49 protein-coding genes and 2 pseudogenes (1 of these 51 running past the window's edge) are annotated in these 57671 nt (G+C 55.8%); 5 read left to right on the plus strand and 46 right to left on the minus strand.

The genetic code is table 11. From position 1 onward, the window contains the following. Positions 1-319 precede the first annotated feature (319 nt). The 23 genes and pseudogenes from SD70_RS07475 to tenI all read right to left on the minus strand — a co-directional run bounded on the left by SD70_RS07475 (position 320) and on the right by tenI (position 26768). Entirely contained in the window at positions 320-1372 is a 1053-nt protein-coding gene (locus SD70_RS07475) for an ABC transporter substrate-binding protein (protein WP_041046999.1), read from the minus strand. Positions 1373-1443: 71 nt separating this feature from the next. Beyond that, a complete protein-coding gene (locus SD70_RS07480) occupies positions 1444-2427 on the minus strand; it encodes an ABC transporter permease (protein ID WP_041047000.1) in 984 nt (327 codons plus the stop codon). 35 nt (positions 2428-2462) lie between these two features. After that, positions 2463-3959: a sugar ABC transporter ATP-binding protein gene (locus SD70_RS07485; RefSeq protein WP_041047001.1), complete on the minus strand. Its 1497-nt coding sequence runs from the start codon at positions 3957-3959 to the stop codon at positions 2463-2465. 766 nt (positions 3960-4725) lie between these two features. Next, positions 4726-5529 (minus strand): endonuclease/exonuclease/phosphatase family protein, encoded by an 804-nt coding sequence (locus tag SD70_RS07490; protein WP_041047002.1) that lies wholly within the window; start codon positions 5527-5529, stop codon positions 4726-4728. Positions 5530-5555: 26 nt separating this feature from the next. Beyond that, complete coding sequence (locus SD70_RS07495) at positions 5556-6506, minus strand: carbohydrate kinase family protein (protein WP_041047003.1); 951 nt, start codon at positions 6504-6506, stop codon at positions 5556-5558. 98 nt (positions 6507-6604) lie between these two features. Then, positions 6605-7588 (minus strand): substrate-binding domain-containing protein, encoded by a 984-nt coding sequence (locus SD70_RS07500; protein WP_041047004.1) that lies wholly within the window; start codon positions 7586-7588, stop codon positions 6605-6607. Continuing rightward, on the minus strand, positions 7585-8859 hold the full coding sequence (locus SD70_RS07505; RefSeq protein WP_231571095.1) for a sensor histidine kinase: 1275 nt from the start codon (positions 8857-8859) through the stop codon (positions 7585-7587). Before SD70_RS07505 ends, SD70_RS07500 begins: the two co-directional genes overlap by 4 nt. Beyond that, on the minus strand, positions 8757-9389 hold the full coding sequence (locus SD70_RS37710) for a cache domain-containing protein (RefSeq protein ID WP_231571096.1): 633 nt from the start codon (positions 9387-9389) through the stop codon (positions 8757-8759). Before SD70_RS37710 ends, SD70_RS07505 begins: the two co-directional genes overlap by 103 nt. 3 nt (positions 9390-9392) lie before the next feature. Further along, positions 9393-11006, minus strand: coding sequence for a response regulator (locus SD70_RS07510; protein WP_041047005.1), 1614 nt, complete (start codon positions 11004-11006; stop codon positions 9393-9395). A 174-nt stretch (positions 11007-11180) separates the two neighbouring features. Further along, a complete protein-coding gene (locus SD70_RS07515) occupies positions 11181-13424 on the minus strand; it encodes a cellulose biosynthesis cyclic di-GMP-binding regulatory protein BcsB (RefSeq protein ID WP_041047006.1) in 2244 nt (747 codons plus the stop codon). Positions 13425-13438: 14 nt separating this feature from the next. Then, positions 13439-14691 (minus strand): annotated as a pseudogene (locus tag SD70_RS07520) (glycosyltransferase family 2 protein). Further along, positions 14691-16286: a polysaccharide deacetylase family protein gene (locus SD70_RS32950; protein WP_052487150.1), complete on the minus strand. Its 1596-nt coding sequence runs from the start codon at positions 16284-16286 to the stop codon at positions 14691-14693. The pseudogene SD70_RS07520 and the gene SD70_RS32950 overlap by 1 nt, the downstream one beginning before the upstream one ends. Next, positions 16276-17124 (minus strand): GGDEF domain-containing protein, encoded by an 849-nt coding sequence (locus SD70_RS07530; RefSeq protein WP_041047007.1) that lies wholly within the window; start codon positions 17122-17124, stop codon positions 16276-16278. Before SD70_RS07530 ends, SD70_RS32950 begins: the two co-directional genes overlap by 11 nt. Then, positions 17121-17990 carry a hypothetical protein gene (locus SD70_RS07535; RefSeq protein ID WP_041047008.1) on the minus strand — a complete coding sequence of 290 codons (870 nt, stop codon included), beginning with the start codon at positions 17988-17990 and terminating at the stop codon, positions 17121-17123. Before SD70_RS07535 ends, SD70_RS07530 begins: the two co-directional genes overlap by 4 nt. Before the next feature lie 371 nt (positions 17991-18361). Beyond that, positions 18362-19015 carry a flagellar brake protein gene (locus SD70_RS07540; RefSeq protein ID WP_156157926.1) on the minus strand — a complete coding sequence of 218 codons (654 nt, stop codon included), beginning with the start codon at positions 19013-19015 and terminating at the stop codon, positions 18362-18364. Between the two features lie 39 nt (positions 19016-19054). After that, positions 19055-19417: a response regulator gene (locus SD70_RS07545; protein ID WP_041047010.1), complete on the minus strand. Its 363-nt coding sequence runs from the start codon at positions 19415-19417 to the stop codon at positions 19055-19057. Positions 19418-19522: 105 nt separating this feature from the next. Further along, positions 19523-20680, minus strand: a complete 1158-nt coding sequence (locus SD70_RS07550; RefSeq protein ID WP_052487151.1) for a response regulator — start codon at positions 20678-20680, stop codon at positions 19523-19525. Beyond that, positions 20677-22476, minus strand: coding sequence for a sensor histidine kinase (locus SD70_RS07555; RefSeq protein WP_041047011.1), 1800 nt, complete (start codon positions 22474-22476; stop codon positions 20677-20679). The genes SD70_RS07550 and SD70_RS07555 overlap by 4 nt, the downstream gene beginning before the upstream one ends. A gap of 83 nt (positions 22477-22559) precedes the next feature. Continuing rightward, positions 22560-23606, minus strand: coding sequence for an HD-GYP domain-containing protein (locus SD70_RS07560; RefSeq protein ID WP_041047012.1), 1047 nt, complete (start codon positions 23604-23606; stop codon positions 22560-22562). Positions 23607-24033: 427 nt separating this feature from the next. After that, positions 24034-24801, minus strand: a complete 768-nt coding sequence (locus tag SD70_RS07565; RefSeq protein WP_041047013.1) for a thiazole synthase — start codon at positions 24799-24801, stop codon at positions 24034-24036. A 3-nt stretch (positions 24802-24804) separates the two neighbouring features. Next, complete coding sequence (gene thiS, locus SD70_RS07570; protein WP_331436736.1) at positions 24805-25011, minus strand: sulfur carrier protein ThiS; 207 nt, start codon at positions 25009-25011, stop codon at positions 24805-24807. After that, positions 25012-26154, minus strand: a complete 1143-nt coding sequence (thiO, locus tag SD70_RS07575) for a glycine oxidase ThiO (protein ID WP_041047014.1) — start codon at positions 26152-26154, stop codon at positions 25012-25014. It lies immediately after the preceding gene. Positions 26155-26156: 2 nt separating this feature from the next. Beyond that, complete coding sequence (gene tenI, locus SD70_RS07580) at positions 26157-26768, minus strand: thiazole tautomerase TenI (protein ID WP_041047015.1); 612 nt, start codon at positions 26766-26768, stop codon at positions 26157-26159. 100 nt (positions 26769-26868) lie between these two features. Here tenI and SD70_RS07585 point away from each other — a divergent pair, with 100 nt between their 5' ends. Further along, positions 26869-27048 carry a small acid-soluble spore protein H gene (locus tag SD70_RS07585; protein ID WP_041047016.1) on the plus strand — a complete coding sequence of 60 codons (180 nt, stop codon included), beginning with the start codon at positions 26869-26871 and terminating at the stop codon, positions 27046-27048. Between the two features lie 39 nt (positions 27049-27087). On the opposite strand, the gene thiC is transcribed toward SD70_RS07585, so the two are convergent. The 10 genes from thiC to SD70_RS07635 form a co-directional block, all read right to left on the minus strand. Then, positions 27088-28869, minus strand: coding sequence for a phosphomethylpyrimidine synthase ThiC (thiC, locus tag SD70_RS07590; protein ID WP_041047017.1), 1782 nt, complete (start codon positions 28867-28869; stop codon positions 27088-27090). 331 nt (positions 28870-29200) lie between these two features. Next, a complete protein-coding gene (locus SD70_RS07595) occupies positions 29201-29986 on the minus strand; it encodes an SDR family NAD(P)-dependent oxidoreductase (RefSeq protein ID WP_041047018.1) in 786 nt (261 codons plus the stop codon). Between the two features lie 14 nt (positions 29987-30000). After that, positions 30001-31200 carry an enolase C-terminal domain-like protein gene (locus SD70_RS07600; protein WP_041047019.1) on the minus strand — a complete coding sequence of 400 codons (1200 nt, stop codon included), beginning with the start codon at positions 31198-31200 and terminating at the stop codon, positions 30001-30003. A 76-nt stretch (positions 31201-31276) separates the two neighbouring features. Further along, positions 31277-31942: a hypothetical protein gene (locus SD70_RS07605; protein WP_041047021.1), complete on the minus strand. Its 666-nt coding sequence runs from the start codon at positions 31940-31942 to the stop codon at positions 31277-31279. A 149-nt stretch (positions 31943-32091) separates the two neighbouring features. Then, positions 32092-33261, minus strand: a complete 1170-nt coding sequence (locus SD70_RS07610) for an ABC transporter permease (RefSeq protein ID WP_041047022.1) — start codon at positions 33259-33261, stop codon at positions 32092-32094. Next, positions 33239-33946 carry an ABC transporter ATP-binding protein gene (locus SD70_RS07615; RefSeq protein ID WP_041047023.1) on the minus strand — a complete coding sequence of 236 codons (708 nt, stop codon included), beginning with the start codon at positions 33944-33946 and terminating at the stop codon, positions 33239-33241. The genes SD70_RS07610 and SD70_RS07615 overlap by 23 nt, the downstream gene beginning before the upstream one ends. Beyond that, positions 33943-34839 (minus strand): efflux RND transporter periplasmic adaptor subunit, encoded by an 897-nt coding sequence (locus tag SD70_RS07620; protein ID WP_231571097.1) that lies wholly within the window; start codon positions 34837-34839, stop codon positions 33943-33945. Before SD70_RS07620 ends, SD70_RS07615 begins: the two co-directional genes overlap by 4 nt. Positions 34840-35195: 356 nt before the next feature. Then, the gene (locus tag SD70_RS07625; protein ID WP_041047024.1) at positions 35196-36035 is read right to left on the minus strand and encodes a carbohydrate ABC transporter permease; all 840 of its coding nucleotides are present in this window, start codon (positions 36033-36035) and stop codon (positions 35196-35198) included. 14 nt (positions 36036-36049) lie between these two features. Then, a complete protein-coding gene (locus SD70_RS07630) occupies positions 36050-36934 on the minus strand; it encodes a carbohydrate ABC transporter permease (protein WP_041047025.1) in 885 nt (294 codons plus the stop codon). A 22-nt stretch (positions 36935-36956) separates the two neighbouring features. After that, positions 36957-38312 (minus strand): ABC transporter substrate-binding protein, encoded by a 1356-nt coding sequence (locus tag SD70_RS07635; protein WP_041047026.1) that lies wholly within the window; start codon positions 38310-38312, stop codon positions 36957-36959. Between the two features lie 265 nt (positions 38313-38577). Here SD70_RS07635 and SD70_RS07640 point away from each other — a divergent pair, with 265 nt between their 5' ends. Further along, on the plus strand, positions 38578-40224 hold the full coding sequence (locus SD70_RS07640; protein ID WP_156157927.1) for a hypothetical protein: 1647 nt from the start codon (positions 38578-38580) through the stop codon (positions 40222-40224). A 69-nt stretch (positions 40225-40293) separates the two neighbouring features. On the opposite strand, the gene SD70_RS07645 is transcribed toward SD70_RS07640, so the two are convergent. Then, a complete protein-coding gene (locus SD70_RS07645; protein WP_041047028.1) occupies positions 40294-41268 on the minus strand; it encodes a formylglycine-generating enzyme family protein in 975 nt (324 codons plus the stop codon). A gap of 124 nt (positions 41269-41392) precedes the next feature. Continuing rightward, on the minus strand, positions 41393-42856 hold the full coding sequence (locus tag SD70_RS07650) for a sulfatase family protein (RefSeq protein WP_041047029.1): 1464 nt from the start codon (positions 42854-42856) through the stop codon (positions 41393-41395). A gap of 377 nt (positions 42857-43233) precedes the next feature. Here SD70_RS07650 and SD70_RS07655 point away from each other — a divergent pair, with 377 nt between their 5' ends. After that, a complete protein-coding gene (locus tag SD70_RS07655; RefSeq protein WP_041047031.1) occupies positions 43234-44025 on the plus strand; it encodes an AraC family transcriptional regulator in 792 nt (263 codons plus the stop codon). On the opposite strand, the gene SD70_RS37715 is transcribed toward SD70_RS07655, so the two are convergent. From SD70_RS37715 to SD70_RS07695, 9 genes are all read right to left on the minus strand, one after another. Next, the gene (locus SD70_RS37715) at positions 44022-44294 is read right to left on the minus strand and encodes a hypothetical protein (RefSeq protein WP_231571098.1); all 273 of its coding nucleotides are present in this window, start codon (positions 44292-44294) and stop codon (positions 44022-44024) included. The genes SD70_RS07655 and SD70_RS37715 overlap by 4 nt on opposite strands. Then, on the minus strand, positions 44219-45499 hold the full coding sequence (locus SD70_RS07660) for a sulfatase (protein ID WP_231571099.1): 1281 nt from the start codon (positions 45497-45499) through the stop codon (positions 44219-44221). Before SD70_RS07660 ends, SD70_RS37715 begins: the two co-directional genes overlap by 76 nt. Next, the gene (locus tag SD70_RS07665; RefSeq protein WP_041047032.1) at positions 45496-46812 is read right to left on the minus strand and encodes a sulfatase-like hydrolase/transferase; all 1317 of its coding nucleotides are present in this window, start codon (positions 46810-46812) and stop codon (positions 45496-45498) included. Before SD70_RS07665 ends, SD70_RS07660 begins: the two co-directional genes overlap by 4 nt. A 66-nt stretch (positions 46813-46878) precedes the next feature. After that, complete coding sequence (locus SD70_RS07670) at positions 46879-47832, minus strand: ABC transporter ATP-binding protein (RefSeq protein WP_041047033.1); 954 nt, start codon at positions 47830-47832, stop codon at positions 46879-46881. Beyond that, the gene (locus SD70_RS07675; protein ID WP_041047034.1) at positions 47804-48799 is read right to left on the minus strand and encodes an ABC transporter ATP-binding protein; all 996 of its coding nucleotides are present in this window, start codon (positions 48797-48799) and stop codon (positions 47804-47806) included. The genes SD70_RS07670 and SD70_RS07675 overlap by 29 nt, the downstream gene beginning before the upstream one ends. A gap of 24 nt (positions 48800-48823) precedes the next feature. Next, positions 48824-49687 (minus strand): ABC transporter permease, encoded by an 864-nt coding sequence (locus SD70_RS07680; RefSeq protein ID WP_052487153.1) that lies wholly within the window; start codon positions 49685-49687, stop codon positions 48824-48826. 14 nt (positions 49688-49701) lie between these two features. Beyond that, complete coding sequence (locus tag SD70_RS07685) at positions 49702-50688, minus strand: ABC transporter permease (RefSeq protein WP_041047035.1); 987 nt, start codon at positions 50686-50688, stop codon at positions 49702-49704. A gap of 203 nt (positions 50689-50891) precedes the next feature. Further along, a complete protein-coding gene (locus tag SD70_RS07690) occupies positions 50892-52589 on the minus strand; it encodes an ABC transporter substrate-binding protein (protein ID WP_041047036.1) in 1698 nt (565 codons plus the stop codon). Between the two features lie 185 nt (positions 52590-52774). Next, positions 52775-55156: an AraC family transcriptional regulator gene (locus SD70_RS07695; protein WP_041047037.1), complete on the minus strand. Its 2382-nt coding sequence runs from the start codon at positions 55154-55156 to the stop codon at positions 52775-52777. A gap of 170 nt (positions 55157-55326) precedes the next feature. Between SD70_RS07695 and SD70_RS07700 the strand changes: the two are divergent. Further along, a pseudogene (locus SD70_RS07700) lies at positions 55327-56537 on the plus strand (chromate transporter). A gap of 196 nt (positions 56538-56733) precedes the next feature. Here the strand turns inward: SD70_RS07700 and SD70_RS34620 are convergent. Beyond that, the gene (locus tag SD70_RS34620; protein WP_082053202.1) at positions 56734-56970 is read right to left on the minus strand and encodes a hypothetical protein; all 237 of its coding nucleotides are present in this window, start codon (positions 56968-56970) and stop codon (positions 56734-56736) included. 280 nt (positions 56971-57250) lie between these two features. Here SD70_RS34620 and SD70_RS07705 point away from each other — a divergent pair, with 280 nt between their 5' ends. Further along, complete coding sequence (locus SD70_RS07705) at positions 57251-57457, plus strand: hypothetical protein (RefSeq protein WP_041047038.1); 207 nt, start codon at positions 57251-57253, stop codon at positions 57455-57457. A 31-nt stretch (positions 57458-57488) separates the two neighbouring features. Here the strand turns inward: SD70_RS07705 and SD70_RS40245 are convergent, their stop codons facing one another. Continuing rightward, positions 57489-57671: the 3' end of an FIMAH domain-containing protein gene (locus SD70_RS40245; protein WP_394297945.1), read on the minus strand. The gene runs 186 nt beyond the window's last position; only the last 183 of its 369 coding nucleotides appear in the window; its start codon lies off the right edge, out of view; its stop codon occupies positions 57489-57491.

Here is a 57671-nt window from a genome sequence, read left to right on the forward strand (position 1 = left end):
TGTTGACGGATATCTCCCATGACACACCTCGACCTTTTTGTTGGTTTTATTGTATCAGGCCGCTACTATGGTGTGTCCACTTTCTAGTCTAGCTGCAAAGCGGCGTCTGTAGTTGCGCTCGAAGCAATTGCAAAGCCACTAATACCGTAAACTTGCTCCGACTGCTTCTCCAATTGCTTTCCAAGCAACTGCGGCAGTCATTTCTGCGAAGCGGCCCCTGCAGTTGCTCTTTGAGCACTTGCAGAGGGCCATTTCCCGGAAAGCAATGCTCTTACGCACATAAAAGCGCATGCTGCCTCGGCAGCATGCGCTCATCCTTTTATTGGTACAGCACGGCCTTGATTTTCTCGTCGTCGATGTTGGTCTTATCGTACCAGAAAAATCCGGTGTCGATCGTCTTCGGCAGTGTTTCGCCCTTGATCGCCTTCACGGCTGCTTTCACGGTCTCGTAGCCGATGCCGATCGGATTTTGCGTAATCGCGCCGGCCATAATGCCGTTTTTGATCGCATCGATTTGCTGCTTGCCGGAATCGTAGCCGATTACGACGATGCCGGTTTTCTTCATCTCGGTTACCGCGTTCACTACGCCGATAGCCGAGCCTTCATTGGAGCCGAAAATGCCTTTCAAATTCGGGTGCGCCTGCATGATCGCTTTGGCGAGGTCCGTCGATTTCAACTGATCGCCGCCGCCGTACTGGATATCGACAATCTTAATATCGGGGTACTTCTCTTTGATCCGGTTCACGAAGCCGTCGCGGCGGTCGATGCCGGTGCGGCTCGTTTGGTCGTGGACGACGAGCGCCACTTCGCCTTTTTTGCCGATCAGCTCCGCCATTTTGTCCGCGGCGAGGCCGGCGGCCGCGATATTGTCCGTTGCCGCCGTCGTCAGCGGAATCGTGCTGTCGACGCCGGAGTCGAAGGCGATGACCGGGATATTGCTCTTTTTGGCCTGCTCCAGCAGCGGAATCGCCGCCTGGCTGTCGAGCGCAGCGAACCCGATCGCGCTCGGCTTTTTGCCAAGTGCCGTTTTCAGCATTTCCATTTGCTTGTCGACTTGGGATTCGGATTCCGGGCCTTCGAACGTAATGTCCACGTTGAGCTCCTTCGCCGCTTTCTCCGAGCCTTGCTTGACCGCTTGCCAAAATTGATGCTGGAATCCTTTGGAAATGATCGGGATGTACAGCTTCTTATCGCCGCCCGAATTTCCGGAGCTGCCGCCCCCGGAAGACGCGCTTGCCGAATCGGACGCCTTGGGCGCAGGTGCCGCACCGCCGGAGCCGGACGCCGTCTGGCTCGAGCCTCCGGACCCGCAGGCGGCCAGCAGCAGTGAAGACATCAGCGTCAAAGTGACTACGAATGACAGTTTTTTCATCGTACCCTCTCCCCTTGATCGTAAGTTTGATGTATGCATAACTCCTTAACGGAGCTGATGCCGTCTGAACGTTACTTTTTGCGCCGCCGCATCATATCGGTGTAGACCGCCAGCATAATGACGATGCCGACGACGACGGTTTGCCATTCTTGCGGCACGGACATGATGCGCAGCCCGTTGGTCAAAACGCTCATGATGAGCGCCCCGATGACAGTGCCGAGGATCGTGCCTTTACCGCCGCTGAGCGACGTGCCGCCGATGACGACGGCTGCAATCGCCTCGAGTTCGTAGCCGGCGCCGAGCGCGGGCTGGGCCGAGTTGAGGCGGGAAGCCATAATGATGCCGGCGATGCCGGTGAATATGCCTGTGATCGTGTAGATGACGACTTTCCAGAAGTCGACGTTGACTCCAGACAAACGGGTAGCCTCTTCGTTGCTGCCGAGCGCGAAGTTGTAGCGGCCGACGATCGTTTTGGTCAGCAGCAGCCCGCCGAGCAGCGCCGCCGCGAAGAAAATCAGCACCGCGTTGGGGATGTTGAGGCCGGGAATGACCGAGCTGAGCGCAATGTCCGAAAATCCTTTCACACTGGTGAAATAGATCGGCTTCGTTCCCGAGATGACGAGAGCGAGCCCTTTGGCGATCATCATCATCGCTAATGTGGCGATAAAAGGCGGAATGTTCATTTTGGCTATGGAGAGCCCGGACAACAAGCCGCACACCGCCCCCGTCAAAATGCCGCCCGCAATGCCGATCGGAACGGGCAGCCCCATGCCGACAATAAACACGCCCGTCATGACCGAGCTGAGCGTCATCACTGTGCCGACCGACAGATCGATGCCGCCGGTTACGATAACGAAGGTCGAGCCGAGCGCCAGCACCCCGGTGACCGCCGTCGACAGCAAAATGCCGACAATATTATCGAACTGAAAAAAATTGCTTGAAGCTGCCGAAAAGAACAGAACGAGCACAATCAAGCTGGCGAAGGCCAATATTTGCTGTAGCGCCCCCGATTTCAAAGGGGTTCCCCTTGCTCTGCCTGCTGCCGCCGTTTTCATCGTAGTCCCCCTCCAAGTTTTGACATAGCGGCCGTTCAGCCGATCCGCCTTGTGGCATACTGCATAATGTTCTCCTGGGTAGCTTCCTCACGCCGCAATTCGCCGGTAATCGCCCCTTCGCACATGACGATAATGCGATGGCTGAGACGAAGCACCTCGGGCAGCTCCGAAGAGATCATCAATATCGCCTTCCCTTGCGCCGCAAGCTCGTCCAGCAGCTCGTAAATTTCCCCCTTCGCGCCGACATCGATGCCCCGCGTCGGTTCGTCGAAGATGAAAATGTCGCAATCGCGGACAAGCCACTTGCCGATAATCACTTTCTGCTGATTGCCGCCGGACAAAAATTTGACGAGCTGTCCGGTCCCCGGCGTTTTGACGCACAGCCGCTCTACGATTTGCGCCGAGACGTCGCCGATTCGCCTGTCGTTCATCCATCCCAAGCCGCCGACAAACGAACGCATCGAAGGCAAGGCGATGTTCGTCTTCACATCCATGTCGACGAGACAGCCGAACTGCTTGCGGTCCTCGGACAAATAGCCGATCCCTTCCCTGACCGCATCGTACGGGTTTCGGATCCGCACCTTGCGGCCATGCACGTAAATATCGCCCGAATCGATGGGGTCCGCACCGAATATCGCTCTCGCCACTTCCGTCCGGCCGGCGCCGACGAGCCCTGCAAAGCCCACGATTTCGCCTTTGCGCAGCGTAAAGCCGACGTCTTTCAGCTGTTTGCCGCGGTTCAAATGGCGGACTTCCAGCACGATTTCCCCGTTCTTCCCTGTCTGCGCAGGGCCTGAAGCGTGATACAGCTCTCTGCCGACCATCATCGCGATGATGCGCTCGATCGGCGTCTCGGCCGTCGCCACGGTATCGATGTAGGCGCCGTCGCGCATGACCGTGATGCGGTCCGTTATTTTTTTCAGCTCATCCATGCGGTGCGAAATGTAGACGATGCCGACGCCTTCCGCTTTCAATTGCCCGATGATCCGGAACAGCGAGCCGATTTCCGCTTCGCTGAGCGCCGCCGTCGGTTCGTCCATAATTAGCACTTTTGCGTCAAATGACAGCGCTTTCGCTATTTCCACCATTTGCTGGTTTGCGACGGTCAGCTCCGCTATTTTGACGCGCGGATCGAGCTCGATGCCGAGCCTTTCGAATAGCCGCGCCGCCTGCTCGTTCAGCTTCCGCTCATCCAGCATGAGGCCCCGGCGGGGCTCGCGGCCGAGGAAAATGTTTTGCGCCGCCGTCAAATCTTTGGCCAAATTGAGCTCCTGGTGAATGATGCTGATGCCGAGCTTTTGCGCTGTGCGCGTATCCGGGATATCGACTTCGTTACCGTCATAGACGATGCGTCCGGCATCTTTGCGGTAAACGCCGGTCAGCACTTTCATGAGCGTCGATTTTCCGGCACCGTTCTCGCCGACAAGCGCGTGCACTTCCCCTTTGCGCAGCTCGAACCGGCACCCGTCAAGCGCGCGCACGCCGGGAAAATCTTTCGTGATATTATCCATAGATACGAGCGTCTGATCCATCAGGTCACCCCCTGTCTTCTGTACAGTCTGATCATAAAGGAGCGGGGCCGCATCATGAATAGAATATTTTCCGCAAACGGTTGAATATTTTACGATGAAAAAAAGGGCTCTCCTGTACCACCGGGGATGACATAGGAGAACCCTTTTTCTTTAGGTAAGAAATTCTTTGCTGCCGAACCTGGCCCGTAGTCAGGCCCCAACCCGGTCTCGCTCCCAAACAGACGTTACTACATAGTTGAAATAAAGACCTTGATCGCTAAACGTAGACCCAACAGACGCTAATTTTACAAGAAAAATGGAAAAATCGGACGTTAGCGCCTCGAATATCGCTCCATCCGACTTTTCGTCTCTATTTAAGGAACTTTCGGTCCTTGCACGCCCATTTCGTCAAAACGGCGCTTAATAGCGTCCGGCATGACGCTGCAGTGCGAACAGGTTCTTTAATCGCCCTGCATGACGCTGCAGTGCGAACAGATTCTTTAATCAAACCTGCATGAACCCTGCATGTCGCTGCATAACGAACCGGTTCTTTAAGACACCCCACCTTGACTACTGCAAGGAAAACCGCCTTTGGCTATCCTTAAGGATGGAACGACCGCGTTTAAAGGCGTTAACCTGACTGTGAGAGGTCGGCACATGGGTCGTTGCAATACCTCCATCTTGACGCCTAATAGCGATGTCAGTGAGTGTAGGGCCAGCCTAAACCTAAACTTTCTGACGGAGAACAAAACTGCTTGTTTCCGTCCTGCCAGCGTCCGTAAATACCTTATTCCGCATACAACCCGATCCGGGCCAAAACCGGGTAATGATCTGACGGAAACCGGCCGTTCGCAGAGTCCCGGATCACGACGGTTTCCTTCTGCCGAATATCCGGCGTTGCAAAAATATAGTCGATCGGCTCGCCCTCTTCGCCGCCCTGAAACCCATGAAACGTCCGCCCAGGCCGGCCGGGCAGCGCTGAGAAACAGTCGATCAGCCGCAGCCCGCCCGCCGGGGCCGCCGCATGTTCCCGCAGCAGCCGGACCGCAGCGTCGTCCGGAACCGAATTCAAATCCCCCATGACGATCATGGGCATCGGCTCGCGCCGGTAATGCTCCCGCATCGTGCGCAGAACGAGCTTTATCCCTTCTTCCTGCGCCCGCTTGCTTCTATGGTCGAGATGGGTATTGAACACTTTCATCTGCATCCGCGGGTCGCTGGCGCTCTTCAAATGCGCCCATACGCATATTCGCGGCAAGCTGCTTTCCCAGCTGACGCTCCCGGGACGGTCCGGATGCTCGGACAGCCAAAACTGCCCTTGCCCTGCCAGGCCGAGCTCAGTCTTCTTATAAAAAATCGCATTGTGCTCGTCGTCGTGTCCGCCGTAGCGGCCTTCCCCGATCCAGCCGTATTCGGGGAGCCCTTCGCCGAGCGACAGCAGCATGTCATGCAGGCCTTCCTGTGTGCCGATCACAAGCGGATCGTACCGGCGCAGCAGCGCTACAACTTGTTCGTAACGGTGCGGCCAGGCGTTGTCTCCGTCTCCCGGATTGTTGTAGCGCAAATTCAGCGTCATAACCGAAAAGTCCATCTCCCGCTCTCCCTCCGTTCAGCACTTCACGATCCAACCTCGCGTCCGTCGGCTGCATACTGCGCGATAAAACGCTCCAGCGTTTCGAGGTCCGCCGCTCCCGCGCTTCCGCCGTATGCGCTCACGCTCAACGCGCCGCAGGCGTTTCCGTACAGCAAACAGTCCTCCGGCGTTTTCCCGGCCAAATAACCGTAAACGTAACCGGCGTTAAAGCAATCCCCCGCTCCGGTCGTATCGAGCGCATTCACCCGGTATCCGGGCCGGTAAACGGATCTGCCCTTTACGGCGGCAACAGCCCCTCTGGAGCCGAGCTTCACAACGACGTGCTCGCCGTGCCGCGACAGCACGCGAATCGCTTCCTCCACCGATGCGGAGCCGGTAAAATGAATCGCCTCGGTTTCGTTCATGAACAGGATGTCCGTTATCGAGGCCAGCTCCATAATGCCCTTGTACCATTCGCCGGTATCGTCCCAGCCCGTATCGAGGGACACCGTCACGCCGCGCGCCTGCAGCCGCTCTGCCGCGTGCACGAATGCATCGTGATTCGCGCTGCCTTTATAGCCGGTCAAGTGAACATGGCGGCCTTCGGCGATGCTGTCCAGATCGAGCTGCCCGATGCCCAGCTCCGCATTCGAGCCGGCATAAGTGATAAACGAGCGGTCCGTCTCCGGATGAAGCGCAATCGATATGCCGGTACCGTTCACTCGGCTTATTTTTATTTTGCTCGTGTCGATGTTATGCTGCGCGAGCTGGTCGAGCAAATACTGCCCGTAGTAGTCCTTGCCCAATACGCCGGCCAAAGCGAGCTTCATCCCTAGCTTGGCGAGGGCGACGCCGAACAGCGCCGCTCCGCCGCCGATGTGCATGCCGATGCTGTCCACGTACACCTCCTGCCCGGGAAGCGGGACCCCTTTATGCCCGGCCACTACGAGATCGATATTGACATCTCCAACGACAACCGCATCGAATTTTCTCATCCGTTCTCCTTTTCCTTGCTCATGCCCATAATAAATCGCTGCCTTGTTTTCGTTATAGTCCACTCTCGCTCAGCCGTCAATTCCAATTTGGAAAAAGGCTACTTTCCCACGAAGGGGAAAAGCAGCTTCTGGTTCTCGTTCGAATACATGTTGGACTTGTCGATCACGACCGAGCCGGTATCGATCCGCTCCGGCACTTTGCGGCCGCGCACGGCTTCCACGGCGGTCCGCACGCCGAGATACCCCATATTGAACGGCTTCTGCACGACGGTAGCCTGCATGACGCCGGACTCGAGAAGCTTTACTTCGTCAAGCGAGCTGTCGAAGCCGACCAAATGTACTTTCCCTGCAAGCCCGAGCTCCTGAACCGCTCTGCCGGCGCCGACCGTGGACGTCTCGTTGAGAGCGACGATGCCGCGCAAATCGGGCACTTCGAGCAGCAGCCTTTTCGTAGTCTCGTAAGCTTTCTGTTCGACTCCGTCGCTGTAAAAGGTGCCCACGATCGCCGTGCCGGGCTCTTTCTCGAGCCGCATCCGGACGCCGCGCTCGCGGTCGATCTGCGTCGCCGTACCCTGCACGTAGCTGATGATGGCGATTTTCCCGCCGCCGGCGAGCCGCGCCATTTCGTCGCCTGCCTTGCGGCCGGCCTCGATGTTGTCCGTGGCGATAAAGCTTACGGCCGCACGGCTGTTTACCGCGGAGTCGATCATGATGAGCCGGATGCCGGCTTTGACGATGTCATCCGCAACCGGCGCGAGACGGTTGTAATCCGTCGCCGCCATGACGATCGCATCGGGCCGCTTGGCGATCGCTTGCCTCAGAACGGCGATCTGCCCGTCGATATCGGATTCCTGGCTCGGTCCGGTAATCGCCACGTCTACCCCGAACTCCTTGCCCGCCGTCTCCACGCCGTCCGACAGCACTTGCCAAAACTCCATGCTCTTCTCGAGCGATTTCACGACGACCGTCACATGGATCCGCCCGTCCCGCAACGCCGGCAAGACGTAAACCAGAGCGGCCGCGAAAGCGAGCAAGAGGAGCAGCGTGCCGCCATATTTGATTTTCCGCGTTAGCCCGCTCATCCGCCGTCGCCTTCTTTCTTGCCGTCCGCACCGATTGCCGGCATCCGGACCGTCACCGTCGTGCCTTCGTCCGGCTCGCTCTCTATCGTCAAGCCGTACGCGGGGCCGAATACGAGCTTGATCCTCTCATGCACGTTCAGCAGCCCGAACCCTTTGCCCTTGCCGCTGTCGCCGCTCGTGCTCCTCGGCACCAAGAGCCGTTTCACCTGCTCCGGCTCCATGCCGACGCCGTTATCGGCGACCCGCAGCACAACGTCGCCGTCCCGCTTCTCGCCGGTAATCGTAATGACGCCGACGCCGTACATGTTTTTGATGCCGTGATAGATCGCATTTTCGACAATCGGCTGCAGCACGATTTTGAGCGTCTTGCAGTTCAAGATGCCGGGGTCCGTATCGATGCGGAATTCGAGTTTATCCCGGTAACGTATTTTCTGGATCGTCAAATAACCTGCGATATGCTCCAGCTCGTTGCGGACCGGCACAAGCTCCTCCCCTATGCTGATGGAGGCGCGGAACAGCTTGGCGAGAGCGGAAGTCATGAGCACGACTTCCTCCGACCGTTTGCTTTCCGCCATCCAAATAATCGAGTCCAGCGTATTGTACAAAAAGTGCGGATTGATTTGCGCCTGCAGGGCGCTCAGCTCCGTCCTCCGCTTGAACTCCTGCTCCTTCACGACCTGGTCCATCAAATCTTTGATGCGGCCGACCATAAGGTTGAACGTCTTCGCCAGACGGCCGATTTCCTTCGTCTTCTCCACCGGCACCTGAATGTCGAAGTTGCCCTTCTCCACTTCCTTCATATGCTCCTGCAATTGCAATATCGGGCGGGACAACCGGCGCGAGAGCAGCACAGACATCGTGAAAGCGACCGCGAGGCAGACCGCTCCCCAGAGCAGGAACGACAGCCGCATCCGCGTTTTGTCGCCGATCAATTCGTCCACGTACGAGACGCCGACGATGTACCAGCCGAAATCGGAGCGTTCTACCGTGTAGATCCGGCTTTGCCCGCCTTCGTTCGTGCGGAAGCTGCCTTTTCCGCTAGCGAGCACCCGGTCAATGAGCTCCGTCTTCAAATTGCTGTAAATGAGCTGCTGCTGCGGATGATAGACGAGGTTGCCGTCATTGTCGACGATGAAGACGTAGCCCCGCTTCCCGAGCGAAATGCTGCTCAAAATGCCGGTAATGACGTTGAATTGAGATCGACGAGGAAAACTCCCGAGCCCTCCATATCTCCCGATCCCCGCAGCTCCCTGCTGAGCGAGACGACCCACCGGTACTCGTTCTGGTAGATCGCCTGCACATGGGAAGGAGAAATGACGACATCGCCTTTCGCTTCCACCGCTTTGCGATACCACGACATCTCCTCCGGCTTCACGTTCGGATTCAGCTTGGCGCCGCTCCGGTCGGAGACGAAACGCCCGTCCTTCCCGAATACGTTGATAGAGGCGATATCCTGCCTCGACGTCGCGATCGTATGGAAAAAGTCTTCGATCTTCTGTCTGGCGCTTGCCCGCTCGGCCGGGCTCATGACGAGCTGTCCGGACAAATATTCGCGGACATCGCGGTTATTCATGGCGAGCAGCGAAATATTTTCCATGTTGCCGATATACGTCTGAATATTTTCCTTGACCTGCTTGACCAGCTCGGCGGAATATTGCTGCGCGGTTTGCTGAGCGGAATTTTCCGACAGCCGGTAGGCGACTGCGCTCATCGTGAAAGCGGTAAACAAAATGAGGCAAGCGAAGGCGGCCGCCATGCCGGACTGAATGCTTTGAAACTGAATCCATCGCAGCGGCTTCATGCGTTACACCCGGCCGTTGGCCGTTTGCCGGCGGTATTCGGTCGGCGTCAGGCCGGTCCATTTTTTGAAAATGGCGCTGAAATAATGGGGGTCGCGGTAACCGGCCTCGGCGGCAATCTGGTACGTCTTGAGCGGGGACAAGTTGAGCAGCTCCTTCGCTTTCTCGATTCGCTCGCCGGTCAGCGCCTCGACGAACGTCTTGCCGGTGTAATGCTTGAACAAGGAGCTGAAATAGCTGACGCTCATATGCGTATGCTGGCAAACAGTTTGCAGCGAAATATGCTCCTCCCGGTAATGTTCCCTGATGTATTGGAGCGCCTTCTCGACTTGCAGCCGGTTGTAATCGTTGCGCAGCTCCGCCGCCGCCTGCACCGCTTGCCCGCACACGCGCTTCAGCCAGCGCTCCATATCGTCCAGCGTTTTCAGCTCTCCCAGCGCGGCAAGCGGACCGGACGGATCGGCGAAAATACCGGCTTCGTCCACACCGAGCTCCTGAATGACCTGAACGATGGACAGCGTTACGACTTGCAGCAGCGTGCGGCACTTGTCGATCGGCGTAAAATCGTTCTTCAGACAGCCGATCATGTCCTCGATCGACCGCTCCATCTGCTCGTGGCTCCCCGTCCGGATGCAGGTCGCGATGCTGCTGATCCATTCGTTTTGGCGAGCGGGCCGGGGGGCGCCGCGCGCTTCCATGTCGCCAATGCGAATGACGCTGTTTTTGCCGACGAGCAGACGGTAGCCGAGCGCATCGAGGCCCGAACGGTAAGACAAGTGAAGGTCCTGCGGCGCCGTACACATCCGGCCGATCCCGACTGTGACGGTAAATTTCAAATATTTTCCCACCGACTGGCGAATTTCTTCCGCGGCCGACTGGGCGCATTCATCCAGCTCAGCCGCGTCGCCGGCCGACAGCAATGCGATGATGCGCTCTTCCCGGTCGCGAAAGACGACGCCGGCTGCGGCAATTTCCTGGACGATGTTGAATGCGGCAAAACGGAGCAGCTCCTCGTCCGCTTCCGGACGCTCCGCCAAATGCCGGCCGAAATCGTCGATGTCGACGACCAGCGCCGTATGCACCGCACCGGTTAGCCGGATTTGAAAATAGTCCAGCTTGCCGGGCACATCGCTGGCGCGCAGCTTTGAGGTCACGAGCCGCTCCAGAAACCGCTCCTTCAGAAGCGGAAAGCTTTCGTTCAGCTGCTGCCGCAGGCGGAGCAAGTCTTCGTGCCGTCCTGCCTCCGCATCCATCTCGGCGCGGATTCGGCCCAGCACTTCGGTCAGCTCGGCGGCTGTAATCGGTTTCAAAATGTAATCGTTTACTTTGAGCTTGACAGCTTGCTGCGCATAGTCGAAATGCTCGTGCCCGGTCAAAATGACGACGCGCGCCGCCGAACCCGACTTCGCCAAATGCCGCGTCAGCTCCAGACCGTCCATGAACGGCATGCATATATCGGTGAGCACCACGTCCGGGCGATGCCGCTCCGCAAGCTCGACCGCTTCCAGCCCGTTCTCGCAGTCGCCGACGAACTCGTACCCGCATGCCGTCCAGTCGATCCGCTCCTTGACCGCTTCCCGTACGACGGCCTCGTCGTCGACCAGCAATATTTTATACATGGTTGCCTTCCTCTTCCTGCAATAGGATTATGATAGCCCTTTCAAAACTATCTTACCCGAAATTCCGCCTCAATCAATATGCAAATTGTTCCCGCGTCCATAGCTACGAAAAGAACCCGGAGACGGAAAATCGGGATTCTCCGTCTCCGGGTCTTCGTTCCGCAGCTTAACCGGCTACTTCCGTTTGCGAACGAGCCAGAACAGCCATCCGGCTGCAATCAGGACCGCCAGCAGACCGGTGATAAGCAGCAAGCGGTTTCTGACGGTCAGGTTGCCGAATTGCACGGCATCCTTGATCCGGTCCGCAGCCGTACGATTCGGAGCGGAAGCTGCCTCCGCCTGAAAAGAGTGCACTTGCCGCTTGCCATCGATCACCGCGAGCCTGCCGTACACATCTGCGCTTTTGTTCGGATCGGCCAAAACGTCCGGTACCGCCAGCAGAGCATCCGGCGAAGTGGCGGAGACGACGAGCAGGCTTTTGTCGGAATTGAAGGGAGACTTCGCCAGCTGGATCCAGGCCATTTGGTTCGTCAAGCCGGGAAGCAGCGTTACAGCCGGAGATTGGACCACCGCACGGCCGTTGCGGTAAGCGACAAGACTGTCCTTGGCTTCGCCGATAAAAGCAGGCATATGCTCTCCTGAGCCGACATAGATGACGTTCTTGTCGCGGAGAAGATTGGCGAGCTCCGGGCTCGAGGCCGATACCAATGCGAGGCCCGACGCGGACTGCAAATTTTTGCCCAAATAGCCGACGCACGTCGCGAGCACGCTCAGCTCTTTGGAGCTCATTCGTTCCGGCACTACGATAGCCGCCGAATCCCAGCGCCCCCGATCGACCAGCGGCGACGGAAGCTCGCGCAGATCGGCGGATTGCTTCGTTACGTAACTGAACGAGAGAAACGAGCTCTTGTCGATGACGGCCCAATTGCCGATCTGTGAATTTACGCCCGTACAAGGTTCCTTGCCCGCGTTCGAACTGAATTGAAACGCCACCTCGATATTCAGCTCGTGAGCGGAAGCAAACAATTCGTTCGGGATGTTCACCTGAATCGAACCCGTATCGCTCGTCTCCGCGTTCAAATGCTGGCTCGCGATCGGCTCGCCGTTCACCTTCACGGAAACGAGCGACTGCACGAAGTTGAGCGTCTTGGAATGCTTGAACAGCAGCTTAAGCCCGATGCCGTCCCGAACTTGCCAGCCGCCCGGGATGGTGTAACCGATTTTGGCGACGCCGACGAGCGAGCTCTCCACGACCAGATTGGTGTACCCCATATCCGCGAACGAGACGTGCATTTTTGGGCCCCCCTTCTCCGGCTCGGAAGATGCGTCCGGAGGCGGCTGCAGCTCTGTCGGAATCGGGGTGAGCGTACCGAGCAGCTGCTCGTTCAGCTTGGGATCCGTCAGCATGAGAGCGGCGTTCGCCATCGCTTCGTCCTGGCTGTCGATAAACAGCTCCGCCACTTCGGCATTCCACGGAGAAGACGTGAGCGCCATATAATTGGTGCCGCTTAAAGAGCCGTGGTCCCGCGCTGCTTGGTCTGCAACCTCTTTGCCGGCAGCCGACCATGCGGAAGAGCGTCCGACCCAGATGAGCGGCGTCCCCTTTTTCATCTCGTCCGTCAGCTCCGACTCGTGCACCACGTCAAAACGAAGACGGTTGCCGGGAACTTGCGAGGCAAGCCACTCCGCGATGCGCATCGCGGCTTCGAGCTGCGCCGGCGTCGGCGCGTCGGGAACGACGAAGGCGGCTTGCAGCGGCTTCAAACTGCCTTTTTCCAGGAAAGGGCTTGGAAAATACGAGAAATCGGCGCTGGAATAGCTTTTCTCCGTCAGCAGATGGATGTAGCTTTCCTTGGAAATGCGCATCCAGTTGGCGGCGTTGTCCTGATCGTCGCATAAATTGGACGTCACTTCCATATGGGTCACGAGCGAAAGCTTATGGAAGCCAGCCTTGAGCGGCTGCGACGAAATGTCCAGCTTCCATGTCGCCCCCTGCTCATTCCCTTTGTCCAGAAATACGCTGCCGAGCGGGACGTCGTCCAAAAGCACCGTAAACGTGGATTTGGCCGGCTGCAGCGTCGACGAATGGCTGATCTTCAGCTGAACGTAGGAGCCGGCGATAAGCTTCCGGCTTTTGGATATGCTGAAATACGTATCCTCCCGGTTGCTGACGCCTTGAATGACGTGCTCCTGCGGGAAAATCGGCACATTTTCCGTTATCGGCGCCGCATTCCCGGCAGGCAGGGGATGCACCGCTTCGGCAGCGGCCGTCTGGGCCGCAGCGGAAGGGACGGCGGCCGGGTCCGGGCCGCTGCCCGCTGCCCCCGCGTTATCGGCATAAGCCGGAAGCGCAGGAAGCAGATGCAGGAGCAGTCCCAGCGTCAATGCGATTGTCGCACACAATTTTACAGGTTTCATCGGTATTCCCTTCTTTACGCTTGAAAGCGCTGGGTCTTTTCCCATTTCACTTCCTTGCGTTTAATCGTCGCTTCCACATGGAGCCGGAACGCCCGGACGACGAGCAAGAGCCACAGCTGCGAATATGTCAAGTACATCATAAGGACTGTGAAAAAATTGCGCCTTGTCAGCTCCGTTTTTTCAATGCCGAGGGTAATCATAATTTCCACAACGAAAAGCAAGTAAGCGAGAATCCAGATCAGCAGAAACGGACCGGGCAGCGTGACCTTCATATAGCCGAGCAGCCCCATCACAAAGAGAAAATGGGAAGTAAACACCCCGCCGAGGAACATGAAATACGTGAAGAAAAAGTAGATCAGGTCGAACAGCATTCGCCGCCGCTTGAGCTGAAACAGCCTGCTCATATATTTGAAAATGACGTACTGATTTCCGCGCGCCCAGCGCGTGCGCTGCTTCAGCCATACTTTCCACGTCTCCGGCTCCTGCTCCCAAGTGACGGCAAGAGGATAGAAACGGATTTCATACCCTTCCTCATAGACGCGGATGCTCAGTTCCGTATCTTCGGCCAGCGCTTTCTCGTCCCAGCCTCCGACCTGGTCGAGCACGCTGCGGCGTATAATAAAATTCGTCCCGGGTATCGTGCTGATGCGGAACCACTTCCATCTTCCGGCTTGCGCCATCCATTGGAAGCTGATCGTTTCGATATTGATAAACCGGGTGAGCAAATTGCGCCTTGCGTTAATGACGCGAAACTTGCCGACCGCCGCGCCCGTTTTCGGATTCGCCGTCAGGCGTTCACAAGATGCTTCAGCGCATCCGGCTCCGGCGTATTGTCGGCATCGTAGACGGCGATCAGTTCGCCGCCCGCGAGCTCCAGCGCCTTGTTGAGAGCGTGGGATTTGCCCTTCCCCCCGTCCGGCGGAAACGTATGGAGCGCCTTTACGAACGGAAACTTCGCCGCATAGCCGTCGACGATTTCTCCGGTCCTGTCGGACGAATTGTCGTTGATAACGATAACTTCAAGCCGGTCCTTCGGATAGTTCAGCCTCACCATCGCCTTGAGCGTCGCGTCGATGACGATTTCCTCGTTATGGGCGGGAATCAAAATCGTAACGGTCGGCCAATCGGTGCGCAAGTCGCAGCGAAACCGCTCCGGATCGCTCTCCAGCCAATTGGAATATAAATAGCCGCCGAGCGTCAGAAACATATGATACAGCAGCATGAGCCATATGGAAGTCAAAGCTATGAGAAACAGCGCGTTGGCCATCAGGAGCGCACCTCTTCGTAAAACAACCTTTTCTTGCGACGCGTTCTGAGCAGGAGCAAAAACCAGAAGAACATAATCAGAAAGAGAGTGACGACGGCCGCAATGCCCCAGGTCATAACGAGCGAAAACAGCGGCGCAAGCTTCGATTTGGCCGGCACGGCCGCGAGCGCATCCAGCTTGGAGCGGTTCTGAATAGAAGCCGTTACTTGACCGCCATCGCTGCGGATCGTGATGAAATCGGTCCGGACTTCGTTCGATTCCGCCTTCAAATCGATGAAATCGACATTCAGCGCAGACAAGCCGTCCACTAGCTCCGTTAATTGACTAAGCTTCAAATAAGGATGGAAAAAGGCGCCGATTACGCTGTCCCGCACGATCATGAGCTGCTTCGCTTTCTCCAGCATCGGCGCTGCCGCCCCCGCCTCGTCCGCAACGTAGCCGATCGTTTCCGGCACGACCTTGAGTCCGGCAAGGCTATGCTGCAACCGGTACGGCGGCTGCTGGGAAACGAGATAGGTCGTATCGTTCAGCTGCAGATTGCCGACCAGCGTGGAAAAGTACCTGTTCACAATCCGGTAGCCGGTTTGCGACATCGCGTAGTGAGGCGGCTCGAAAGCGAGCGGATACAAGCCTTGCTTCGCCATGCGGGCGATTCCTTTCTCCAGCTTGTCTGTCATGTATGCGGCTTCGTCGGGGATGGGCTTGTCGCTCTGCGCATCCCAAAATTCGAAGCCTTCGCCGGTTTCCCCGTCGCGGTACCGGTGCTTGTAGCCGTGCATGATCAGGCTTCCGCCGCGATCCTCCATATAGTGCAGGGCAGCCGTAAATTCGGGCTTGTCTTCGAAGTTCACGACGTTGCCGCCGGCTGCATCCGTATAGACCGGAATGACCGCGACCATAAAAGGAATGTGCCGGCTGTACAGGAAATCGGCAATGGCGCGGAGCTTTTTCGGATCCGTGAGCGGATGCACGTCCTCGATGCGAATGTACGCTTCGTGATAATCATCCGCATGCTCCGCATGGAACACGTCGTGGAGCATGTCGGCGAATACGAGTCCCGGCGCTCCGGTCAATTGCGGCGACGCATACCGCCATTCGTTTCCCGCATGAGCGGCGAGCGTGTAAACGTTCGTTCCGTCGCTGACTTCGGCCAGCTTGTCCATGCCTTCGCGGACGCGAAGAGGATACACCGTCGTGTTCAGCTCCTGAATGACGTTGCCTTTGTACCGGATTTCCGCGGCAGGCGTCTTGCTGTCCCCGTCGGCCGCCCCTACCCACAGCACCGAATGTCCGGGCTTCCCTTCCGCTTGGAGCTTGCGCTCAAACGTTTCGTCGGGCTTTTGCAAAATGGCGATAATCGAGTCCGCTTTGGCCACAGCCTCGGGAGTGAGCTGCGACAGCGGTTCGATCTCCCGATTCATGTTGAAATGTCCGGCGAGATTGGCCGCGATATTCGCGTCGTCCCGCAAATCCTCATTCTGGTATACGATCAAACAGGTCGGCACTATAGGAGCCCGTTCGGCGGAAGCAAGCCCCGGAGCAGACAAGGCGATCGCTCCCGCGAACATCATCGCTAGCAGACGCTTAGCCCACATAAAGGCTCAGCTCCTGCTTCGCTTTTTCATAAATCGCATCGGCTCCCGTTCCCTGCTCCGGACAGGTCGCGCCCCCGAATTTCAGCCTGAGCTTGATAACGACTTCCCGCTTCGAACGGTTCAAGGTCGTGCTCTGGAAGTTTTCGGCCATGCGGTTCTTTACGATTTCCATTCCCGCAGCGGGCGTTTCCGGCAAAATGAAAGCGAAAACCCCTTCGTCCAAATAAGCTTTCTTGTCTACGTCGCGCAGCACTTTCTCGAAGCCGAGCGCAGCTTTGCGAATCAGCTCCTGAGCCTGCTCTTTCCCGTATTCCTTCGCAAGGTCTTTGAAGTAAGCGACTTCCACGAACAGCAGGCTCACCTCGCGCTTGTAGCGCAAGCTTCTCGACACTTCTTCTTGCAGCTCTTGCATGAAATTTCTCATATTGAGAAAGCCGGTGATTTCGTCAATGACGACGAGCTTATCGTAATTGTCGGCGTAATAACGATAGCTTTGCATCAATTGGCGGAACTCCCGTCCCAGGAAGCCGGATACCGTCGCGGACAACGGGTAGGCGAACAGCCAGACCAAATCGTTCAAAACAATTTCGGCCACGCTTTTTTCGATGAACATTTGGTACAGGATCAAGGAGCTGTAGGCAAAAACGATAAACATGGAGGCCAATAGCGCAGCGAGCAGATCCCGCATAAAGCCGAACATCGCCAGCAGGAGCGTAAGCAGAAACCAGACATAATTCGCCGGGTACAGCTGTATAGTGAACACGAGGTACAGCGCCGCAAATACGATGAACAAAAATTGGGCAAAGAGGGTAAAATAGACGCGGTCTGTAGTTTTCATTGCTGTTTCCTCTTTCCATTCTCCACAATCAGGGCTTGCAAATTATCGAACGAATAGCATTCCAGCGTCGCCGGATCTAAAAACCCGCCGTAAAACGGTGAGGCAGGATCTTGTACAGCCAGCTGAGCGAGCCTGCTTCTTAGCGGCTTCGCCCGCTCCGCTTCGCCCGCTTGCTCCAGCAGCCTGACTGCCAGTGCGTACACCGCAGGAGACTCATCCGCGCTCGCCGCCTGCAGGTCGTCGCGATAAGTCCCGTACAAACGGCCGTCGCGGCTCCACAAAGCTTGCACTAGCCGCAGCGTCGGAACGGGAGGAGCGCCGGCTTCCTGGGCATGTATCGCCGCCAGCAGCGTATCGATCATATTGCGGTCGCTTCCCGCCGGATCCGTCCACTCGCCTCTTGCAAGGTTGTACGTTTTGCGATAAAACCCGTTTGGCTGCGCGGCTTCGGTCAGCAGCTTGAGCGATGCCTCCGCTACCGGAAGCCACCGGGAATCTTCCTTAGCGAGAACGAACATGGAAGCCGGGTCCAGATAGGAAGAGGTCAGCGTCTCGGCCTTCGCCCCGTCCTCCGTATTGTAATGATCCGCTAGCAGGTTGCCGGTTCGATTGTCGCGAAGCAGAGCGTCGGCAATTTCCTTCGCAAGCCGATGGTCGCTGGCCGCCCCCCACTTTCGCGCGCCAGCCAGAAGCGCCCGAACGATGCGAAGATCGTCGATCGCCGCGTTGCTGCCCAGCTTTTGCCGGTGCGAGGAGTCCGTTTTCCACCGGACGTGGCCGCTCGGCTGAAGCAAGTAACGGCGCAAAAAAAGGGTTTGCTGGCGATAAATGTCCCATCTATTCGCGGCGGCCGCATATTGAAGCATCAACCTAAGGATTCGGAGAGCTCGTCATGATTAGCCGCCATATCCGGACGCGACGGAAGATCGCTGCGATAATTCGTGTAGATGCCTCCCTCGCGGTCCATTAAGCTGTGAAATAAAAATCGCAGCAGCGGAGAGTCGCCAGATGAAATAACGGCTGCACCCCCCGGTCCAATCCAGTGGGAATTGGCGGAGGTCCACAATGCAGCCGCGATCAGGCATACGGTTAAAACAAGCCGGGTAACATGAACGATAACGATCCCATCCATCTCAATCTACAATTCGATTGTTTTCGACAAATTTCTTGCGTTATTCTGCTATATTTCGACAAATTAATCTAAAATCCTGCAAGCAATTCGACAATTCTTTCGGTTTCACATTTTTTTCACTTTGCTAATAATTTCGCACTGCCGTTTAATGCAATGCCGGATAATCGCGCTGCGGTGTTTCTCGCTTATATCGCTGAAGGCCAAGCCGAATTTGCGCCCTCCATCGGTAATGAGCTTCGTATTCGCCACTTTCCCCGCAAACTCTACAAGCACAGTATCAGATGTCGTTTCCAGTCGAATTGTGCCTTTAACTTCATCGTTCACCTTGAAAATGTCGGATGAAGAACATAAGAACGATACTCCTCCACCGCTCAAATCTTCCGTCATAAACCTGTGAATTTCGCCGGAAGGGTGCTGGACTTCCAGCTTCACTCTGGCCGGAACCCGGAAATAATTTCTGCGCTGAACTTTATACACGCTGCCGGGCAGCGGCTTGGCCATGACCGGCCTGCCGTTTCTTACGGTCAGTACGGTGTCGAACGTATACAGCTCCTTCAAGTCGTTGTAAAAATAAACGGATATATCTTTGCCGTTCCCATGAAGCAGAGGCATGCTCTCTTGATGCTTGCTCACAGGCCGCTGAATGTAAATCTCTTCGTTTTCTATTTTCAAGATTTGGGTTTTATATCTCGCCCCGTCCACACTCTCGATCTCAATCAATTGGTTCGCCCATAATTCGCCCATTCCCACAGAATCCACGACGATCTCCTCCTATTCAATCCGCATGATGGCATATAGTCATTGAGGCATCACTTTTTTTATGGCCTCCAGCACTCGTTCTTTCTGAAAAGGCTTGACGATAAAGTCGGAGGCACCGGCCTTGATCGCATTAAGAATCATATTATGTTGTCCGACTGCCGAGCACATGATCACTTTTGCCTGCGGATCGACTTTTCTAATCTCGTTAAGGGCATCAATACCGTTCATTTCCGGCATCGTGATATCCATAGTAACTACGTCAGGCCTCATGTGCATGAACAGTTTGACCGCTTCGTCGCCGTCTTTGGCCTCGGCCACGACCTGAAAACCGACATCGGTCAGCATCTGTTTCAGAAATGCCCTCATAAAAGCGGCATCGTCAACAACCATCACTCTAACCATTCGCGTTTATTCTCCTTGATTTTTGGCTAACGGCAAATCAAACTAGTCGGTAAGTCCTACGTCCCAAGTATAGTTTTTGCCAATGACAAAATAATGAACATGATCTCAATAGAGATGTACAGCCGTGCCGTCAATACCGAATTGAAGCTGCGAGTACAGATTAACCAGTTCCTGCGTAGGAGCGATTCCCAGCTCCTTGTGCAGCAAGCTTGTGTAGCTTTCGTACTGTTTCGCCAGCAAAATCTTGTTTCTTTGCGCGGCATAGGCTTTCAGAAGCAGACCGACTGTGTCTTCATCCAGCTCGTTGCGGTTCAACAGCTTTAAAAGAAGTCTTGTCGCCGAAGCGTAATCTTTATTGTCCAGCAGAGCTTTCGCCATTTTCTTTGCAAATTCCGCATACATCTGAAATAACCGCTCATTGTCGCTCAAAGCCCATAGATAGTCCTTTTCGCCAAATAATCCACCCGTATACAGCTTTTCGACTTCCGCCGCCTGCTCCAAATTCGAGGCATCGATGACATGAAAGCTTTGGAGCTTTTTCTCAAAATCGACAAAATCGATATAGGTGTCAGCCGCAATGTCCAGGCTGTAAGTATCGCCGTCCGACTGGATGCCATGTTTAAGTCCGTGGGGCTCGACCGCTTTCCGCAATTGATAAATCGTCGTGTTGAGATACGTATCTGCATTTTTTTGCGGCATTCCCGCGAACATATCGGCTATAATTTTGACCCTCGATACTTTTTTGCCTCGGTTCAACAACAAGTATCCGAATAATTCCGCGCTTTTTCTGGTCCGCCATTTCACAGTCCCCCCGTGTTGACTGCGAATTTCTACTCCCCCCAGGCAAAATATGGATACCCGGTTCATTTCCTTGTTGTCGCTATCCTCCGGCTTGTCGCAATGCTGAATAATCGCTCTCGCTCTTGCTACCGTTTTCTCCAGCCTCTCCAGGGAAACAGGCTTGACAATATAGTCCAGGGCGTAAATGTCGAATGCTTCGATCGCATATTCCTTATGCGAGGTGACGAACACGATGTGCAAATCCCGCGCCGTATCCGCCATCCTCTTGGCAAAAAGCATTCCGCTTTCATGCGGCATATTGATATCGACAAACGCTATGTGCACTTCGTGCTCGGCTAAAAATCGGTCGGCATCTTTCGTTTCCCGGAACATGCCGACGATTTCCACATCCGGAATTTTGGCAAGCAGCTTCTTCATGACCAGGTGCATCGCTTTTTCATCATCGATGATTATAACTTTCATGCCGGTTCGAGCTCCCGTTGCTCCCGTATTGGGTATTTTTCGGCCTTTTCGTTGGCCTGAAGCGTGAAAAAGAAGGTGCTGCCTTGGCCCGGGGCGCTTTCAAACCAAATGGAACCGCCGTGAATGCCGACAAGTTCCTTGCATAAAACAAGCCCGAAGCCCGATCCCTTCTCCATCGTCATGTTCACCGGCTGCGAATCTTGCAGCAGCGATTTTGCGATGGCAGGATCTATGCCCCCGCCGGAATCTTGGACCGAGACAACGATCCAGTCCTCCTTGTATGCAGCCCTAATTCGTACATAACCGCCGATGGCGGTGAATTTTATCGCGTTCGCCAGCAAATTCCTCAGTATGATGCCTACCATTTCCTTGTCGGCAAAAACAGCGAAGCCGTCATCAATGTAAGAAACGATTTCGATTTTTTTGATTTCGCAATGCACCTTAACCGTTTGGATCGCTTGCTGCACAAAGGAAGACAAATCCCATGCCGAGGGATTGAACGCAATTTTTCTTTTTTGATTGCGAAACCATTCGAGAAGGTGCTCCACCAACTCGTAAGTGCCTGCGATTTGTTCCTTGACTTCACGGAATATTTCGAGATTTTCGCTTGCCAAGCTTTGTATTTCCTCTTCCAGCAATTCCGTTAAATTGATGAGCACCGCTAAAGGATCGCGGATGTCGTGAGCAAGCACCGAAAACAGCTGATCCTTGAAAGCGTTCATGTCCGCCAGCTGCCTGGCGATCGTCAGAAGCTTTTCCTGATTGTTCACGACCTCCGTCGTTTCGTGGAACAAAAGCGTTTTGCCGAGCAGCGTCCGGCCTTTGCCATATATCATGGAAACGCTGAAATCGTAATGCTTGGTCACCCCGTTCCGGCTGAACGACAGCTGGCTTTCGCTGTTTGAACTTTCAGCCAGCTTGGCCACAATTGCCGGATAAGCGGCGAAGACTTGGAGAGCCGGCGCGGGTTTGTCCCGTATTGGACCTAATTGTTCAAATATGCCTTGGGCCGCCTCATTGAAATTCGTAATATTGTACTCCAGGTCGAGGATGACAACCCCGTCGGCCATCGATTCGAACACCTGCTCCATAGCAAGCGAGCTCAGCCTCAATATATTGAGCCTATAGATACCAAAAAAATAAATAACGCCCGAAACCATAAAGCTGAACGGCTCCAAGTCAAGATTCGCGCTGATGCTGCCTGTCAAGTAGAGCATGTTGGCAATCCACGGCACCGCTGCGCCGACCATCATCACAATAATTTGTTTGCGGATAAGCGGCGCCGCTTTCAAATAAAGAGCGGCGGAAACGACAATTCCCGCTAACGTGCACAAATACGAATACGCGGTGTGAACCCAATACCAAGGCCCTTTGACCGTTGTAACCGTCGTGATGCCGGCCAGTTTGCCCAAGGCGATTTCGCGGTAAAACCAATGATGAGTATCGTTCGTATAATGCATAATTAGCGTAACGACCGGGACCGCCATGAGCAGAAAATAAACGCGCTTATGTAAAAGCGCCTTATTACCGGTATACTGCAGGATCAATATCAGCCATAACGCCGAAATAAACGGTATTCCGGCATATTCGACTTTTAGCCAAAATACGACTTGATCCGTCGTGCGGCTGGCGATTTCAAAAGCGTAACCGAACGAATAAAACGAGGCCGCCAACATAATCAATGCACATATTCGCGCTGCCGGTTGTTTTCGGTTAGGCCACGAGAGAAAAGAAATCAACAACGTCATGTAGGTGGAAATCATCAACACGACAAACAATATGACTTTGTAACTCATACGATGGGCTCCCGAGCGCAAATTGGACAATATTCGCAGATTGCTGGAGGCAACTAAGCAGTGAGGTAAATGAGGGTTATTCGTCAAGCCAAGACATGATCGATTTGGGCCTCCGTATGCTTACTGAGATCTAGAAACAACTCTTCGATCTGCACCAACGGATGCACAGGGGCGAACGGATTGATGTAAACAATCTTTCCCTTGCTGCCGTCCGTAAGCACAACTTCATGACCGACCAACGATTGCATAATCCGGTTTAAAAAAACGCTTACGATCTTCGCATCGAACACGCCGAAAGCATTTTGCGAGATGTTTCTCAAAATTTCGTAAAGAGGAGTCGCGGAACGGTAAATTTTTTGCGAAGTCATGGCGTGAAACACGTCGGCGATCATGACAATCCGGCTGAAATAATCGATCTTCTCCTGTTCCAAACCGAAAGGGTAGCCGCGCCCGTCCATTCTTTCATGATGCTGCAGAGCGACGAGCGCCTGTCTGTGATTTGTTCCGACCGTTCCTTTGATCAATTCATATCCGAAGACGATGTGCTTCTTCATCAGTTCAAATTCTTCATTCGTCAATTTGTCAGGCTTGTCCAGAATGTCCGGCGGAATCATCATTTTACCGATATCGTGAAGCAAGGCCGCCGTAGATAGCTGCAGCAAATCATGCTCTTTCATATTGAGCCATTTCCCGATAAGCGTCGCCAGTACGGCAACCCCGATATTGTGACGATATGTATAATCGTCCTTGGCCTGCAGCGACGACAACAGCCCGAACACGTTTAACTCGTCCGAGCTTTGATGTATGGCCGGAATGATATGTTTTCGAATATCGGCAAGTGGAACTTTTTTGGAATACCGCACATCTTGAAAAATGGTGTATACTTGCTCCACCAGTTGATCGATCGTTTCTGCGCCATCCAATTGCTCTGCGTTCTCCTCTTGCCCGGCCGTAACGACATCCTCGCCCGTCAGCTGGATAGCGTGGGATTCCAGCAGCTCCAGGTGCCCTTGATTCAAAAGAGCGGGTGCGGCAATCAACAAAGAACCGTATTTATTGAAAATATCCCGTTTTAATCGGAAGCCAATCAAACCGTTCGTACCGTTCGCCTCGCCGTTCAAGTCCATCATCCCTTCGTTGCTTAGCTCGGATCGACAAATTATTACCAATATCTTTATCTTATCTTTCCGGAATGACAAAACAATGAACAAGCGGCGAGTTAGATGGCGTTGAATAACGATGAATTTTGTCGAATATAATATTTGTATGTCGTATTTTGAATTATAATACAATTTTTTGTCGAATCAAAGAGGATGTTTAACGATGATGGCGATGAATAGAGGCTGCCAGCCGGAGATCCACATTCTTAGGTCCGCAGTGCAGCCACTCTCTCTCGGGAGCCTGAAAGTCTGAAGGGACGTTTGCGTCTCGAGGTTGTAATGAACGGGATGGGACAGACGGGTTTCAGAAAGCAAAGACAAGGTTTATACATGTTAAGAAGCAGCAAAAAGGAGCCGCACAAAGTGTGCAGCTCCTTTTTTGCCGTATTTCGGCAGGTTAAGACGGGCTCAACCCTTCCTGCGGGCTGCTTGCCGTAGCATAGCGTTTCTTCGGAATGCGGCCGGCTTCCCGTCCGAGGCGGCCCGCCTCGATGGCCAGCTTCATGGCGTGCGCCATTTTTACCGGATCTTTCGCTCCGGACACCGCCGTATTGAGCAGAACGCCGTCAGCCCCGAGCTCCATCGCGATCGCGGCGTCGGAAGGCGTGCCGATGCCTGCGTCTACGATGACGGGAACGGTCGCCTGCTCGATAATGAAGCTGAGGTTCAGCGGATTGACGATTCCTTGGCCGGAGCCGATCGGCGACGCCCCGGGCATAATGGCGTGCACGCCGAGTTCCTGCAGTCTCTTGGCCAGCAGCACGTCGTCGGACGTGTACGGCAGGACGATGAACCCTTCCTTCAGCAGCATTTCCGAAGCTTTCAGCGTTTCTACCGGATCGGGCAGCAGCGTCTTCATGTCGCCGATCACTTCCACCTTGATCATGTCGCAGAGGCCTGACGCTTTAGCCAGTTTGGCGATGCGAAATGCTTCTTCGGCCGTTTGCGCGCCAGCCGTATTCGGAAGCAGCGTAAAGTTTTTGACGTCCAGCATTTCCAGAAAGTTGGGCTGGCCGGCTTCGTAAATGTTCATTCGCCGCACGGCAAAAGTTAAAATTTGCGCCCCAGACACGCGCACCGCTTCGCGCTGAATGTCGAAGCTCGGAAATTTCCCCGTTCCGAGCAGCAGCCGCGATTCAAATTCGTAAGGTCCGATTTTCAGCATCGTTCATCCGCCTCCCACAAAATGTACCATCTCGATCCGGTCTCCGCTTCGCACCAAAGTGTCCGCATGCGCCGCCTTTTCGAGAATCGTTTGATTGATTTCGACAATGACGACTTTCCGCTCCAAGCCGAAATAGGCGAGCAATTCGGACACCGTCCGCACCGATTCCGGCACCTGGATCCGTTCCCCGTTGACGATGAGCTCGATCATTCACCTTCCTCCCTTCTCTTGGCGAACGGCAACGTGCCGATCCGGCCGGAAAGAGCGGCAGACGGCCGCAGCAGCCGCGCTTCCCTCCATCAGCTCGGACAGCAGCTGCCCTGTAGCCGGGCTGAGCAAAATCCCGTTCCGGTAATGCCCGGCCGCGACGAACAGCCCTGCGCAGCCTTCCCAAGCCCCCAGGTAGGGGAGCCCGTCGGGCGTTTGCGGACGAAGTCCGGCCCACGATTTTTCCCATGCGGCGTTCGCGATGCCCGGCAACAACGAAGCCGCTTTGCTCATTAAGCTCATCAGTCCGCCCGCGCTCACTGTCCGGTCGTAACTGCGCTCGATCATGGTGGCGCCGACCACGAGCCGCCCGCCCCGTTTAGGCACAACATAGCAGCCGTGCGAAAATACGGTGGCGGCCAGCAGCGGCACCGGCGTCACGACGGAGAAGCATTCCCCCTTGACGGGAAAAACGTCCAGGCCGAGCCCGGCTTGAGCCAGCAGCCGGTTCCCCCACACCCCCGCCGCTGCGACAACTTGATCGCAAGCGATCGTCTCCGCTTCCGTCACAACCCCGGTCACTCGCCCACGCTCGATCCGCAGCGAGATCGCTTCGCTGTATTCGCGCACTTGCGCCCCGAGCACAGCCGCCGCTTTCACGAACGCTTCCGCCGTATCCGGCGCCGACACTTGCCCGTCGTCCGGAATATGGAGCGCTCCTTCGATGTCCGCCGACAAACCGGGCTCCATGACTCTCGCCTGGCTCGCGCTTAGCCATTCCGCCCGCTCCCCGGCCTCGCGTTGAAAAGCAGCCATGCGGCGGCATTCCTCCGCTTGTTCGGGAGTTCGCGCAACGTGCAGCAGCCCTTTGCGCACCAGTCCGATATCGATGCCGGTCAGCTCTTTCAATTCATCCGAGATTTGCGGAAACATCGCTCTGCTCTGCCGGGCCAAATCGAACAGCGGGCCGGGCTCGTGCATTTCGGACTGTGCTCCCAGCATGCCTGCCGCCGCGCTCGACGCTCCCGAGGCGATCCGGTCCCGCTCCAGCAAAACGACGCTTCTGCCCCGTTTGGCCAAATGGTAAGCGATTGAGCCTCCGATAATCCCGCCGCCGATGACTACCGCATCAACTGTTTTGGACATCGCTATACCTCCCTGTACAAAGCATCGTAATAGGCCGCCGCCGCGCGGCCCGGATCATCCGCCTCCAAAATGCCGCTCATGACCGCGACCCCCGCAGCGCCTGCATTCAGCACGGCACCTGCGTCGGGCGGCTTAATGCCGCCGATGGCGACGACCGGAATGCGCACCCGCGCGGCAAGAAGCCTCAACGCTTCGATGCCGCGAGCCGGCAAACCCGGCTTGGACGACGTCGGGAAAATGTGCCCGTACATGACGTAATCCGCTCCTTCGGCTTCCGCCTGCACGGCCTCCTCCTCCGAATGCACGGACTTGCCGACGCGCAGCTGAGGGAACAGCCTTTTCACAGCGCTTACGCTCAAGCTATGGTAAGCGAGGTGGACGCCGCTCGCCCCCGCCGCTGCCGCTACATCGGCCCGGTCATTGACGACGATGCGCTCCGCCGGCATCCCTGCGGCTTGCAGCAGCTCGATGGCAGCCATCAATTCCGCGGCCGTCTTCGTTTTTTCGCGCAGATGAAAGCAGGAAACGAAGCGATGAATGTCCCGCATAGCGGCAGCCAAATCGGCAAACGGCTGCCTTCCCGTCGATATGACGTGCAGCTCTTTTGTATCCACGTTGACACCTCCCTTGACAAGACGTTCAAAAGCCGTGAATAACAACCCGGGAACGAACGCAAAATAGAAAGCGTTACGCCAAAATATGGAGGTAAAAACTATGAACAAGCAACGCGCATCGGAAATTGCCGCCTCGCCGGTAATGGCCAATGTGACCTGCAACGGGGTTCCGATTTACATTCAACATGTGGATGAAGCCAATGAGACGGCCCGTATTTATCCGCTCGATGAACCGGAGCGCGAACAGAACGTTCCTTTAAGTCAATTAATTGAACATTAACAAAAAGGGAGGGGGCGCCGGACGCTCCCCCTTTGCCTGTTACCGGTAAATAGCGCCCCCGGCCTGTTGGAATTCGCCCGCTTTATCTTTCAGCCCCCGCTCGATCGCCTGCGTCTCTTCAAGACCGCTCAGCTTCGCATAATCGCGAATGTCCTGCGTGATCTTCATGCTGCAAAATTTGGGCCCGCACATGGAACAGAAATGCGCGGTTTTGGCTCCCTCCGCCGGCAGCGTCTCGTCGTGGTATTCCATTGCCCTTTCCGGGTCGAGCGACAAATGGAACTGATCCCTCCAGCGGAACTCGAACCGCGCTTTGGACAAGGCGTTATCCCTATCTTGCGCGCCCGGATGGCCTTTGGCCAAATCCGCCGCATGCGCGGCGATTTTATAGGCGATGACCCCTTCCCGCACGTCGTTCTTATTCGGCAGGCCGAGATGCTCTTTCGGCGTAACGTAGCACAGCATCGCCGTCCCGAACCAGCCGATCATGGCCGCGCCGATCGCCGACGTAATGTGGTCATAGCCGGGAGCGATGTCGGTCGTGAGAGGCCCAAGCGTATAGAACGGCGCCTCCTTGCAAACTTCCATTTGCCGGTCCACATTTTCTTTAATCATGTGCATAGGAACGTGTCCGGGGCCTTCGATCATCACCTGCACATCGTGCTTCCAGGCGATTTGGGTCAGCTCGCCGAGCGTTTCCAATTCGGCAAACTGCGCTTCGTCGTTGGCGTCGGCAATAGACCCGGGACGCAGCCCGTCTCCGAGCGAGAAGGAGATATCGTAAGCTTTCATGATTTCGCATATTTCTTCAAAATGGGTGTATAGAAAATTTTCCTCGTGATGGGCCAGACACCAAGCGGCCATAATGGAGCCGCCGCGCGATACGATGCCGGTCACGCGCCCGGCTGTGAGCGGTATGTAGCGCAGGCGAACGCCGGCATGAATCGTAAAATAATCGACGCCCTGCTCCGCTTGCTCAATCAGCGTATCGCGGTAAATGTCCCAGCTCAGCGCCTCGGCATTGCCGCCCACTTTTTCCAAAGCCTGGTACAGCGGAACGGTGCCGATCGGCACGGGTGAATTGCGGATAATCCATTCGCGCGTCGTATGAATGTTTTTGCCTGTGGAAAGATCCATGACGGTGTCGGCGCCCCAGCGGGTCGCCCACCTCATTTTTTCGACTTCTTCGTCGATGGACGAAGCTACCGCGGAATTGCCGATGTTGGCGTTGATTTTCACCAGGAAATTGCGGCCGATGATCATCGGTTCGCTTTCCGGGTGGTTGATGTTGGCGGGAATGATGGCCCTGCCGCTGGCAACCTCTTGCCGCACGAATTCCGGGGAGACGTTTTCCCGTATCGCGATGTACTCCATTTCCGGAGTGACGACGCCTTTTCTGGCGTAATGCATTTGCGTCACGTTGGCGCCGGCTTTCGCCCGCAGCGGCTGGCGCTTCGTCCCGGGGAACGTTTCGATCTGCCCGGCCGCAGCATCCGATTTATGGCCGTTGTCTTCCGCGCGGACGGTTCTGCCCGCATACGCCTCCACATCGCCGCGTTCCATAATCCAGTTGAGACGGTTAGCCGGCAGCCCTTTGCGGATATCGGTTTCGAGTCCCGCATCGGTGTACGGGCCGCTGCTGTCATACACTCTCACCGGGGCGTTTCCGCGCTCGCCATCTGCGGTTACCGTCGGGGTCAGGGCAATTTCGCGCATCGGTACGCGAATGTCCGGCCGCGACCCTTGTACGTAAACTTTGGCGCTTCCCGGCAGTGCCGCACTGCCCGCGATCCCTGCATTGCTCTTGCTTTCGCTTGCCATTTCATATCCTCCTTGGCGTTTAGCTGGAGGTGCTTCGTTCGCTTCGCTTGCACGACGTCATTCCGCCAGCTAAACGCCTCAGAATGAATGTGTGCAAGCGGAGAAGCCGGTTGTGAGCACAAAAAAAAGACCGCAACGAAAAGAAGCGGTCTTTGTGCGCGCACAAAGGCTTGAACGTTTCCTCCGCTGGCATTACCCAGATCAGGTTATACGGTCGACAGCATCATTCGGCTATCCTCTCAGCCTGGCTTCACCAAGCTCCCGTGTATGCAATTTTCTCTTTCATCATAAACGCACCGGAAGCACAAATCAACCCGTAGCGGAAAAAAGTTTACGGCACTTGGCCCCATCCTTCCCGGTAGCTCGCTCTTTCCGGCATCCCCGGCAAAATCAAACCGCCGTCCACGCGCAAATTGATACCGGTAATATAAGCCGCCTCATCCGAGCATAGCCAGGCTACCGCCTTGGCGATATCGTCCGGTCTGCCCATTCGGCCGATCGGGATTCTTGCCCCCAAAGCATCGTACACGTGCCGGTTTTGCTCGCGCACTTCCGTCGCCCCCGGCGCAACGCAGTTGACGCGAATCCGATGCGGCGCCAGATCGAGCGCAACGGACTGCGTGGCCCGCACAAGCGCGGCCTTCAAGCCGCCATAAACGGCGTCGAGCGGATAAGCTCTTTCCGCGCGAGACGAAGCGATGTTCACGATGGAGCCGGCAATTTGGCGCTCGGCCATATGGGCGGCGACATATTTCATGAGCAGCAGCGGGGCTCTGAAATTGACATGGAATAAATAGTCGACGTCCGCCTCGGGCATTTCCGTTATTTTGCCCACTCTGGTCATCCCGGCGTTATTTACCAGGACATCGACGCGCCCGAAGGCGCGGATCGCTTGCTCCGCAACTGACTTGGGGGAGTCCTCGTGCGACAAATCGGCTTTGGCGAATATGCAGAACGCACCATAACCAGCCGCCTGCCGCTGCACCTCGTCCGCTTCGTTTTGCTCGTCCAAATGGGTGAGGAACAGATCGTAGCCGTTATTTGCCAAGTGCAGGGCGATGCCTTTCCCGATACCCCGGCTCGCTCCCGTAACGATGGCTGTTTTCCTGCTTGTCATCGGCTTCACCTCTTCTATGGGCGAAGCGACGAACCGTCGGGCGCGCGGGTCAGCGTCCAAGCCGGCAGCTCGCGATGGCACGGATAGCTTGCCGCCTTCTTCTCGTCGATATCGATCCCGAGGCCCGGACGGCCGTTCAAGTAGGCGTAGCCGCCGCGAATTTCCGGACAGCCGGGGAACACCTCCATGATCGGTTCCGAAAAATGATACCATTCCTGAATGCCGAAATTGATGCAGCTCATATCCAGATGCAAATTCGCCGCATGGCCGACCGGAGATACGTCGCCGGGCCCGTGCCAGGCTGTGCGGACGCCGAACGCTTCGCTGAGCGCCGCCAATTTTTTGGCGGGGGTAATGCCGCCAATCGCGCTAATGTGCACGCGAATAAAATCGATCAGCGAATCTTTGATCAGCGGCAGCCATTCGACCGGGTGGACGAACAGCTCGCCCATGGCGATCGGCGTCGCGGACTGGCTGCGAAGCTGCTTGAACCAATCCAATTGCTCGGGAGCGAGAGGGTCTTCCAGGAAAAACAAGCGGTACTGCTCCAGCTGCTTGGCAACCCTGATCGCTTCAATCGGAGCGAGCCGCTCGTGGATGTCGTGCAGAAGCTCGATGTCAAAACCGAGCTTCGCCCGGAGATGCTCGAATATCGCCGGAATGCTGCGGGCGTAGGCGTCGGGATCGTAATATGCGCCCGGAGGCGCATTTTCCGGCTTGACGATGCTGTGCTTTCCGCCGTAGCCTCCCATCTGGCACCGGATATACCGATAGCCCTGCTCCATGTACCGGACAACGTTATCCTCCAGCTCGTGCACGTCTTTGCCGTCCGCATGGCGGTAAACAGCTGCCGCCTCGCGGCATTTTCCCCCCAGCAAATCGTACACCGGCATATTGGCCAGCTTTCCCTTAATGTCCCACAGCGCCATGTCGATGCCGGAAATCGCATTGTTCAGCACCGGACCGTTGCGCCAATAGGCGCTGACCATGCCGGTTTGCCAAATATCCTCGATCCGCGACGGATCTTTGCCGATCAAGAAAGGCTTCAAATATTGCTCGATCGCCGTAGCTACCGCGAAGCACCGCTGCGTAAAGGTCGCGCAGCCCAAGCCGTACAGCCCGGGCTCGGACGTTTCCACCTTGACGACAACTAGATTGATGCCTTCCGGCGCGGTTAAAATGACTTTCACGTCTCGAATCGCGACGTTCCCCATAGCAATCATCTCCCTTTTACCTACATCATATTTCTGTAAGCACGGAAGCATGACCATCGGGACAGTCCCCCTGATTTTATTGCTTGGATTGCAGCAGCTGGACGAGCTGCTCCCCGACGTTCTGCCTTTGGCCCGGGCCCCCGCCATTGCCTCTCTGCTGCTTTCCGCCGCTATTTCCAACGCCGCTTCCGCCAGCGTTCCCATTGCCTCCGTCGCCGCCGGCAGTTCCGCCGTTATCTCCGTTTCTGCTTCCGCCGTTTCGGCCATTCTGGCCGTTTCCGTTCCAATTGCCTTTGCCATTTCCGTTTCCGCCGCCGCTGCGGTTCTGCATTCTTTGCTCCATTTTCGCCAAATCGTCGTCCACAAATTTTTTCTGGTCCGCCGTCAGTTTCCCTTCCAGCTTCGTCTGATCGTCCGCGGTGAGCTCACCGGCGGAGATGCTTGCCTGCACGATCGGCAGCAGTTGCGCCGCTTCGTCCTTCGTAATGGCGAGCCCGTCCGCCTTGTCCATAGCAATCAGCGCCTGGAACGTCATCATCATCTGCCGCGCCTTCGGATTCATCCCCGGCCGGCTCTGCCCTTGGCCCTGCCCGTTTTGCTGTTCGCCGGACTGCCCGGACTGCTGCCCGCTATTCGCGCTGCCGCCGGCATTTGCGCTTCCGCCCGCAGCCGAATTGGCTCCGCAGCCCGTGAGCAGCACCGAAAATAACGCACACGCGCCGATCCATTTTTTATAGTTCAACTCCACTCATCCTCTCTATAATCCTAGTTCACATACCAAAGTGTAAAAACGGATTGTGAAAAGAATTTAAAGCAGAACTGAAACCAAGCTAAATTTTCGCTTAAAAAAGCATGAAAGAGCAGGCGCCGCAGCGGCCTGCTCTTCCATGCTTATTCGTATCGAAGCGCTTGGATCGGATGCAGTTTGGATGCCTTGTTGGCGGGGAATACGCCGAACACGACACCTGTAGCAAGCGAGAACATGAACGCGATCAGGATGACTGCCGTTGAATAGGCGATCGTCAAACCGGCGGCGACCGCCACCACTTTCGCCAGAACGAGACCGAGCGCCACGCCGGCAATCCCGCCCATCGAGCTTAAAACGACCGCTTCAATGAGGAACTGCAGCAAAATGTCTTTGCGCTGCGCGCCGATCGCCTTGCGGATCCCGATTTCTTTCGTTCTCTCGGATACGGACACCAGCATGATGTTCATAATGCCGATGCCGCCGACGAGCAGCGAAATGCCGGCAATGCCGGCCAGCATCATCGTCATCGTGTTCGTCACCGAACTCATCGTGTCCATCAAATCCTGCTGGTTCACGACGCTGTAGTTATCCTGGTTGTTCGGGAACAGCTTGGCCAACTCGCTTTGCGTCCGGGCCATGACGATGCCGAGCTGCTGCTCGCTATCCGCTTGAATATAGACCGTCTGCACGCTTGTATTTTTCACCACACGCTCCGCGGTGCTGAGGGGCATCACGATGACATTATCGCCGCTTTGCCCCAGCGCTCCGCCTTTCGAGGCGAGAACGCCGACCACTTTAAACGAAGTGCCGTTCACCTGCACGTATTGTCCGACAGGATCGTCCGTTCCGAACAACGTCTCGGCCGTGCCGGATCCCAGGACCGCGATCTTCTGCCGGTATTCATCATCCATATCGGACAGGAAGCGGCCGGAGTTCAGCTGCAAATCGCGAACCGTTTGATACGACGAGTTCGTTCCCGTCAGCGACACTTGCGTCGACTCGGCTCCGTTTTTCACCGTGACGCGGCCGGAAACAACCGGCGACAAGTCTTTCACTCCGGAGATGCCGCCAAACTTGCCCACATCGTCTTCCGTAAGCTTTACCGTATCCGTACCGATGATATTGACCGTCAGCAAATTCGTCCCCAAACTGCTGATCCGGCTTGTAATGTCTTTGCTCGAGCCTTGGCCGATCGCGACTAGCACAATCACGGAGGATACCCCGATAATGACGCCCAGCATCGTCAGAAAGGCCCGCACTTTGTTGCCTTTGATGCTCCGCAAAGCCATTTTAATGGACTGCAGCGGGTTCATACCGTTCACCTCCGGCTTCAAACAGCTGCCCGTCCTGAATGCGGACAATCCGGCTCGCCTGATTGGCTACTTCCATATCGTGCGTAATCAAAACGATAGTGTGCCCTTGGCGATGCAGATCTTTCATCAGCTGCAAAATCTCTTGGCTTGTTTTGCTGTCGAGCGCGCCAGTCGGCTCATCCGCGAGCAAAATCGGAGGCTGTCCGGCCAAGGCTCGGGCAATCGCCACCCGCTGCTGCTGGCCGCCGGAGAGCTGGTTCGGCATATGGCGCTCCCGGCCCTTGAGCCCCACTTTCTCGAGGCTGGCATAGGCGATTTCCAGCCGTTCTTTCTTCTTTAGGCCCTTATACAAGAGGGGCAGCTCGATATTTTCCAATGCGGATAACTTCGTCAGAAGATTAAAATTTTGAAAAATAAATCCGATCTTCCGATTGCGAACGGCCGCCAATTGATGATCCTTCATTTTCTCCACTTCTTCGCCGTCCAGCAAATATCGCCCGGAATCCGGCCTATCGAGACAGCCGATCATGTTCATGAACGTCGATTTGCCGGACACGGAAGGACCGATAATCGCCACGAAATCGCCGGCGCGGATTTGCAGGGAAACGTCGCTGATCGCCACGACCGTTTCACCGCCCATCTCATACGACTTCGTCATATGCTCAATATCGATAATTGGCGTCATTTGCCGGCCCCTCCTGTTCCTCCTGCCGCTCTGCCGGTTCCTTTGCCGCCGCTTCCGCCGCCGCTCATTCGGTACATGCCGCCCATGCCGCCCCACAGGCCGTTTCCGCCTTTCATGGAGCCCTGAGCGCTGGACGAGCCTGCAGAGGTCACAACCGGCAATTCAACGTTGTCTCCCTCTTGCAGCCCTTGCGTAATTTCCACATCGTTCTCATTATGAATGCCGGTTTGAACCGTCCGCTGCTCGGCCGTTTGCGTACCGTCTGCGGCATTGTGCGGAATGAGAACAAACTTCTGGCCGCCTCTGCTGTGAACGGCTTCGATCGGGACATACAGCACGTTATCTTTGCTATCCGTCAAAATGTCGGCTTCCGTCGTCATGCCCACCTTCAAGCTATCGGGAGCATCGATATGAACGGTAACGTCAAAATTGGATACGCCGTTAGTAACCTTACCCTCGTTCGCCACCGCCGTAACTTTTCCGGTGTAGGTATGGTCCGGGATCGCGTTTACTTTAATATCCGCCGTTTGGCCGGGCTTGACTTTCAGAATATCGAGCTCGTCCACCTGAACGACCGTCTGCACATCATGATAGTTGGTGATGTGAGCGACGACTTTGCCATCGGTTACGCGGTCGCCGGAGCCAACCGCCAGGGACGTCATCGTTCCGGCAACGGGGGCTGTGATCGGATCGCTGCCGTCCGTAAACGTAACGAGCTGCTGACCTGCGGCAACTTCCTGATTTGCCGCTACCAGTACCTGGTCTACGGTTTCGGTTTTGGCCGGGTGGGCCGTCACGTCCTGGCTCGTTACCGGTTCAACCGACCCGGAGCCGCTTACCTGCACATCCAGCTTTCCTTTGCGGACCGTGACCGCGGCGGCCTTGGCATTCACCGGCTTTGTTTTGCCGTCTATATAAAACCAGGATCCGGCGCCAGCACGATCACTATAAACAGTACTGCTGCAATCCACTTCCTCACTTGACTATCTCCTCCTGTTGTTTTGGATAGTCACATTATGAGAGCGATACATTAACGTCTCCTTAAGAAGGACGCTGTTACTTTCTGGATACTGTACAGCAGTTTGGAAGAGCCGAAGCGGGTTATTCTAACTGTTTCGATGAGAAGAAGCGCGGCAAAGAAACATTCGGCGAGGGTATGGCTGCCGCGGCTAACGATCGCCCAAGCGCTCTCGGCGAACATAAGAAAAAGCACCGTCCTGAGACGATGCTTGTCGCGCGGCACGTTATGTTAAAACTTCACGCCGCCCGCGCTGAGGCCGCTTTTCAAAAACCGCTGCGCCAAGAAGTACAGCATGACCGCCGGAATCGAGGCGACGACGGACGAGCTCATGAGCAGTCCCCAAATAGCCTGATCGGAAATTTTGAAGCTGGCAATGCCGATCGTAACCGTCTGCTGATTCGGGCTTGTCGTCAGGCACAGTGCGTACAAAAATTCGTTCCAGGACATCGTGAACGTAAAGGTCGCGACTACGGCAATGCCCGGAGCCGCGATCGGCACGATGATTTTGTACAGCGTTTGCAGGCTGCTGCAGCCGTCGATGAGCGCCGCTTCCTCGAGCGATTCGGGGATCGCTTTGAAATAACTGATGAGCATATAGCAGCAATAAGGGACGATGAAGGTCGGATATACGATCAGAAGTGCATTTTTATTGTCGTTAAGCCCCAATCGGCTGACCGCCACGTACATAGGGATAAACAGCACCGAGGCCGGAAGCAAATACGAATAAATGATGCTCTTGGCGACGAATTTGCGGCCTTTGAACTTCAAGCGGGTCAAGCTGTAAGAAGCGATGACGCTGATGAAAACACAGACGACCGTACAAATCAGCGCGACGTACAAGCTGTTATACACGTAGCGCATGAACCCGGCCTTGATCAGCTCGCGGTAATGGAGCAGCGTCCAATGGCTCGGCAAAAGCGAAGGTTTAGGCGTATACATGACGTCGTTGGGGGTAAGGGACGATTTCACCATCCAATAGACGGGAAACAGCGTCCATACGGCCGCGATGACGACTATGGCGTAAATCAGCGTGAATTTGCGGATTTTCCAAAGAGTTGTTCGTCTCATGGGCTTCCCCCCTTCTAAGCGTCGGTATTCAATCTCCTGGTCGCTACGATGATCATAACGACCAGAATCGGGATGACGGATCCGGCTACCGCCAGCGATTTCCCCATCGCATTTTGCAAAAAGGCCACTTCATACGTATACACGGATATGACGGCGGAAGCATGGACCGGCCCTCCGCCCGTTACCAGAAAAATATTTTCAAAGTCGTTAAATGTCCAGATGCACGACAACAAGGCGGTGATCGCGATGACCGGCATTACGGACGGAACCGTAATGCCGAAAAACTGCCGCGTCCATCCGGCGCCGTCGATAGTGGCCGCTTCGTACATTTGCCGGTCGATCGTTTGCAAACCGCCCAGCAGGCTGAACATAAAGAACGGAATGCCCCGCCATACGTCCACCAATATACAGGAAACGAGCGCGATATGGATGCCCGAAATCCACGGAATGGGAGTATCGATGAGTCCCCAGCGCATAAACAGCGAATTCAAAATCCCGTACGTGTCGTCATATATCCAGCGCCATGTCATCGCCGTAACCATGCCCGACAGTCCCCAGGGGATGAGAAAAATGCCGCGGAACAAACCGCGAAGGGGAAATTTTTCATTCAGCACGACAGCCAGAATCATGCCGAGAACGAGCTTGACGGCGACGCAGGCGATCATGTAGACGAACGTGTTGCGCAGCACTTTCCAATAATCGGGGTCGGATAAGATCGTGACGTAATTTTTCAACCCGATGAATGCCGGCTCCACTCCGACCGTCTTGTTGGTCAAACTGAGGTACAACGCCTGAACGAACGGGATGCCGATGACGATAAAGATGACAAATGCAACCGGCAGGATCAGCGTATACGCTAGAGCCCTGTCGTATTTCCTTCCCAAAGCTTCCGCACGCACAAAATCACCCCGTCTTGGCCGGTTACTTGCCGTATAATTGCTTCAAATCTTTTTCCAGTTGATCGAGGGACTTTTGCGGATCCATTTTTTCCACGACGATGCGCTGCACCGTTTTGGTCACCAGCTGCATCGATTTCGACTTGGCCCCGAGCGCATCTTCCGGTCCCGGATAGTTGCCGGCGCCGACGACGTTGTTGATTTGATCGAGCCACCCGGCGGACGCATTGTTCGGATCTTTCCAGAACGGATCGTCCTGGGCTCCGTTCAGCACCGGCTGCCACGTTCCTCCGAGCTTCGCCACAAGCTGAGTATAGTGGGGCTTATCGCCCAAGAAAGCCGACACGAATTTCTTCGCGCCGTCCGTCCCTTTGCCGCCGGCAAGCACGGCGAACGCATTGCCGCTGCCGAGAACGACTCTGCCTTTCGGACCGGCCAATTTCGGAATGAGCAGCGTGTTTTTGGCCAGCTCCGGCTTATCTTTCTGCGCCGCCGAATAAATGCTTCCGGAGTTGAGGACGAACCCGACGGTTCCGGCCAAATACGCATTATTGTTGCCCGTATCGTCCCAGGTCGTGGAAGATGCAGGCGTTAAACCTTGCTGCCAAAATTGCGCCGCAAATTTAAGCGCTGCCAAAACTTCCGGCGAGTTCACGGTGATGTTGTTGTCCTTGTCGACGATCGAGCCGCCGAAGCTCAGGATCAGGTCGCGCAGCATGCCTTCCGCGTCGCCGCCGCCGGAAGCCCCGAGAGGAAATCCCACGGCGTAAAAACCGTTCTTCGGATCGTTCACGACTTTCGCTTGCTGGTAAAGTTCGTCCCACGTTTTCGGAACCGGCAAGTTGTGCTTATCCCACACGTCTTTGCGCAAATAGGCGCCGCCCATCAGGAACGCCTCCGGCGCCAGGAAATACTTGCCGCCCGTGACCGTATAGTTTTTGGCGCCAGGCACCAAATCCGCGCCGTTCACGACATCGTCAAGCGGAACAAGCGCATTCATGGCGATAAACTGCTTGAGCAGAAAGTCGTCGCCGACGATAAGATCCGGCGGGTTTTTGGCTTCGATAGCAGCCAGCAGCTTCGTTTTCAAGTCGTTGGGGGAGACAATGACGTAGGTTACGTCCACATTGTTGCTTTGGCCCCATTTTTCGACATACGCCTTCATGTCGTCGTTATACGCTGCGACATATTCGGCTTTGTCCCAGAACACAAACTTGCCCTTTTCCTTCGGCGTCTCCGCTTTTGGCTGCTGGCCGGCAGCGCCGGCTGCCGCCGGTTTGCCCTGACTGTCCCCGCCCGAACTTGCGCCGCCGGAAGCACATCCTGCAGCGATGAAACTGACCATAGCGGCAATCGCGATTGCTGAAAAAGCCTTTCTCATCGTATCACCTCACCGATTATCGTGTTTATAACCTCCGGAGCCCGTTCTAGCAGTCATAAAGTAATGTAGCACCGGACCAAAAGTTTCCGACAGGGGATAAATTATGTATTTTGTTTGATTTTTTTCGATGTTTGCCTATATGCGAAGAACGGAAAAACCGGGATTGCCGAACGTGCGGCAATTCCGGTTTTCGCTTTACTTCCGAAGCAGGGTGTAATAAATTCACTATATGAAATGAACCCATGTCGGGAGGATGAGCACAGCAATGTCCAGTTTCGAGCAGCGGAGGAAAGAGATCGTGCGGCATATGGCGCTGCGCGCGGTTCAGTTGCCGCTCAATGAATACGAAATATGGTTTGACCGCGACATTCGGGATAACTACTACTACGCTTCTTATTTGCTAGCGTTCGCCGTCGATAACGGCTTTTCGAGCGAGTCCGAGCGCGAAGCGGCTTTGCGCAAAGCGGAGGCCGTCTTGCTGGCCGTGCTGAAAGTGCAGGATCGAGATCCGGCAAGCGGCACGTACGGCCATTTTCCGCTGCAGCTCCGCCCGTCCCCGCAAGAGGCGCGCCCTCATCCGCTGCCTGCCGAGCTGATGGGCAGCTTGATGGCTTACTTTTACCAAACGTACCGTCCCCATCTGAGCGAAGCGCTTCAATCCGCCTTCGAAACGGCTTTATACCATCTGTACCGAAGCCCTTACTACAAAAAGGAGCTGCGCGACTTCAATCATCACGAGGCGAAATATACGGCGGCCAAGCTCATTTTCGGCCATCTCTACGATGACCGCCAGCTGCTGGAGGACGGCCGCCGAAGCTTGCGCCTGACGCTGGAGCGGCTGGAAGCGCGCGGCATGAGCGAATACGGCTGCCTGCCCTGGTTTTGGCATTGGGTGCAAGCTTTTAGCTGCGCGAAACGGCTGGCCGGGCTGCCCGCTGTCCGGGACGATCTGGATCGGATGCTGCAATGGCTCTGGAAGGAAAGGTGCGCGTTTTATTTGAAAGGGGCTTGGGTCGGCGCGCGTTCCCGGAGCTGGCCGCACGATATTCCGCGCGACAGCAACGTCGCCTTCGATTATGTCCAGTTCGGGGACTTCCCGCTGCCGGACGATTTTGCCCGCACGGAATACGCCGGCTTCCTGTTCGACGAAGCTCCCGAGCGCGAACGCCGGGCTGCGGCCAACCGGTCCGTCCCGGCGGAAGTAATGAAGCTTATTGCCAAAAAAGACGAAGCGGGTACCGGCGAAAAGCTGCTTCACAGCTACGCTTATATTACGCCCAGCTACGCCGTAGGGGGAGTTTGGGAACGGTTCGATGAATTCGACAACGAGCAGCATCGTTGGGACGTAGCCTTCCCGGTTACAAACCGGCCTGCGGTCAATCACGCTTACTTCTTTCACCCTGGAAACATGTACTCCGCGGGCGACCTGCGGCACCAGAGCAAGTATATGGAAATCGTTCCGTACCGGAACGCCGTACTCGCTCTTTATCCGATACCGCCCGAACAGGATGACGAAATTGTCGGCGTTTTGCCGCCGGGCGAGTGGATTCAACAGCCGCGGGCGTTATTCGGCCGGGTTGACGGCGTGTACGTGTCCGTTTACCTGATGCAAGATTGCGAGCTCGAGGAGCGTTCGGACCGGATTGCCGTATTCAGCAAAGGGCGGCCTAACGCCGCCGTCGTGGAAGTGATCGGCGCCGGCGAAGGCCGCGAACTGGGAATCGGCGATGATGTGCGGGCATTCGCCGCTCATATGCGAGCGAAGCCGCCGCTGTTTTCGTCCGGAGCGACATTGCAAATCGACTACGTCACCTGTCATGGCGATCGCCTGACGCTGCAGTACCGGCAGCAGGAAGGGCCGCAAGCGCTGCTGAACGGCCGTCCGTTCGATTGGAGCAAGTACGCCCCATGACGCGCGGACGCAAAATGACCGGAGCCAAGGCCAAGTGCCTGTCTCCGGTCATTTTGCGTTTGCGGCCCTCTATTCCTTCTTGCTGTATACGCACCGGAACCCGATGTTGCCGGTCGAGCTGTCTGGCGTGTTGCGGCTGCGGGCCGCTACCCGGTAACGATTGCAATACGACTTGTGGCACAAATACGAACCGCCCCGCAGCACGCGGGCTTGTCCTTCCGGCGGGCCTTGCGGGTTGACGCGCGGGCCGTGCACATGGTAAGTGGCGCTAAACCAGTCCGAGCACCATTCCCACACGTTGCCGGATACGTTGTACAGGCCGAACTCGTTCGGCGGAAACGCGCGGACAGGGGCAGTGCCGGCATACCCGTCGCTCGCATTGTTTTTGTCCGGGAACTTGCCTTGCCATATGTTGCACCGATGCTCGCCGTCCGGCTTCAGCAAATCGCCCCACGGGTACCGCTTCTGCACAAGGCCGCCTCTGGCCGCATATTCCCATTCCGCTTCCGTCGGCAGCCTCTTGCCGGCCCAGGCGCAATATGCTGCCGCATCGTTCCACGAAACGTGCACGACCGGATGGTCCATCCGCTCCTCGATGCCTGTTCCCGGGCCTTCGGGATGTTTCCAGGAGGCGCCTTCCACGTTCCACCACCACGGCGTTTGCTGCACGACTTGCGTCACCTTTGCCGCGTTGTCCGGCGGAACGAACAGATGAAACACAAACGACCAGCCGTACTTCTCCGCCTCGGTCACGTAGCCCGTCGCATCGACGAACTGTTTGAAATCGGCGTTGCTGACCGCGCACGGATCGATATAGAACGGGTCAATCGTAACCGCTCTGACCGGCCCTTCCCCGTCGTCCGGAAACCCTTCCTGATCGTCCGTCCCCATCAGAAATTCGCCGCCCGGCAAAAAAATCATGCCTTCCTCCGGAGCCGCATTCCTCCGCTCTTGCTTATGCCCGCTATCGCTTACTTTCATTTCGAGTTGAACGTTGGACGATCCCCTGCCCGCCGCACAGCAGCTAGGTTTCATATTTTCCATAGGGCAGCACCTTTCCGCTTGTTTTGAAAGCACACTCTCGCTGGGTTTCGACTCTTTGATTATCTCACGAACGGGACCTATTGCCAACAAGCAGGGGAGTGCCGGCGCACTCCCCCCGTTCATTTCACTCTAGCTCCGCCGGATGGCGGCGCTTCAGCTCGGGTACGGCAAACCCTCGCCCCGTTTGCTCCAGCCAGCCGATGTATTGTTTCAAGTGCCCTTTGGCATGATAAGGGCCGCCTTCCTTCATCACCGTCCACAGCGGATCGGTATCGAACGGCATCGTCTCCATCATCGTATCGTGCCATTCGTTCAAGTAATATACCGCTTCCTTGCAAACGTCCCGCTTCGTCTGCGCGAGATTGACCTGTTCATACGGATCGTCCTTAAGATGGAACAGCATTTCCTTGTCGAACAGGTGGTAGCCGTCATGATACGTCCGCACATACAAATAATCGCCGAACCGGACGCTGCGCTGGCAAACGTGGGCGCATTGCGAAACGACCAGGTACTCCCGGCCGCACGCTTCGCCCGAACGCAGCGCCGGCGCATAGCTGACGCCGTCCCATGACGGAGCCGGCGGCTTGCCCAGGAGCTCGGCCATCGTCGGCAGCAGATCGAGGTGATAGTGCAAGCCGTCGTCCACATGGCCCCGCTTCATGCCGGGCCAGCGGATAATCATCGGGATGCGGCAAGTGGCCTGGTCGGCTGTGCCGTGCTCTCCGTAAATGCCGAGCTCGCCCATGTTCTCGCCGTGGTCGGCGGTAATGATCACGATCAGGTCGTCCATGACGCCTTGCTGCTCCAGCTCGCCAAACAGCATGCCGATATGTTCGTCCATGTAGCGGATGCCGCTATCATAGCCGTCGATCACCCGGCGCAGCCCTTCACGGTCAGTAAAATCGCCGGGATGGCGCGGGTATTGCGGACTCGTCTTATTGTCGTACATGTTGATTTCGCGGGCACTGTGCGGCCCGACTTTGCGCGTCGTATGCTCCTCGAGCACTTCGCCCGTAATCCATTCCGGCAGCGGGTCGTCCGCGAACGGATTGCCGAACTGCTCCGGCGCCCGGTACGGCGTATGCGGGTCCCAGTAGTTGACGTACAGGAACCAGTCGTCTTGCTTGGCGTTTTGCCGAATCCAGTCCAGTACGACCGGAGTAACTTCCTCCGCCGATTCGATGCCGCCCCGGCCGGTATTGTGAATTTCGTTGAAGCCGGCGTAGAACGTCCAAGCCGAATGGCGCTCGCCGAAAGGGCTGACCAGGGCCGTTTTCATGCCTGCCGAGCGAAACAGCGCGGGGAAGCATTCGCTCGTCAGGCGGCTGCGGAATTGCCGTTCCGCGCCTTCGTGCCGAACGTCGCCGGCGGTGCCGCCGTGCCCGACGACGCCGTTATGGATGCCGAAACGCCCGGTCATGAGCGCCGTCCGCGAAGGAAAACACGGAGCGTCTGACGTGTAATAGTTCGTAAACGTAACCCCATCCGCAGCGATGCGGTCAATGTTCGGCGACGTATTGCGGCTGTAGCCGTAGCAGCCCAAATGATCGGGTCTTGTCGAGTCTAAATCCAGCAGCAGAATTCTCATGGTCAACGCTCCTTGTATGTATGATTCAAGATCGCCTGCCGGCTTATCCTTTCACGGCGCCGGCGATCCCGTCGACAAAATAACGATGCAGAGGCACGGCCGTCAAAGCGGCAGCAACCTGACAGGCGGGCGAATCGGTTCAAGCGGAAAACCTCCCCCTTTGCATAAAGGGTATACGTCCAGGCAACCTGCAAACGCTATCTTTATCCAAATAGTACCGAACGGAGCAGAGAATAGTCCATGCATATTTCAACGATGATGTGTACGATTTATCGATATATTTTTAATTCAATGTTTAATTTTTCTGCGTTTATTGAAATCATGCATGTATACTGCTACAGTCAAGCTATACGAAAGAAAGGGGATATTCTGCACATATGCTGACGTTGCATTCAGTCCATTTCGACAACTATATCCCTAACTGGCGCAACAATTTGGCAGTCATTAGCCAGAATGTTCTTGCGCTCATCGTCGACGGAAAAATCAAATATACCCTTAACGACCAAACCTTCATCGCAGAGAAGGGAGAACTGCTGTTTATCCCGGCAGGGACGCTCCGGGCCAGCGAAAATGCGGATGGCGAACATCAAAAAATCACCGTCTTGTTCAAACATGACGATGATTCCGCAAAGGAGCTGCCGTTTCTCGGCAAAAACCGGTTCGACAAATGCAAAATCCGCAGCTTCGAGTATATGAAGCGCCGCTTCGAAAGGCTTTATTTGGAAACGGTCGGAGACGTCAAATTTCATCAGTTTGTCGTCTCCGGCATTTTCCACGAGCTGATCGGGATGGCCGCGCGCGAATTCGAGCTGGTGGAAGTGACCCCCATCAAGCTGAAGCTGGCCAACGAGCTGCAAAAATATTTGGTCGCCCATTTCCGCCAGCCGATTCAAATCGAGCAGCTTGCGGCGCTCGTCCATCGCTCGGCCAACTATACGATATCGCTGTTCCGCGAAGTGATGGGAATATCCCCGATCCAGTACGTCCATTTGCTGCGCGTGAAGGAAGCCTGCAACCTGCTGACGAATTCGGACCTTACCGTCACCGAAATTTCCGATTACTTGGGCTACTACGACCATTCCTATTTCTTCCGCATTTTCAAAAAATATATGTTCATGTCGCCGACAGAGTACAGGCTGGCCGGCTCGCAATCGCCGCACCTGCTTTAAACGCCGGCGAGCCCGAGCCGTTCGTACTGTTCCGGCGGCGCGTCGTGCTGCTTCATCAGGCGGACCATATGCCCGATCATCGTTTCCTCTGCCGCCGCATCTTGAATAGGCTGTTCTTGCCGCGGATCGCCCGCCAAATCGTACAGCAACGTCCCGAACCGGTGCGCCGGGATATAGGAAGCCGCCGGAATTTTCAGCGTGCGTACCCCTTTGGTAAAAGCAAAGGGCTCGGCGAGTTCGATCCGCCGCAGCTCTTCGGTGCTGAACATGGACGCCATATGCGTCGGCATGAGCGTGTAATTGAAGAGCGGGCTGTTGTCGGGACGGGCGGCGCCCGCATATAAACGTAAGTGCCGTCGGTGCAGTTCACATGCCCCCCGTGAATCCCGAACAGAACGGCCTCTCTCTTTGGCGCGTTCGGATTGAGCGCTTCGCATAGGGAGATCCCTTGCATATCGGCAGGCACCGGAGCTCCGAAAAAGCCGAGCAGCGTCGGCGCCAAGTCGATCAACTGCGTCAACCGGTTGCAGCGCTCGCCCCTCCTGTCTTCGCGCGGATCCCATACAAATAACGGCGTGCGCGCGATTTCGTTATAGAACGGCATTATGTTTTTGGCCCACCAGTCGTGCTCGCCGAGCAGGAAACCGTGATCGGTCGTGACGATCAGCATCGTATCGCGCCATAGATCGTATTCGTCCATCGCGTCCAGCACTTTGCCGAGATAGGCGTCGCACATGCTGAGCAGGGCGGCATACTCGAATTTGCAGTGCTCCGCTTCTTCTCTCGTTTCCTGCACGCGCCCGTAGCCCGGCCAGTCGAAATGTTTGCCCGTATAGTCGTGCGGATACAAATCTTTATACTTCTGGTGCGAGAAGAACGGCTCGTGCGGATCGAAAGCTTCAATTTGCAGCAGCCAGTTGTCTTCGCCCCGGTTCGTGCGGATAAATTCGATCTCCCGCGCGAAAGTTTTCGCCTGCGGATGCTGCTCCTCCTCCGTCATGTACTTGCGGTTGATCCAATCTTGGCGGAACAGGCGAGCCCGGTACCCCTCGAAGCTGCCGACATGTTCGGGAATGTCCGGAGCGGCGACCTCCCCTTTCCACGGATCGCCTTCCTGGCCGCGCACGAAGTCCCATGTGCTGTATTGGCTATGGTAGGTCGCGCCTCCCGGCTCCCAATAATGGTAATGGTCGCTCACGAGATGCGAATAGACGCCATGCCGCTGAAGAATGGCGGGCATGGAGTCGTCGAACGGCTCGAGCGGCCCCCAGCTCCGGTGCAGGAAATTGTATCTGCCCGTGAGCATGTCGCGCCTTGCCGGCATGCACGGCATGCTCCCCACCCAATTGTTGTCGAACGTCACGCTGCGCTCCGAGAGCCGGCTGAAGTTCGGAGCGTGTATCCAATCAGCGCCCCCATACGGGGGGAGCATATGGCGATTCAGCGAATCGAATAAGATCACAATCGCTTTCACAGGTGCTGCGCCTCCTCTCGAATCGCGGCGTACCAGCGCCGCACGTCCGTTTCTAGCTGCTGTACGATGTCGGGGTATTGACCGGCAAGATTGATCCGCTCGCCCGGATCGTGCTCCAGATCGGAAAGGTGGACCGGATCTGCGGCTGCCCGGCTGAAATCAAGCTTGCCGTTCAGGACGAGCTTCCATTTCCCTTCCCGCACCGCTAGCTGGTCGCCGTATTCCCAGTACAACCGCCTCTCCGGCATAGGAGCGGCGCCCTGCAGCATCGGGCATAAGCTGGCACCATCGCACCCGGCCGCGGCGCCCTCGCCTTCGCCGATGCCGGCAAGCTCGAGCAGAGTCGGATACAGGTCCATCATGGCACATAGCTCGCCGCTCACCCTTCCGCCTTGCAGCCCGGCAGGATAGCTGAGAATTGCCGGTTCCCGGATGCCGCCGTCGAACAGGCTCGCTTTGTGGCCCCGGAACAAGCCCGCGCTGCCGCCGTAATACAGATCCTCCGTTCCGTCCAGCCAGTTGCGCGCTTCGGTGGAAGGCCCGTTGTCGCTGGAAAAAAAGATGACGGTATCCTCATACATCCCTTTGCGTTTGAGCGCCTCCACGATTTCGCCGACGCCGTCGTCGACCGCGGCGATCATCGCCGCCATGATGCGCCGGTCCGGCGGCAAATCAGGGAACCTGTCCACGTACCGTTTCGGGGCATGCATCGGGTAGTGCGGCGCATTGTAGGCCACATACAGGAAAAACGGCTGCTCCTCCCTCGCCTCCTCGATATATTCGACCGATTTCTCCGTGATCAGCTCCGTCATATACCGGCCGTTGTCCCACACCTCGGTTTCGTTGTGCCACAAGTCGTGCACCGGGTTGACGCCGCGCCCCTGCTCCCAGTAAAAAATGTGCGAATAGTAATCGATGCAGCCGGCGCGGAACCCGTAAAACTCCTCGAACCCGTGGGCATTAGGCCCGTATTCGGCCGAAGCGCCCAAATGCCATTTGCCGAACAGGGCCGTCCGGTACCCGTTCGCTTTGAGCGTTTGCGCCAGCGTCGTCTGCCCCAGCGGCAAACCCGCGGTGCCGCGCTTGCCGCCGAGAATGTGGCTGACGCCGGCTCTTGCCGGATAACGCCCGGTGAGCAGCGCTGCCCGCGACGGCGAGCAAACGGGGGAGTTTGAATACCAATTCGTAAAGCGAATGCCTTCGGCCGCCAGACGGTCCAGATGCGGGGTTTTCATCGCCTCCGAGCCGTAGCAGCCCAAATCTCCGTACCCGAGATCGTCGCAATAAAAAATAATGACGTTCGGTCGTTTCATCTTTATTCACCCTCCTTGGAGTTAAGTGGCGCTTAGTCTTCGACGTGTGTCGGCCAGCTTAACTCCTTACGTATACAGATGGCAGCGCACTTGCCGCTCGCCGCCAAGCTTCGTCACGGCTACGCTCTTCGTTCGGCAAGCATCGCCCGCATGCGGACACCGATGATGGAAGGCGCACCCGGTCTTCGGAATTTCCATCCCCTGCGGATCGATGATCTCCATCGTCAGCGAAGCATCCCGCCACGGATCCGGCGATGAGTAGATGAGCAGCTTCGTATACGGATGCAGCGGCTCGCCGATCACTTGCTCCGCCGGACCGTATTCCACCATTTGCCCCGCATACATCACCATAATGCGGTCCGCCATATATTTGGCGCTGCCAAGATTATGGGTAATGAGAATGAGCGCAAGCTGCTCCTGGCTCTTCAAATCGAGCAGCAGATTCATAATGTCGACGCCGATCGATACGTCCAGCATGGAAGTAGGCTCGTCGGCGACGATCACCTTCGGGGCCAGGCCGAGCACTTTGGCGATCATGACGCGCTGCTTTTGTCCGCCCGACAATTGATAAGGATACTTGTCGATAAAATCTTCCGCCGGCGTAAGCCCTACTTTTTGCAGCAGCTCCAGCACCTTGGGCCTCGTATCTCCTTTCCACTGCCGCTGCACGAGAAGCGGCCTGCCGACAATATAGCCGATCGTATGATGCGGGTTTAAAGCGGCGAACGGATCCTGAAAAATCATTTGAACGAACGTAGGCAGCTTTCTTCCTAACCGTTTATCGCGGCGCAAAGACTGTCCGCCGTACATAATGTCTCCCGACGTAGCGGGAATCAAATTCGTCAGCATGCGGGCGATCGTGCTTTTGCCGCTTCCCGATTCGCCGACGATCGCCAGCACTTCGCCTTGTTCCAAACGGAAGCTGACGTCGTGAACCGCCCGGAACTCGTTCTTGCGAAACATCGAGCGGGAGCCGAACACTTTGCCGAGCTCATTCACGTGCAGCAGAGGCTTGCTCAACGGACAGTCCCTCCTCGTTATACAGATGGCATGCGACCTGCCCCCGTTCATCCGCCAAAACGGCGGGCTCCCGTGAGCTGCACTGCGTCATCGCGCGAGCGCAGCGGGGATGAAACCGGCAGCCGCCCGGCGGACGGATAAGATCGGGCGGATGGCCGGGAATGCCCTCCAGTCTCCGCTTCGGACCGTAGAGCGGCGGGAACGAATGAAGCAAACCTTGGGTGTACGGATGTCTCGGCCCGCTCTTCATCTCTTGCCTGGACGCGATCTCCACAAGCCGGCCGGCATACATAATGCCGATCCTGTCGCACATTTCCAGCATGAGCGGCAGATCGTGGGTGATGAACAAAATGGAGAAGCCGAACTGCTCCTGCAGCTCCAATATTTTGCGGATAATTCCGTTCTGGACGACGACATCGAGCGCGGTCGTCGGTTCGTCCATGATAACTAGACTCGGCTTCATCGCCATGGCCATCGCAATGACGACCCGCTGCCTCATCCCTCCGGAAAGCTCGTGCGGGTAGCTGTCGAGCCGGTCCGCAGGCAGATCGACAAGCCGCATAAGCTGTTCCGCCCGCTTCGCCGCTTCTTTCCCGGCGTCCGGCTCGTGCGCAACAATCGCGTCCATGAGCTGGCTGCGAATTTTCAGCACCGGATTCAAATTGTTCATGGCGCTTTGCAGGACGATCGACATTTTGGACCAGCGCAGCTTGTCAAATTGCTCGTCAGGGAGCTCGGTCAGCTCGATGCCGTCCAGGACGACGCTTCCGCCGGCCAGCCGGGCGGGCGGCCGCAGCAACCGGCATATGCCGAATGCCGTAGTGGACTTTCCGCAGCCGGATTCGCCGGCGAGCCCGAATATTTCCCCTTTGCCGATGGAGAAGCTGACGTTGTCCACGGCTTTCACAACACCTCTGGGCGAGGCGTACTCGATACTTAAGTTTTGCACCTGCAGCAGCTTCGACAATGTGCCTCCTCCTTCGTCATGGCGTTAAAGAGCTGCGTTGCCGCGATTCGCCCGGTATTTTTCCAATATGCCGTTGCCGATCAAAATAAACCCGAAGCAAAAGAAAGCGATGGCGAGACCCGGCGGGAGAATCCACCACCACGCGTGAAACAATACGGCGTTGTTGGCGTTGGCCAATGCCAAAATCGTGCCCCAGCTTACATTGGTCGGATCGCCCAGACCGAGAAAGCTGAGGCCCGCTTCCGCAAGCACTGCCTGCGTCGTGACCAGCACGAGATTGGCCAAGATGACAGGCACGATATTGGGCAAAATTTCGCGGAACATAATTTCCGCATCGTTCATCCCGATCGTCCGCGCCGCCTCCACATAGCCGCTCTGCCGCTCGCTCATCGTTTGGCTGCGGATGCTGCGGGCCATATACAGCCAGCTTAAGCAGCCGATGATGAGAATCGTGCTGACGATTCCCATGGAAGGGAGGAACGATGCAAGAATAATCATGAGCGCCAGCGTCGGAATGATCAGGAACAGGTCCACAACCCGCATGAGCGATTCTTCCACCCAGCCGCCCTTGAACCCGGAGACGACGCCGACCGTTACCCCGATGACCGTCGTGATCAGACCGGCGATAATGCCGACCCAGAACGACGTTCTCGTGCCGTAAATCATTTGGCTTAGCACATCCTGGCCGTAGCTGTCCGTCCCGAGCCAATGGCTGAACGAGGGCGGCAGCCACGATTCGAAGCCGATAAAGTTTTTCGGATACGGAGCCAGCAGCGAGCCGAACAGCGCAATGACGGTAAACCATACCAGAATGACGAAGCCGAGCTTCCCTTTTTTGCCCGGAAAGGCGGACCAACATGCCGCCGCTATTCGTATGATCGTTTTCATCTTAGCCTCCCTGGTTAGTTCAGCGCCACCCGCGGATCGATGAGAGGATAGACAAGGTCGGCGATCAAGTTGCAAACAATGACCGAGACCGCGATGAATAAAAATGAGCCTTGGATGAGCGGATAATCGTGGTTCAAAATGGCATTGAAGGTGACGAGACCGACACCCGGATAAGAGAATACGATCTCGGTCGTAATCGCTCCCCCGATCACGTGCCCGAGCGAAGTCATGAAGCCCGTGAACGAAGGCAGCAAAGCGTTGCGGGCGCCGTACGCGTATTTCCTTCTGGCGGCGCTCAGCCCTTTGGCCTTCGCCAGCAGCATGTAATCTTCGGACAGCACCCGCATCAAATTGTTGCGGAGCACGAGAATATGGCCGGCCAGCGTGGCAATGATCAACGTGAACACCGGCAAAAAGGCGTGATACAGCACCGATTTGATCTTGTCGAGCGCGGAAAAGCTGTCGATCCCCGGATCGATCGCTTGCCCGAGGGGGAACCATTCCAAGTAAAACGAGAAAATCATGATAAAGATGATGGCGATCCAGAAAAACGGCACGGAATTAAGGAAAAATGCCGTGAACAACGTGGAGTTGTCGAACAGCGACCCCGCTTTCCAGGCTCCCCGAATGCCGATCAGCCAACCGACCAAATAGCTGAGCAGCGTGGCGGTCAACACCGTGCCGAACGTCCACGGCAAAGCTTTTACCATTACATCGGCGACGGGCGAAGGGTAGTTGGCATACGATACCCCAAGATTGCCGTGCAGCAGCTGGTTCAAGTATTTGGCGTATTGGTACAGCAGGCTGGGGTTATCCAGCCCGAATTGAGCCTTGAGAGCCTTAACTACTTCTTGCGAGCCTAAAGCTTTCTCGGAAGCGAGCGCGCTGGCCGGGTCGCCGCCCATCAGGCGCGGCAGCAAGAAGTTGAGCGTTATCGCCACATACAGCGTGATGAAGGCGAACCCGAGCCTTTTGAGCAAATAAACGGAATTGTACCGCAAGATCGCACCTCCTTGCACGATGATGGTTACTTGAAGCTGCCCAAGAAAGTATGGCTTTGCTGCGGACTCCGGAATGCGGGTCTCCGGCTTCCTTGAACTCGTGTTCAAAGGCTGATGCTTACGAAGCGGGTTTTGCTACGCAAAACTTGCAGCTCCAAGGCCTACATTCCCATCCTCCGCTCCGCCTTTCTCGGGCAGCCTGGTTACTTGCTCTTCACTTGCTTCAAGGAAAGCGCCGACGTCACCGGGAGATCTTCGTTGTAGCCGGTGAATTTGTCCGTGCGGTAAGGTATATGGCCGCCCACGTTATACATGACGGCGAGCGGAGCTTTCTCGGCAATCCGGTTCTGAACCTGCTTATAGAGCTCTTTCCGTTTCGCTGCGTCGGCGGAAGAAGCTTCGTCCAGCCATTTGTCGACGTCCGCATCGCGGAAACGCATGTAATTGAGGCCGGGGGCGGTCGTCCCGTTCGGCGCCGTCATTTTGCTGTGGAAAATTTCCAGCATCGCCTGCGGATCGGGCGGCGTCTGGATGCCGTTCTGCAGCAGCTCGTAATCCCCGGACATGAGAAGCTTCGTCAGCTCCGGCCACGTGACAAGCTTCACCGTCGTTTCGATGCCGATTTCCTTGAGCCAGGACGTGATCATCGCCCCTTCTTTATTTTGCGCCGGGGCGTTGGCGGCCATGTGATACGTGAACGACAGCGGTTTGCCGCCCTTTTCGTAAATGCCCTTGGCATTCTTCTTGTAGCCTGCCGCCTCCAGCAGCTTGATCGATTCGTTCGTGTTGTAGCCGTAGGCCGGATCGTCTATCAGCTTGGATTCGACGGCGTCTCCGAAGACGGACGACAGGAAGCCCGGATTGGCGGGAAATACGCCGTTTGACTCGCCTTTTTCGATAAGCGATTTGCGGTCGAGCGCCAGCTGGATCGCCTTGCGTACCGCCATATCGGACAGTGCCGGCTTCTCGTTGTTTATAATGACCGAGAACGTGTTGAGGCCCGGATATACTTGCAATTTGTTGACCGGATTTTCCAGCAGCTTCGGCACGCTCGGCATCGCCACGGTGCCGGTCGAGCCTTGAACGTCGCCTTTTTCCAACGCCAGAGTGAGCGTGGAGGAGTTGTTGAAGCGGTTGATGAACAGCTGGTCGATATTCGGCGCGCCGAGGAAGTAATCGGCGTTTTTGTCCAAAACGATAGCGCTTTCATTGACGCTTCTAAACTTGAACGGCCCCGTGCCGATCGGCGCTTTATTTAAAAATTCGGCTGCGTTTTCTTTTTCGAATTGCGCTTTCGGAACGATATAGACCGTCGTCAAATAGTACGGCAGCGACGGGAACTGCTTGCTCAGCTTGAACGCAATCGCGTCGCTGCCCTGAGCGGAGACATCGGCCAGACGGCCTTCTCCCCACAATTGATACCGGTCGAGCGCTTTGTTGCTTTTCAGGATATTGAAGGAATACAGCACGTCATCCGCCGTGAACGGCTTGCCGTCATGCCATTTGGCCTTCAAATTCAGTTTGACGGTATACGTTTTGTTGTCATCGGACCATTTGCCTTCGCCGTCCGCCAATCTCGGCACGAGCTGGCCTTTTACCGGATTGAAATAGTACAGCGAATCGAACACATAGTCGAAAAACGTCGACCAGTTGCCGGTAGCGAGGAACGGGTTGAAATTGGTTACCTGCTCCGGATTCACCGTTTCCCCCAAATGGTAGATGACAGGCTCGCCTTTTTTGGCAGGCTCCGCCGGCTTGGCGGGCTCCGCGGCCCCGCCCTTGCTTGCGGGACTTGCCGCTTGATTCGGCGACCCGGCGCTGCTGCAGCCGCTCAATAGCCCTAATGCCAACACAAAAGCGGCTATGGACTTAAGCGGCTTTTTTCTTTTGCCCCAACTCATTGAAACTCCTCCTTTTGTTGATGATGCTGCTGCAGACGCGCCAGACGCGCCGTGCTACGGCTTGATAATAGTAGAACCGGACACAAGGGGAAAGAGTCCATTTCCGAACTTTGCGGGCTTTACATGATATTTGTTCCAATATGCGGGATGGTCTTTTTTTGACATCGTTCACTTGGCTTGCGCCATCAGTAAATTTCGTCGCTGCTGAGCTTGTTTTGTCCGTGAATGTCTCTATATTCGCCGGGGGTGACGCCTTCGTACTTTTTAAAAATGCGGTTGAAGCTGCGCTGGTTGGCGTACCCTACGGCGGCTCCGATTTGCTTAACGGGCAGCTTCCCTTCGATTAGCAGCTTCTTGGCTTTCTCCAAGCGCAGCGATATGACGTAATCCATGAACGTAACGCTGACTTCCTGGCGGAACAGCCGGCTCACATAAGACGGGTCCAGCTGCAATTTGTCGGCGATGCCGCCCAGCGATATTTCCTTATCGAAGTTCGCTTCGATGTAATCCAGTATTTGTTTGGCTACCGGGACCGATTCCTGCGGCGTTTCGCTCACCACGCGCCGGTTCATGCGCCGTATGTAGGCTGCCGCATAGCGGACCGTTTCGCCGACCGTTTCCAGCCGCAGCACTTCTTCCTGCAGCTCCGAGAGTTCCGTTTCCGACTTCGGCGCAAAACCGAGCTCGGCCAAACGCTGAAACACCTCGACAACAAGCTGGAAACAGGCATGCTGGACGAGGCGGAACGGTATGCCCTCCGCATGTTCGGCGGTATCGGCCAATTTGGCCAATTCCACGCCCAGCTCTTCCGGATTGTCCTCGCGGATGTGCAGCAAAATTTCCCTTTTATGCGCGCCCATCGTGCGGAAAAACTGTTGATCCGCCGGCTTTCTATCCCGGTTCAGCCAAATCGGAGCGACCAAGCCGTAGCCCTTGAAGGCGCGACTCTCAAGCGCGTCCATCGCCTCCTCGTAAGATTCGCTCACGCTGCCCGCCAGCTGCTTCAAATCGCCGATGCCCGCGCTGACGGTCAAATTCAAATAGGTTCGAATCGCCGCCCCGATCCGCTCCGCCGCTTCCGGCGCCTGTGCGCGGAACTGTTCCGGCGACACCTCCTGCTCGGGGTTGCAAACGAGAATGACATCCCGGCTCTCCGTATGAAGCGGATAAAGGCGGTACGCAGGGCCGGCCATTTCCGCGGACATTTTGGCTATAAAATAGCGGATCAGACTTTGATCGTAGCGGCCGTATTTGTTCATATACGCGGGATAATCGTCAATCCTTAGCACGCATACAAAAAAGCCGAACGGGGTGACCGGCAGGCGGTAATAGGCGAATTGGGCCATGATCTCCGCATGCTGCCGCGATTTTTCCTGAATCAACCGGCGGAGAAAACTTTGCTGCAGCACAGGCCAGTTGTCTTTCAGCTGGGATTCCATCGCCGCGCTCTGCTCCTTTAACGATTTAAACGCCGAAAACAAGATGGCGAGCTCGCTTCTTTCGCCGCCGGGGAATGCGGCGCCCCCGTTCCCGCCCTCTCGTTTGTTGTTCACGAATTGAACAAGCGAGTAAATCGGACTGTATATGCGAATGGTGATCACAAATGCGAACAGGACCGCAATAACGATGCTGAACGCCATTAAAATGAGCATAAATTGCTGTATGTCTTTGCCGCTCTGGTATAAGGATGCCGTCGGAATGAGATCGACATATTTCCATCCCGTATAAGGCGAGGTTACGGCCGTAAACGAATATTCGCTGCCGCGGAAACGGTTCGCAAATGCGGTAATATCGCTGCCAAGCTTGTCCCGGATAACGGAAAATTCCGCCGCCGGAACGACCATGCCGGTATTGCTGTTGAACGCCAGCGACCCGTCGGGGCTTACCATCCATATTTCTTCGCCCGGGCGCATTAATCGGAACGAAGGGCTTTGAAACAACGCCTGCTGATTCATATTGACGATAATCGCCCCTTTAATCGATGCGCCTCCCCAAGGGGTTGTCCGAATTAACGTTACTTGCGTTTGCGATAAATTTTTGTCGCTGCCGCCGCCGGGATACTTCCGCACGAACCACTTGCTCTCCGTCCGTTTCATGCTGCGGTAATACGGGAGCCATTCGGGATCGTCGGTGCTTTCCGTCTTTGCCGGACCGACAAGCGCAGACTGCACAAGGCCGCTGTCGGCGTAATACACATAGATGGATTCGATGTACGGAGAAGAAGTGTACGAGTCTAGCAAATAATTGCGGATTTCCTGGACATCGGCTTCGCTCGGCCCTCCCGCTCCCGACAACAAGGCGTGGGAAAACGTCCGGTTCTGGGCAAGCCGCACCGTAATTTGGTCGACATCGCTCAGCAGCGCGTCCATAAGCCGCCGGGTTTGTTCGAGCATCTGGATGCTGGACCGCCTGACTTCCTCTCTGACGACATTTTGGCTATAGCGGTTGCCGAAATAACCGACGACGACGGTAGTCATCGTGACCAGCAGGGCGAGCAAAAACAAAATGCGAAAAAACAAGCTGCGGAATTTAAAGTTGGAAAAAGCGGCCTGAATGAGACGGATCACCCGAATCCCCCTATCGGACGTTAGTGTTATCTCATTAGTTCGACAACTGCCCGGTTATCCCCCACTGTATCAAATAAAAAGTTTGTCCATAAAGAAGCGTTGTTTAGAAAAAATCGACATTTCGCGGTTTAAGAGTGATATCATAATATTGAATTGGAGAGATGCTGCTCATGGAAAATCATCACCCCGAACCGCAGAGTTTACCAAAAAGAAAAGCGCAAGCACTTTTGGAAGTTCTGATCGTCTCCACAAAACTCGGACTTACTTCTTTCGGAGGGCCGGTAGCCCATTTAGGCTATTTTCATAACGAGTACATACGCAGACGCCAATGGTTAGACGAGAAAAGTTATGCTGATCTTGTAGCGCTTTGCCAGTTTCTTCCCGGTCCGGCCAGCAGCCAAGTCGGCATCGGAATAGGCGTTATTCGCGCCGGACTGCTCGGAGGTTTGATCGCTTGGCTCGGCTTCACGCTTCCTTCGGCGGTTGCGTTGGCAGTATTCGCGTTTCTGCTGAAGGGACTTGATCTTAGCCATGCTGGCTGGGTCCATGGTTTGAAAATTGTCGCAGTAGCCATTGTGGCTCAGGCCGTACTTAGCATGGGGCAGAAGCTTACACCGGATAAAAAAAGGGCTACCATTGCAATAATCGCAGCTACCGTCACCCTGTTGTGGCAATCTGCGTTAAGCCAAGTGATACTCATTGCGGTTGCAGGATTAATTGGTTTATGGTTGTACCGGAATACGGCAGTTGCCGAAGCTCCGAATCTTCACATACCAATCAGCCGTACTTTCGCGGTTCTTTGTTTGATTATATTTTTCGGACTTTAGTTGCTCTCCCTTTGCTTCGGCACGTTTTCACGGCCGGATGGCTATCGTTATTCGATAGCTTTTACAGGTCCGGTGCTCTCGTATTTGGCGGGGGTCATGTCGTTTTGCCGCTATTGGAACGGGAAGTGGTGCCTACGGGTTGGGTGAGCAAAGAGGACTTCCTCGCAGGTTACGGCGCGGCCCAAGCTGTACCCGGGCCACTGTTTACTTTTGCAGCATACCTGGGTGCAATGGCAAAGGGTGTCTCCGGGGCATTGGTTGCCACGGCTGGCATCTTTTTGCCCGCCTTTTTGCTCGTCGTCGGGGCTTTGCCATTCTGGAATTCCTTTCGCAATAGCGCCCGTATACAGGGGGCGCTTATTGGGATAAACGCAGCGGTGGTTGGAATTTTGTTGGCCGCATTATACAATCCGCTGTGGACGACAGCCATTATAGCGCCTGCAGATTTTGCGCTGGCATCGATCCTGTTTATCCTGCTTGTTTTCTGGAAAACGCCGCCATGGGTAGTTGTCGTTTCCGGAATGTTTGGCGGTATGTTGCTGAGCTTGGTCTAATTTATTCGTGTAATGGCCTGACTCATACCCAAACTATCGAGCATTAACCTACTCGACTTCTCAGCCTGGTCCGGATCGATTAGGTGCTTGTAAGGTAGGCTGCTCCAACCGGCAAGAACGAGGCGGACCATCGCTTCGATAAAATTCGGGAGCTGCGGTTTTCACGCAGCTCCCGAAGCACATTTTTGCAAGCAGATCATCGTTTTGTTTTTTTGCGGCTTCTGACGTAAGCAACCGGCGTCGGGACGGGAGCCGGGCAAAACTCGTCTCTCTCCACGTACGTATAGATGTGCTGCGGAACTGGGACGCAGTGATGCCGGTTAATGACTTCAATCGGATGAATAATTTGCACCAGCTGCGGATGGTAAAAATCCCGATAAACGACTGTCGGAGGATCTACAACCCGGCCTGTAGGACATTGAGGACAAGACATCGGTCCAATTCACCTCTCTCCTTTAGGATTCAACCTAAGCATATGTGTTCTCGGTCAACTGTGCCTGTATGTTTATCATGTCGGCATATGGACAGGAAAAATTGGGTTGAATGGGGTGAGGGGCACATGCTGATCCGCATATGTGCCCACGAGTCGGTGAATGCCCTTTTGTTCTCCCGGCGGTTACAGCGAATGCCATAATAGACGATACGAATTTCGTCGTTTATGATATAGTGCGTGACTACATCGTCGCATTTATCCGCCCTAGGAGGTTATGCGCATGAAGCCACAAATACATTTACGCTTGGGGCTCATAAGCTTTCCAATCATGATAGTTTTAGCTTGCCTGACGGTTATCGGCACCCCGTATTTATTTGTAAAAATAATAAACTTGATGATCGTCGTCGCCTTGTCCGCCGGTTTTGGGGCTTTTGTTAGGGAATCGTTTCTTCAAAAGCAAAAACAAAAGGAACGGTCAACCGAATGAAGGCGTTGACCGTTCCCCGAAACTCCCCGTTTTACTTCAATCCGTTCGCAATCAAATAATCCATATTGATCCCCAGCACATTTGCCGCTTGGGCGCTGATGTCGCCGTGAGCCGCACCGTTCTCGACAGCTTTCTTCAGGTCGCCCAGATGTTTGAGCGACTGATCGCTATGGCCTATCTGGAACTGCGACTCCGCTTGCGACAGCTTGGCGTC

The sequence above is a fragment of the Gordoniibacillus kamchatkensis genome (genome assembly GCF_000829455.1).
Classification (GTDB): Bacteria; Bacillota; Bacilli; order Paenibacillales; family NBRC-103111; genus Gordoniibacillus; species Gordoniibacillus kamchatkensis.

Coding starts and splice junctions, on each gene's coding strand:
- SD70_RS07555 (WP_041047011.1), bottom strand. CDS start 22,476: ATGAGTTACAAAGTCATATTGTTTGTCGTGTTGATGATTTCCACCTAC.
- SD70_RS07515 (WP_041047006.1), bottom strand. CDS start 13,424: ATGAAACCTGTAAAATTGTGTGCGACAATCGCATTGACGCTGGGACTG.
- SD70_RS07705 (WP_041047038.1), top strand. CDS start 57,251: ATGAAGCCACAAATACATTTACGCTTGGGGCTCATAAGCTTTCCAATC.
- SD70_RS07680 (WP_052487153.1), bottom strand. CDS start 49,687: ATGAAAACGATCATACGAATAGCGGCGGCATGTTGGTCCGCCTTTCCG.
- SD70_RS07615 (WP_041047023.1), bottom strand. CDS start 33,946: ATGACGCCAATTATCGATATTGAGCATATGACGAAGTCGTATGAGATG.
- SD70_RS34620 (WP_082053202.1), bottom strand. CDS start 56,970: ATGTCTTGTCCTCAATGTCCTACAGGCCGGGTTGTAGATCCTCCGACA.
- SD70_RS07485 (WP_041047001.1), bottom strand. CDS start 3,959: ATGGATCAGACGCTCGTATCTATGGATAATATCACGAAAGATTTTCCC.
- SD70_RS32950 (WP_052487150.1), bottom strand. CDS start 16,286: ATGTGGGCTAAGCGTCTGCTAGCGATGATGTTCGCGGGAGCGATCGCC.
- thiS (WP_331436736.1), bottom strand. CDS start 25,011: ATGATCGAGCTCATCGTCAACGGGGAACGGATCCAGGTGCCGGAATCG.
- SD70_RS07545 (WP_041047010.1), bottom strand. CDS start 19,417: ATGGTTAGAGTGATGGTTGTTGACGATGCCGCTTTTATGAGGGCATTT.
- SD70_RS07625 (WP_041047024.1), bottom strand. CDS start 36,035: ATGAGACGAACAACTCTTTGGAAAATCCGCAAATTCACGCTGATTTAC.
- SD70_RS07550 (WP_052487151.1), bottom strand. CDS start 20,680: ATGAAAGTTATAATCATCGATGATGAAAAAGCGATGCACCTGGTCATG.
- SD70_RS37715 (WP_231571098.1), bottom strand. CDS start 44,294: ATGTTCAGCACCGAAGAGCTGCGGCGGATCGAACTCGCCGAGCCCTTT.
- SD70_RS07500 (WP_041047004.1), bottom strand. CDS start 7,588: ATGAGCGGGCTAACGCGGAAAATCAAATATGGCGGCACGCTGCTCCTC.
- SD70_RS07560 (WP_041047012.1), bottom strand. CDS start 23,606: ATGATGGACTTGAACGGCGAGGCGAACGGTACGAACGGTTTGATTGGC.
- SD70_RS07565 (WP_041047013.1), bottom strand. CDS start 24,801: ATGCTGAAAATCGGACCTTACGAATTTGAATCGCGGCTGCTGCTCGGA.
- SD70_RS07585 (WP_041047016.1), top strand. CDS start 26,869: ATGAACAAGCAACGCGCATCGGAAATTGCCGCCTCGCCGGTAATGGCC.
- SD70_RS07645 (WP_041047028.1), bottom strand. CDS start 41,268: ATGGAAAATATGAAACCTAGCTGCTGTGCGGCGGGCAGGGGATCGTCC.
- thiO (WP_041047014.1), bottom strand. CDS start 26,154: ATGTCCAAAACAGTTGATGCGGTAGTCATCGGCGGCGGGATTATCGGA.
- SD70_RS07665 (WP_041047032.1), bottom strand. CDS start 46,812: ATGAAACGACCGAACGTCATTATTTTTTATTGCGACGATCTCGGGTAC.
- SD70_RS07690 (WP_041047036.1), bottom strand. CDS start 52,589: ATGAGTTGGGGCAAAAGAAAAAAGCCGCTTAAGTCCATAGCCGCTTTT.
- SD70_RS07655 (WP_041047031.1), top strand. CDS start 43,234: ATGCTGACGTTGCATTCAGTCCATTTCGACAACTATATCCCTAACTGG.
- SD70_RS07650 (WP_041047029.1), bottom strand. CDS start 42,856: ATGAGAATTCTGCTGCTGGATTTAGACTCGACAAGACCCGATCATTTG.
- SD70_RS07595 (WP_041047018.1), bottom strand. CDS start 29,986: ATGACAAGCAGGAAAACAGCCATCGTTACGGGAGCGAGCCGGGGTATC.
- SD70_RS07635 (WP_041047026.1), bottom strand. CDS start 38,312: ATGAGAAAGGCTTTTTCAGCAATCGCGATTGCCGCTATGGTCAGTTTC.
- SD70_RS07610 (WP_041047022.1), bottom strand. CDS start 33,261: ATGAACCCGCTGCAGTCCATTAAAATGGCTTTGCGGAGCATCAAAGGC.
- SD70_RS37710 (WP_231571096.1), bottom strand. CDS start 9,389: ATGAAGCCGCTGCGATGGATTCAGTTTCAAAGCATTCAGTCCGGCATG.
- SD70_RS07495 (WP_041047003.1), bottom strand. CDS start 6,506: ATGAGAAAATTCGATGCGGTTGTCGTTGGAGATGTCAATATCGATCTC.
- SD70_RS07475 (WP_041046999.1), bottom strand. CDS start 1,372: ATGAAAAAACTGTCATTCGTAGTCACTTTGACGCTGATGTCTTCACTG.
- SD70_RS07490 (WP_041047002.1), bottom strand. CDS start 5,529: ATGGACTTTTCGGTTATGACGCTGAATTTGCGCTACAACAATCCGGGA.
- thiC (WP_041047017.1), bottom strand. CDS start 28,869: ATGGCAAGCGAAAGCAAGAGCAATGCAGGGATCGCGGGCAGTGCGGCA.
- SD70_RS07640 (WP_156157927.1), top strand. CDS start 38,578: ATGTCCAGTTTCGAGCAGCGGAGGAAAGAGATCGTGCGGCATATGGCG.
- SD70_RS07535 (WP_041047008.1), bottom strand. CDS start 17,990: ATGCTTCAATATGCGGCCGCCGCGAATAGATGGGACATTTATCGCCAG.
- SD70_RS07480 (WP_041047000.1), bottom strand. CDS start 2,427: ATGAAAACGGCGGCAGCAGGCAGAGCAAGGGGAACCCCTTTGAAATCG.
- SD70_RS07530 (WP_041047007.1), bottom strand. CDS start 17,124: ATGAAAACTACAGACCGCGTCTATTTTACCCTCTTTGCCCAATTTTTG.
- SD70_RS07600 (WP_041047019.1), bottom strand. CDS start 31,200: ATGGGGAACGTCGCGATTCGAGACGTGAAAGTCATTTTAACCGCGCCG.
- SD70_RS07510 (WP_041047005.1), bottom strand. CDS start 11,006: ATGTATAAAATATTGCTGGTCGACGACGAGGCCGTCGTACGGGAAGCG.